General features: G+C 36.6%; 59 protein-coding genes, 1 tRNA gene and 1 other RNA gene (2 of these 61 cut by a window edge). 29 read left to right on the top strand and 32 right to left on the bottom strand.

What is annotated here, in order from left to right; all coding sequences use genetic code 11:
• A protein-coding gene (locus NSIN_RS08490; RefSeq protein ID WP_101010783.1) for a MarR family winged helix-turn-helix transcriptional regulator crosses the window boundary here: on the top strand, positions 1-184 show its 3' end. It extends 299 nt beyond the left edge of the window; 184 of the gene's 483 nt are visible here — the last part of the coding sequence; the start codon falls outside the window, past its left edge; its stop codon occupies positions 182-184.
• Complete coding sequence (locus NSIN_RS08485; protein ID WP_101010782.1) at positions 144-1,649, top strand: MFS transporter; 1,506 nt, start codon at positions 144-146, stop codon at positions 1,647-1,649. The genes NSIN_RS08490 and NSIN_RS08485 overlap by 41 nt, the downstream gene beginning before the upstream one ends.
• Here the strand turns inward: NSIN_RS08485 and NSIN_RS08480 are convergent.
• Genes NSIN_RS08480 through NSIN_RS08445 form a run of 8 tightly spaced genes read right to left on the bottom strand, consistent with a single transcriptional unit; the run spans position 1,646 to position 8,574 of the window.
• The gene (locus NSIN_RS08480; RefSeq protein ID WP_101010781.1) at positions 1,646-2,620 is read right to left on the bottom strand and encodes an NAD(P)/FAD-dependent oxidoreductase; all 975 of its coding nucleotides are present in this window, start codon (positions 2,618-2,620) and stop codon (positions 1,646-1,648) included. The two genes, NSIN_RS08485 and NSIN_RS08480, sit on opposite strands and share 4 nt — an antisense overlap.
• Before the next feature lies 1 nt (position 2,621).
• Positions 2,622-2,852, bottom strand: coding sequence for an Lrp/AsnC ligand binding domain-containing protein (locus tag NSIN_RS08475; protein ID WP_101010780.1), 231 nt, complete (start codon positions 2,850-2,852; stop codon positions 2,622-2,624).
• A gap of 48 nt (positions 2,853-2,900) precedes the next feature.
• Positions 2,901-3,698 (bottom strand): hypothetical protein, encoded by a 798-nt coding sequence (locus tag NSIN_RS08470; RefSeq protein WP_101010779.1) that lies wholly within the window; start codon positions 3,696-3,698, stop codon positions 2,901-2,903.
• Positions 3,699-3,747: 49 nt separating this feature from the next.
• On the bottom strand, positions 3,748-3,936 hold the full coding sequence (locus NSIN_RS08465; protein WP_101010778.1) for a hypothetical protein: 189 nt from the start codon (positions 3,934-3,936) through the stop codon (positions 3,748-3,750).
• Positions 3,937-3,939: 3 nt separating this feature from the next.
• The gene (lysS, locus tag NSIN_RS08460; RefSeq protein ID WP_101010777.1) at positions 3,940-5,529 is read right to left on the bottom strand and encodes a lysine--tRNA ligase; all 1,590 of its coding nucleotides are present in this window, start codon (positions 5,527-5,529) and stop codon (positions 3,940-3,942) included.
• Positions 5,529-7,112: an elongator complex protein 3 gene (locus NSIN_RS08455; protein WP_101010776.1), complete on the bottom strand. Its 1,584-nt coding sequence runs from the start codon at positions 7,110-7,112 to the stop codon at positions 5,529-5,531. The genes lysS and NSIN_RS08455 overlap by 1 nt, the downstream gene beginning before the upstream one ends.
• Before the next feature lie 54 nt (positions 7,113-7,166).
• Positions 7,167-8,189, bottom strand: coding sequence for a phosphoribosylformylglycinamidine cyclo-ligase (purM, locus tag NSIN_RS08450; protein ID WP_101010775.1), 1,023 nt, complete (start codon positions 8,187-8,189; stop codon positions 7,167-7,169).
• A gap of 40 nt (positions 8,190-8,229) precedes the next feature.
• Positions 8,230-8,574: a hypothetical protein gene (locus tag NSIN_RS08445; RefSeq protein WP_101010774.1), complete on the bottom strand. Its 345-nt coding sequence runs from the start codon at positions 8,572-8,574 to the stop codon at positions 8,230-8,232.
• Between the two features lie 121 nt (positions 8,575-8,695).
• On the opposite strand from NSIN_RS08445, the gene NSIN_RS08440 reads away from it, so the two are divergent.
• Together NSIN_RS08440 and NSIN_RS08435 are read left to right on the top strand one after the other, a co-directional pair.
• Entirely contained in the window at positions 8,696-8,929 is a 234-nt protein-coding gene (locus NSIN_RS08440) for an Lrp/AsnC family transcriptional regulator (RefSeq protein ID WP_101010773.1), read from the top strand.
• Positions 8,930-8,991: 62 nt separating this feature from the next.
• On the top strand, positions 8,992-9,996 hold the full coding sequence (locus NSIN_RS08435) for a sodium:calcium antiporter (protein ID WP_101010772.1): 1,005 nt from the start codon (positions 8,992-8,994) through the stop codon (positions 9,994-9,996).
• Here NSIN_RS08435 and NSIN_RS08430 read toward each other — a convergent pair.
• From NSIN_RS08430 to NSIN_RS08415, 4 genes are all read right to left on the bottom strand, one after another.
• Positions 9,993-11,345, bottom strand: coding sequence for a TldD/PmbA family protein (locus NSIN_RS08430; RefSeq protein ID WP_177346304.1), 1,353 nt, complete (start codon positions 11,343-11,345; stop codon positions 9,993-9,995). The two genes, NSIN_RS08435 and NSIN_RS08430, sit on opposite strands and share 4 nt — an antisense overlap.
• Positions 11,346-12,611, bottom strand: a complete 1,266-nt coding sequence (gene cofH, locus NSIN_RS08425; protein WP_101010771.1) for a 5-amino-6-(D-ribitylamino)uracil--L-tyrosine 4-hydroxyphenyl transferase CofH — start codon at positions 12,609-12,611, stop codon at positions 11,346-11,348. It lies immediately after the preceding gene.
• On the bottom strand, positions 12,608-13,777 hold the full coding sequence (cofG, locus tag NSIN_RS08420) for a 7,8-didemethyl-8-hydroxy-5-deazariboflavin synthase subunit CofG (RefSeq protein WP_101010770.1): 1,170 nt from the start codon (positions 13,775-13,777) through the stop codon (positions 12,608-12,610). The genes cofH and cofG overlap by 4 nt, the downstream gene beginning before the upstream one ends.
• A gap of 195 nt (positions 13,778-13,972) precedes the next feature.
• The gene (locus NSIN_RS08415) at positions 13,973-14,698 is read right to left on the bottom strand and encodes a CbtA family protein (protein ID WP_101010769.1); all 726 of its coding nucleotides are present in this window, start codon (positions 14,696-14,698) and stop codon (positions 13,973-13,975) included.
• 181 nt (positions 14,699-14,879) lie between these two features.
• On the opposite strand from NSIN_RS08415, the gene NSIN_RS08410 reads away from it, so the two are divergent.
• Positions 14,880-16,061 carry a multicopper oxidase domain-containing protein gene (locus NSIN_RS08410; protein ID WP_101010768.1) on the top strand — a complete coding sequence of 394 codons (1,182 nt, stop codon included), beginning with the start codon at positions 14,880-14,882 and terminating at the stop codon, positions 16,059-16,061.
• Between the two features lie 4 nt (positions 16,062-16,065).
• Here the strand turns inward: NSIN_RS08410 and NSIN_RS08405 are convergent, their stop codons facing one another.
• The 5 genes from NSIN_RS08405 to NSIN_RS08385 all read right to left on the bottom strand — a co-directional run bounded on the left by NSIN_RS08405 (position 16,066) and on the right by NSIN_RS08385 (position 20,231).
• Positions 16,066-16,353: a winged helix-turn-helix domain-containing protein gene (locus NSIN_RS08405; protein ID WP_101010767.1), complete on the bottom strand. Its 288-nt coding sequence runs from the start codon at positions 16,351-16,353 to the stop codon at positions 16,066-16,068.
• A gap of 201 nt (positions 16,354-16,554) precedes the next feature.
• On the bottom strand, positions 16,555-17,280 hold the full coding sequence (locus tag NSIN_RS08400; protein WP_101010766.1) for a carboxypeptidase-like regulatory domain-containing protein: 726 nt from the start codon (positions 17,278-17,280) through the stop codon (positions 16,555-16,557).
• Positions 17,281-17,439: 159 nt separating this feature from the next.
• Entirely contained in the window at positions 17,440-18,567 is a 1,128-nt protein-coding gene (locus tag NSIN_RS08395; RefSeq protein WP_101010850.1) for a S1C family serine protease, read from the bottom strand.
• A 36-nt stretch (positions 18,568-18,603) separates the two neighbouring features.
• Positions 18,604-19,812, bottom strand: a complete 1,209-nt coding sequence (locus tag NSIN_RS08390; protein ID WP_101010765.1) for a glycosyltransferase — start codon at positions 19,810-19,812, stop codon at positions 18,604-18,606.
• 2 nt (positions 19,813-19,814) lie between these two features.
• Positions 19,815-20,231, bottom strand: coding sequence for a type II toxin-antitoxin system RatA family toxin (locus NSIN_RS08385; protein ID WP_101010849.1), 417 nt, complete (start codon positions 20,229-20,231; stop codon positions 19,815-19,817).
• Positions 20,232-20,358: 127 nt separating this feature from the next.
• Here NSIN_RS08385 and NSIN_RS08380 point away from each other — a divergent pair, with 127 nt between their 5' ends.
• Positions 20,359-20,646, top strand: coding sequence for a tRNA-binding protein (locus NSIN_RS08380; protein WP_394340819.1), 288 nt, complete (start codon positions 20,359-20,361; stop codon positions 20,644-20,646).
• Between the two features lie 4 nt (positions 20,647-20,650).
• On the opposite strand, the gene NSIN_RS08375 is transcribed toward NSIN_RS08380, so the two are convergent.
• On the bottom strand, positions 20,651-22,090 hold the full coding sequence (locus NSIN_RS08375) for an FAD-binding oxidoreductase (RefSeq protein WP_101010764.1): 1,440 nt from the start codon (positions 22,088-22,090) through the stop codon (positions 20,651-20,653).
• Positions 22,091-22,517: 427 nt separating this feature from the next.
• On the opposite strand from NSIN_RS08375, the gene NSIN_RS08370 reads away from it, so the two are divergent.
• Both NSIN_RS08370 and NSIN_RS08365 read left to right on the top strand, forming a co-directional pair.
• A complete protein-coding gene (locus tag NSIN_RS08370) occupies positions 22,518-23,654 on the top strand; it encodes a DUF1512 domain-containing protein (RefSeq protein WP_245871955.1) in 1,137 nt (378 codons plus the stop codon).
• Positions 23,651-23,839 carry a hypothetical protein gene (locus NSIN_RS08365; protein WP_101010762.1) on the top strand — a complete coding sequence of 63 codons (189 nt, stop codon included), beginning with the start codon at positions 23,651-23,653 and terminating at the stop codon, positions 23,837-23,839. The genes NSIN_RS08370 and NSIN_RS08365 overlap by 4 nt, the downstream gene beginning before the upstream one ends.
• A gap of 36 nt (positions 23,840-23,875) precedes the next feature.
• Here NSIN_RS08365 and map read toward each other — a convergent pair whose 3' ends face one another.
• Positions 23,876-24,766: a type II methionyl aminopeptidase gene (gene map, locus NSIN_RS08360; protein WP_101010761.1), complete on the bottom strand. Its 891-nt coding sequence runs from the start codon at positions 24,764-24,766 to the stop codon at positions 23,876-23,878.
• An 83-nt stretch (positions 24,767-24,849) separates the two neighbouring features.
• On the opposite strand from map, the gene NSIN_RS08355 reads away from it, so the two are divergent.
• The 4 genes from NSIN_RS08355 (at position 24,850) to NSIN_RS08340 (ending at position 26,994) form a co-directional block, all read left to right on the top strand.
• Positions 24,850-24,923, top strand: a tRNA-Pro gene (locus NSIN_RS08355).
• Positions 24,924-25,034: 111 nt separating this feature from the next.
• A complete protein-coding gene (locus tag NSIN_RS08350; RefSeq protein ID WP_101010760.1) occupies positions 25,035-25,340 on the top strand; it encodes a hypothetical protein in 306 nt (101 codons plus the stop codon).
• A 44-nt stretch (positions 25,341-25,384) separates the two neighbouring features.
• Positions 25,385-25,960: a hypothetical protein gene (locus NSIN_RS08345; protein WP_133124128.1), complete on the top strand. Its 576-nt coding sequence runs from the start codon at positions 25,385-25,387 to the stop codon at positions 25,958-25,960.
• A 212-nt stretch (positions 25,961-26,172) separates the two neighbouring features.
• On the top strand, positions 26,173-26,994 hold the full coding sequence (locus tag NSIN_RS08340) for a hypothetical protein (RefSeq protein WP_133124127.1): 822 nt from the start codon (positions 26,173-26,175) through the stop codon (positions 26,992-26,994).
• 14 nt (positions 26,995-27,008) lie between these two features.
• On the opposite strand, the gene NSIN_RS08335 is transcribed toward NSIN_RS08340, so the two are convergent.
• The 5 genes from NSIN_RS08335 to NSIN_RS08315 are packed head-to-tail and all read right to left on the bottom strand — an operon-like array spanning position 27,009 to position 32,784.
• Positions 27,009-27,824 (bottom strand): trypsin-like peptidase domain-containing protein, encoded by an 816-nt coding sequence (locus NSIN_RS08335; protein WP_101010757.1) that lies wholly within the window; start codon positions 27,822-27,824, stop codon positions 27,009-27,011.
• A gap of 29 nt (positions 27,825-27,853) precedes the next feature.
• Entirely contained in the window at positions 27,854-29,215 is a 1,362-nt protein-coding gene (locus NSIN_RS08330; protein ID WP_133124126.1) for an ApeA N-terminal domain 1-containing protein, read from the bottom strand.
• A 23-nt stretch (positions 29,216-29,238) separates the two neighbouring features.
• On the bottom strand, positions 29,239-31,929 hold the full coding sequence (locus NSIN_RS08325; protein ID WP_133124125.1) for a hypothetical protein: 2,691 nt from the start codon (positions 31,927-31,929) through the stop codon (positions 29,239-29,241).
• A complete protein-coding gene (locus NSIN_RS08320) occupies positions 31,922-32,245 on the bottom strand; it encodes a hypothetical protein (RefSeq protein ID WP_101010754.1) in 324 nt (107 codons plus the stop codon). Before NSIN_RS08320 ends, NSIN_RS08325 begins: the two co-directional genes overlap by 8 nt.
• Before the next feature lie 2 nt (positions 32,246-32,247).
• Positions 32,248-32,784 (bottom strand): hypothetical protein, encoded by a 537-nt coding sequence (locus NSIN_RS08315; RefSeq protein WP_101010753.1) that lies wholly within the window; start codon positions 32,782-32,784, stop codon positions 32,248-32,250.
• A gap of 205 nt (positions 32,785-32,989) precedes the next feature.
• On the opposite strand from NSIN_RS08315, the gene NSIN_RS09555 reads away from it, so the two are divergent.
• From NSIN_RS09555 to NSIN_RS08295, 5 genes are all read left to right on the top strand, one after another.
• Positions 32,990-33,316 carry a hypothetical protein gene (locus NSIN_RS09555; protein WP_165775293.1) on the top strand — a complete coding sequence of 109 codons (327 nt, stop codon included), beginning with the start codon at positions 32,990-32,992 and terminating at the stop codon, positions 33,314-33,316.
• Positions 33,271-34,497: a CRISPR-associated endonuclease Cas1 gene (cas1, locus tag NSIN_RS08310; protein ID WP_101010752.1), complete on the top strand. Its 1,227-nt coding sequence runs from the start codon at positions 33,271-33,273 to the stop codon at positions 34,495-34,497. The genes NSIN_RS09555 and cas1 overlap by 46 nt, the downstream gene beginning before the upstream one ends.
• Before the next feature lie 39 nt (positions 34,498-34,536).
• Positions 34,537-35,196 (top strand): hypothetical protein, encoded by a 660-nt coding sequence (locus tag NSIN_RS08305; RefSeq protein WP_101010751.1) that lies wholly within the window; start codon positions 34,537-34,539, stop codon positions 35,194-35,196.
• A 65-nt stretch (positions 35,197-35,261) separates the two neighbouring features.
• Entirely contained in the window at positions 35,262-36,083 is an 822-nt protein-coding gene (locus NSIN_RS08300; protein WP_101010750.1) for a hypothetical protein, read from the top strand.
• Between the two features lie 52 nt (positions 36,084-36,135).
• Positions 36,136-37,098: an HNH endonuclease gene (locus NSIN_RS08295; protein WP_101010749.1), complete on the top strand. Its 963-nt coding sequence runs from the start codon at positions 36,136-36,138 to the stop codon at positions 37,096-37,098.
• 24 nt (positions 37,099-37,122) lie between these two features.
• On the opposite strand, the gene NSIN_RS08290 is transcribed toward NSIN_RS08295, so the two are convergent.
• On the bottom strand, positions 37,123-37,569 hold the full coding sequence (locus NSIN_RS08290; protein WP_101010748.1) for a hypothetical protein: 447 nt from the start codon (positions 37,567-37,569) through the stop codon (positions 37,123-37,125).
• Positions 37,570-37,728: 159 nt separating this feature from the next.
• On the opposite strand from NSIN_RS08290, the gene NSIN_RS08285 reads away from it, so the two are divergent.
• On the top strand, positions 37,729-38,022 hold the full coding sequence (locus tag NSIN_RS08285) for a hypothetical protein (RefSeq protein ID WP_101010747.1): 294 nt from the start codon (positions 37,729-37,731) through the stop codon (positions 38,020-38,022).
• A 10-nt stretch (positions 38,023-38,032) separates the two neighbouring features.
• Here NSIN_RS08285 and NSIN_RS08280 read toward each other — a convergent pair whose 3' ends face one another.
• Positions 38,033-38,329 (bottom strand): hypothetical protein, encoded by a 297-nt coding sequence (locus NSIN_RS08280; RefSeq protein WP_133124124.1) that lies wholly within the window; start codon positions 38,327-38,329, stop codon positions 38,033-38,035.
• 220 nt (positions 38,330-38,549) lie between these two features.
• Between NSIN_RS08280 and NSIN_RS08275 the strand changes: the two genes are divergently transcribed.
• The gene (locus NSIN_RS08275) at positions 38,550-39,824 is read left to right on the top strand and encodes an ArsB/NhaD family transporter (RefSeq protein WP_133124123.1); all 1,275 of its coding nucleotides are present in this window, start codon (positions 38,550-38,552) and stop codon (positions 39,822-39,824) included.
• Between the two features lie 5 nt (positions 39,825-39,829).
• Here NSIN_RS08275 and NSIN_RS08270 read toward each other — a convergent pair whose 3' ends face one another.
• On the bottom strand, positions 39,830-40,720 hold the full coding sequence (locus NSIN_RS08270; RefSeq protein WP_165775292.1) for a DMT family transporter: 891 nt from the start codon (positions 40,718-40,720) through the stop codon (positions 39,830-39,832).
• Between the two features lie 183 nt (positions 40,721-40,903).
• Here NSIN_RS08270 and NSIN_RS08265 point away from each other — a divergent pair, with 183 nt between their 5' ends.
• From NSIN_RS08265 to NSIN_RS08255, 3 genes are all read left to right on the top strand, one after another.
• Entirely contained in the window at positions 40,904-41,143 is a 240-nt protein-coding gene (locus NSIN_RS08265; protein WP_245871954.1) for a hypothetical protein, read from the top strand.
• Positions 41,144-41,301: 158 nt separating this feature from the next.
• On the top strand, positions 41,302-44,796 hold the full coding sequence (locus NSIN_RS08260) for a lamin tail domain-containing protein (protein ID WP_165775291.1): 3,495 nt from the start codon (positions 41,302-41,304) through the stop codon (positions 44,794-44,796).
• 42 nt (positions 44,797-44,838) lie between these two features.
• Entirely contained in the window at positions 44,839-45,330 is a 492-nt protein-coding gene (locus NSIN_RS08255; protein WP_101010742.1) for a DUF367 family protein, read from the top strand.
• A gap of 20 nt (positions 45,331-45,350) precedes the next feature.
• On the opposite strand, the gene NSIN_RS08250 is transcribed toward NSIN_RS08255, so the two are convergent.
• Positions 45,351-47,681, bottom strand: a complete 2,331-nt coding sequence (locus NSIN_RS08250) for an amino acid permease (RefSeq protein WP_101010741.1) — start codon at positions 47,679-47,681, stop codon at positions 45,351-45,353.
• Positions 47,682-47,789: 108 nt separating this feature from the next.
• On the opposite strand from NSIN_RS08250, the gene rnpB reads away from it, so the two are divergent.
• An RNA gene (gene rnpB, locus NSIN_RS08245) (RNase P RNA component) lies at positions 47,790-48,066 on the top strand.
• 1 nt (position 48,067) lies between these two features.
• Here rnpB and NSIN_RS08240 read toward each other — a convergent pair.
• Complete coding sequence (locus NSIN_RS08240) at positions 48,068-49,219, bottom strand: hypothetical protein (RefSeq protein WP_101010740.1); 1,152 nt, start codon at positions 49,217-49,219, stop codon at positions 48,068-48,070.
• Between the two features lie 132 nt (positions 49,220-49,351).
• On the opposite strand from NSIN_RS08240, the gene cofD reads away from it, so the two are divergent.
• Positions 49,352-50,272, top strand: coding sequence for a 2-phospho-L-lactate transferase (gene cofD / locus NSIN_RS08235; RefSeq protein ID WP_101010739.1), 921 nt, complete (start codon positions 49,352-49,354; stop codon positions 50,270-50,272).
• Positions 50,265-50,906: a 2-phospho-L-lactate guanylyltransferase gene (gene cofC, locus NSIN_RS08230; RefSeq protein ID WP_101010738.1), complete on the top strand. Its 642-nt coding sequence runs from the start codon at positions 50,265-50,267 to the stop codon at positions 50,904-50,906. Before cofD ends, cofC begins: the two co-directional genes overlap by 8 nt.
• A gap of 10 nt (positions 50,907-50,916) precedes the next feature.
• On the opposite strand, the gene NSIN_RS08225 is transcribed toward cofC, so the two are convergent.
• Together NSIN_RS08225 and yciH are read right to left on the bottom strand one after the other, a co-directional pair.
• Positions 50,917-51,840 carry a CPBP family intramembrane glutamic endopeptidase gene (locus NSIN_RS08225; RefSeq protein WP_133124122.1) on the bottom strand — a complete coding sequence of 308 codons (924 nt, stop codon included), beginning with the start codon at positions 51,838-51,840 and terminating at the stop codon, positions 50,917-50,919.
• Positions 51,841-51,920: 80 nt separating this feature from the next.
• Complete coding sequence (gene yciH / locus NSIN_RS08220) at positions 51,921-52,229, bottom strand: stress response translation initiation inhibitor YciH (RefSeq protein ID WP_101010736.1); 309 nt, start codon at positions 52,227-52,229, stop codon at positions 51,921-51,923.
• 81 nt (positions 52,230-52,310) lie between these two features.
• Between yciH and NSIN_RS08215 the strand changes: the two genes are divergently transcribed.
• From NSIN_RS08215 to NSIN_RS08205, 3 genes are read left to right on the top strand one after another with little or no spacing between them, the layout of a single operon-like run.
• Complete coding sequence (locus NSIN_RS08215; RefSeq protein ID WP_101010735.1) at positions 52,311-52,643, top strand: Sjogren's syndrome/scleroderma autoantigen 1 family protein; 333 nt, start codon at positions 52,311-52,313, stop codon at positions 52,641-52,643.
• A 44-nt stretch (positions 52,644-52,687) separates the two neighbouring features.
• Positions 52,688-52,852, top strand: coding sequence for a preprotein translocase subunit Sec61beta (locus NSIN_RS08210; protein ID WP_101010734.1), 165 nt, complete (start codon positions 52,688-52,690; stop codon positions 52,850-52,852).
• Positions 52,822-54,588, top strand: a complete 1,767-nt coding sequence (locus tag NSIN_RS08205; RefSeq protein WP_245871953.1) for a DUF2070 family protein — start codon at positions 52,822-52,824, stop codon at positions 54,586-54,588. Before NSIN_RS08210 ends, NSIN_RS08205 begins: the two co-directional genes overlap by 31 nt.
• On the opposite strand, the gene NSIN_RS08200 is transcribed toward NSIN_RS08205, so the two are convergent.
• Positions 54,573-55,199 carry a restriction endonuclease gene (locus NSIN_RS08200; RefSeq protein ID WP_245871952.1) on the bottom strand — a complete coding sequence of 209 codons (627 nt, stop codon included), beginning with the start codon at positions 55,197-55,199 and terminating at the stop codon, positions 54,573-54,575. The two genes, NSIN_RS08205 and NSIN_RS08200, sit on opposite strands and share 16 nt — an antisense overlap.
• Positions 55,200-55,314: 115 nt before the next feature.
• Here NSIN_RS08200 and NSIN_RS08195 point away from each other — a divergent pair, with 115 nt between their 5' ends.
• Positions 55,315-57,671 carry the 5' portion of an ABC transporter substrate-binding protein gene (locus NSIN_RS08195; protein WP_101010731.1) on the top strand. The gene runs 97 nt beyond the window's last position, so 2,357 of the gene's 2,454 nt are visible here — the first part of the coding sequence; it begins with the start codon at positions 55,315-55,317; its stop codon lies off the right edge, out of view.

Genomic DNA, 57,671 nt, shown 5'->3' with positions numbered 1-57,671 from the left:
GTCTGATTCACTGTGGGAGTCTATGATGGATTGTGCCATCAAGATACGCAAATCTTCTACAAAAAATATCTCTGATGATGAGGTACGGATAACACTTGAAACGTTACGCAAAATTTCAAAAAACTTGATGACTTTTTCAGAACTTGACGCAATCCAGACAAAAAAATCCAATAGGACTGGATAAGATGAAAATTTCGCAATCAAACACTGATGGTCTTCAGGAAAAAATCCCTTCTTCTGCATGGAAGACACTTGCAATTCTGAGTCTAATTGCAACAATGGTCATGTATGCAGAGACGATGCTAGTTCCAGCAATTCCTGATCTTATCAAAGATTTCCACATATCTTATGGTATGTCCTCTTGGATTTTGACTACTTATCTGATTGCAGGTGCAATAATGACTCCAATTACAGGTAAGCTCTCTGACATCTATGGAAGAAAAAAGATCTTGCTCATTGTAATGGGAATATATGCACTTGGCGTGTCACTTGGAGGATTTGTAACTGATATCTATCAAATGCTTGCAATACGCATCATTCAGGGGATAGGAATGTCGATGTTTCCAATAGCCTTTGGGATAATCCGGGAATTGTTTCCCAGAAGCAAGCTTGCAATAGGCCAGGGCATAATAACCTCAATGTTTGCCGCAGGTGCTGTAATAGGACTTGTTGCCGGAGGCCATCTGATACAAAACTTTGGCTGGCACGCTACTTTCTTCTCTATAATACCAATTGTATTGTCATTATTGGTGATAATTATGCGATTTATACACGTGGATGATTCACATCTTCAACTAAATGGTATCAATGTATCTAAAAACAAAATTGATGTACAAGGGGCAATAACGCTTGCAATTTCAATTAGCGCATTTTTAATGGCATTGACAATGGTTGAAAACAATGATTCATCCAATCTAGTTACTATACCTGGAGTAGTAACAATTGGCATTGTCTACATGGTGTTATTCATAATGATAGAAAGAAGATCAAGTGCACCACTTGTAAATCTGAAAATACTTGCAAACAAAATAATTCTGCCTGCAAACATTATGGTGATGATTGTAGGATTGTCCATGTTTATGGTATTTCAAACAATACCTGTACTCATACGAAGCCCTACACCGCTAGGCTTTGGAGAAAATCCATTGATGACAACTAATGTACAATTACCATTTGCAATTGTGCTTTTGATCTTTGGACCAACCTCTGGTTTTATCATATCAAAGCTTGGCTCAATAAAACCCATAATCGCAGGAAGTATCATCAGCGCAATAGGCTTTACAAATTTGTATCTCAATCACTCTACTGAGTTGCTAGTCTCTGTCAACCTTGCAGTATTGTCAACAGGTCTATCTCTTACAAATGTGGGAGCTATGAATGTGATAATGCTCTCTACTCCAAAAACTGATGTTGGCGCATCCCTTGGAATGAGTACGCTGATAAGAATAGTTGGTGCTTCAGTGGGTCCTGCAATAGCAGCAATGTATATGCAAACCAACAAGACATCACTTCCTGGAATTTCCGGTACGTTTCCTACCTCTGATTCGTACAACCTGATCTTTCTTACTGCCACCATAATATCATGTGCATCTGTAATGTTATCTCTTGTATTGTACAAACAGTTGAAAAAATCAAAAATCCTGGATTAATAGTGAAATACTGTATCGCCGATTGTCTTTTTCCAATCTGCTCGTATGCCTGGCTTGCCCTTGAGCTTTTCTACATAGTTAAATGCTGAAAGACCAGCAGTTGCTCCTCCTGAACATGCAGCCACAATCTGCTTGTATGGTATACTTGTTGCATCCCCTGCAGCAAAGATTGCAGGATGAGATGTTTTTCCGTCACTTGTTATCTCTATCTCACTTTTGGTGTTTATCTTTACCAAATGTTTGATAAAATCCAAGTTTATCTTTGAACCCATTTCTATGAACAATCCGTCCACATTTACTGTTTTTTCTTGACCTGAATTACTCAATATGGTAATTGTTTGTAAATTGTTTCCTCCTGCAAGGGATTTGATTGAGGATTGAGGAACAAGCTCGATATTTTCTTTTTTTTCTATTGCTGATATCATCTCCTTGTCTCCTGCCAGTGTCCCTCCCTTGTAAATTAGATAAATCTTTGATGCCATTCTTGAAAGTAATATTCCAGATTCTAAAAGATATGCTCCGACACCGATAACTGCGGTTGTTCTTCCCTGATAAAATGGAGCATCACATTTTGTACAATAGTGCACTCCCTTGTTTACAAAATTGGATTCATTTTCAACACCGAGGTTATTTGGAACTTTTCCTGGTGAGACAACGACTGCTTTTGCCTTGTATTCTGATCTTGTAGTTTTTACAATCAAACCAGATTCTGACTCGTCGATTTTTTCAACAGTATCGTATGCCATCTCTCCACCAAACATGAGAAACTGATTCTCAAGGGTTTTTGCAAGAAGGGGACCACTTGACATTATGGTACCAGGATAATTTTCAAGTTTCGGAATTAAATTTAGCTGCCCACCCAAGTCCTTTGAAATCAAGAGACATGACACCTTTTGTCTTGCTATGAATATGCCAGCAGATAATCCTGCTGGGCCTCCTCCTACTATGATGATCTCATATTCTTGAGCCAATTTAGTTTACTGCAATAAGAGATGTGATGTTGTTTATGCCATTGATCTTGTGCAAATCCACGTCTATTGCAGTTTTGATATCTTGCATGTTATTTGATTCCAAAATTACCAAAACATCATACACACCATAAGTTGTTTTTACCGCTTTTGCTATTGGGATTTTTTTAGCTGCATCGATTATGTTTTGCTGATGTTTATAATCGACATTTAAAAGAACAAAGGCTTCGTTCACAAACCTGTATGTGTGTCATATCTTAAAAGGATGTCTTTAATGGTGCCATCACACTGTCATGTTTTTAGCACTGGATTTATTTTTCAAACTCTCTATCTCTTTTCTGCTCTCCTCGTATTCTTCTTTTGTCCTTGCTAATGCAATCTTGACTATTTCCAATTCTTTTCTTGTTGCCTCGTATTTTGCATTGATGGATGCTGCAACTGCCCCTGCTGCCTCTACAATTTTCTTTGTATCTTCGTTTCTTCCAACACTTGCAAGTTGTGTTTCGATAAACTCAAGTTCTTTTTTTGATAGGAATATCTCTTTTTTCTTCATCTCTTTCTGGGCCTCCAATGCTTCTATCTCTCGCTCTTGGTTTTCACGTGACTTGGTTATTTTTTCAAGCTCCTCTTTGGCAGAATTTATTGTTGATCTTATGGACTCTAACTCTGTTACCTCTATCTCTTTTGCATAACATATCTTTGAGAGTTCTTCTTTTACCTCATTTATCTGTCGTTTTACCTGATCTATCTCTGTTTGGGAATATTGGGATTTTAAAAGTTCAAGCTCTTCTTTTGCAGATTTTATCTGTTTTTGCACCAATTCTCTTTCTGTTTTCATTGCCTGTATGTCTGACCTTGCAGACTCTGCCTCTTCTCGTAATGCTTTTGCTTCTGCAGTGACTGCCTCAAGTTCAGTCTTTGTTTTTTCTAATTCATGAGAATATGATTCTAACATTACTGCAGCATCCTGAATTTCTTTTCTCAGGTCTGAAATCTCATGAGATTCTTTTTCTGTCTGTACTGGTGTGCTCTCTTCTATTTTTTCCTCGATGTCCTTTTTTGAGCGTCCAAAGAGTCCCATGAGAAAACTCTGTCATATGGTAAGAAAAGTATTCCTTTTTGTCTGAAATTTACGTTCGTCTCTTCAAAAAGGCAAGGTAAAAACCAATTCCGCCTAGCACAAATCCAAGTACCATGATGACCATGCCACCCACAAGATCTTTTGTATAATATCTTGGTGCAAAAAAGAATATTAAAATTCCAATTGCGATGAGTATTACTCCGCTACCCTTTGGCCTGTTGTGCTCACTGTGTGCCATATTTTAGAGGTATCCTGTAATAGAGTCGGCCACTTTTTTTCGCCCAATGTCAAGTATCAACGGTCCAATCTTGGGACCTCTGTCTGATGCAAGTATTATCTGGTATAACATTTTAAACAAGTCTTTTGGTTGCATTCCACTATCTTTTGCAATCTGATATATCGTATTTTGCAGATCTGAAGGTTCATCTTCTGAACCAAGTATTTTTACAAGTTGGCCTAGTGCTTGTCTTGAGATGTTGTCTAATTGGACTTCTACTTTTGTCGGGTTGTCATAGTCATCGGCATAATTTCCTGCAAGTGTTATCAAATTTTCAATCTCTGGGCCTGATTCTTTTATTGTACCGTATTCTACAAGTTTCTTGGTGACAAGTGCAATTCTATTTTCTCTAAATATCTTACAGAGTTGAATTAAAAGCCTATAGTTAACATATGGGGCTGGTGACTTTGGAGGATTTAACAGATTGACGTATTCATACAATCCTTTAGATCTTGTTAGCTTGGCAACATTGTCCACCTTGGTCTTTCCAAAGTAGATGTTCTCAAGTTCATTGTATTCTTCCATGAGGCTTGGAATATCATCAATTCCAACCTCTCTAGCTCCTGTAATTCTCTTGTAAAGCAACAATAGAATTGTTTTTGGGGTTCCGTATCTGAGCCATGCCTGTGATGTCAGGACGTTTCCAAGTGATTTTGATATCTTTTTTCCGCCCTTGTCAAGAAACATTTCATATTTTACATGAGTTGGTGCAGGGAAATTCAAAATATCTTCTGCCACCCAATCGTTTACTTTTACTGAATCCATAATATCCTTACCGTATGCCTCAAATCTAATATCAAATGCGTGCCACCTTGCAGCAAATTCTACCTTCCATGGAAGCTTGCCCAAATCCTTTGTAATGTCTGCTATTCCATCATGTCCACACCCCTTGAGTTGCTTTGAGCCTATGGTTGCATCGATGCATCTGTACTTGATCTTTTTTTCTTCTGCAATGTACTGATATGATGTTGCTGTATACAGTCTGCCGCAATTTGCACACACCGGAAAATATGGTAGGGTCTCTTGGTATTTTTCTTGTCCTACCATCTCTGCTATTTTTTTACCAATTTTCTGGCTGTTTGTCAGTATTGTGTGAATCTGGTCTTTTAGCAATCCATTTCGATAAGTATCTACACCTCGCTGGAACTTGTATTTGATTCCAAGTTTGTCCAGCCCATCTAAGAGTATGCTACTCATGTGTAGTCCGTATGAGTCATGGCACCCAAATGGATCTGGGATAAATGATACTGGTTTGCCAAGATGTTCTTTTAGAGACTCTGGCAATCCTTCTGGAATTTTACGGAGACCGTCAAGGTCATCAGAGTATGCAATCAATTCAGATTTGTATCCAAAATTTTCAAGAGCAAGTTTTACGCCATATGCTCGTACTGCATCTCCAAGGCTCCCGATATGTGGTATGCCTGATGCCCCAAGACCGCTTTCCACTCTTAGCAAGTCCATTTTTCTCCCAAGGGTTTTTTCTCTCTGCACAAGTTCATCTGCAAGTTTGTCTATCCACGTTCCTCTGCCAATTGTTATTTGCTCTTCTTCCATTATCTCAAATCCTTTGACATGTATGGACCAAGAGGGGTATAACCAAGTTTTCTATAGTATTCTCGTGTGCCCACTGCACTAATTACAAGTAATTTCTTGGCATCAAACTCTTCTGATGAAATCTTTTCAGCTTCATTCATTAGGTTTTTTCCTAATCCCAAGTGTTGAATACTGTCCTGTTCTCTCTCTCCAAGCTTTAATGATTTTCCATATACGTGAAGTTCTCGAACAATACATGTGTTGTCGGAAATCTCAGCTCTGTGAATGTTGCCGCCGGGTATTCTGAGTCTTAAAAATCCAAATATCTTGTCATTTGAATCATCATATGACAAAAAGACCTCGTCTCCTCTTGACGATTCATAATCTTCTCGGTGCATCTTGATGTCATCTATGTTCATTATGTTGTCTGAGAGTCCTGCCTCCCTACATCTTATGCACTTGCATGACACATTCTGTTTTCGTAGATTTTGCTGAACTATTTGCCTTAGGTTGCCAAGCTTTGGCCCTGCAATTATTTGATCTGATGATATTTCTCTTTGGACTCTCATTATTCTTGCCCATCTTGGAATTATTTTTTTTATCTCTGTCAAAACTTGCACCATGTCATCATCTGAATATGGTGTGTATCTCCCGTCCTTGTACATGGAATAAAGTGGCGTATCCTCAAGTACTAGGGTTGGGTATATCTTTAACATGTCTGGCCGTAGCTGAGGATTTGAAAATAACTTTCTAAAATCAGCAATGTCTTCTTCTGGAGTCATTGAGGGAAGGCCAGGCATCATATGGGCCACAATTTTATATCCTGCATTTTTCGAGATTTCAAACGATTCTACCACATCATTGTATGAATGCCCTCTGTTTACTATCTTGTATACTCTGTCATGAAGGCTTTGCACTCCTATCTCGACCCTGGTCACACCGTATTCTAACATCCAATCTACGTGCTCTTTTTTACAATAATCAGGCTTGGTTTCTATGGTGAATCCAACATTTCTAAAATTTGCCTTTTCATTATTTTTCTTGGCTGATTCTAAATCTGGAGAATCAAATCCATTTAACGCATCAAAGCATGATTTTATAAAATTAATTTGATAGTCTCGTGGCATGAAAAGAAATGTCCCGCCTACTATGACAAGTTCTAATTTGGTACTGTCATGACCATATGCAATCAAGTGCTCAAGTTTGTTCAAGATTTGTTTTTTTGGATCATAATTGTTTAAGATTGCATTTTGTGTGGATGGTTCCCTTCCTGTGTAACTATTTGGGGAATTGTACTCAATTCCTCCAGGACAATAGGTACATCTGCCATGTGGACACGCATATGGTTTTGGCATCAATGCAATGACTGCAACACCTGAAGCCGTCTTGACTGGTTTTCTTACCAATGCCTTTTGTAATTTTATATATTCTGATCCTGTCACAGACGCGAGTATCTCATAATTTCTAGGAATTCGCTCGAGTGAATATTTTGTACATATTTTCTTGACTTGCTTTTTTACATCATTACTTGTAGGACTTGATATAGCAAGGAGGTTCTTGCATATCTCTTTACACGCGTCCTCAAATGTAGTCTCTATCTGCACATTGTGTTTGGATTGATTTGGGTATTAAATCCTAATCTGAAGATCATTTGCATGTCATGCTATCCTTGTCTTGTTGATGTAGACCCCTTTCTTTTCTATGATCTTACCTATTTCCCTTGTCACAAACCCGTGTTTTTTGAAGATTCTGTTAATCTTGTAATATTCTTCTTTTGGTGATATGACACATAGCCCAATTCCCATGTTGAATGTCTTGTACATTTCATCTTTTTCTACTCCTTGATCCTCGATTGCCTGGAATATGGCGGGTGTGGGTGGTAAGTTGTCTAAAACAAATCCTGTATTTTTGAGTCGCAATAATTTAGTAAAAGAGCCTCCTGTAATGTGTGCAAGGCCATGAATTTTGCACTCTTTAATTGATTCTAAAACAGGCTTGACATAGATCTTGGTAGGCTCTAACAGTGCATTTCCTAAAACTCCTATGCCTTTGATTCTGTCATGTATGGAATGTTTTTTCAATAGTGCTTTGCGTGCAAGTGAGTATCCGTTTGAGTGCAATCCACTACTGTTAATTCCTATGATTTTGTCTCCTGGTTTTATCTTGTTGCCAAGGATCATCTCTTTTTTGTCAAGAATGCCTACTACCATACCTGCAAGGTCGAATGAAAAATTTTTCCCTGATATGAGATCTGGGAGGATTGCAGTCTCTCCACCTACTATTGGTACCTGTGCATCTAATGCACCTTTGACTAGACCTCTAACTATTTTGTTGAATATGTTTTGATCATTTCTGTTTGCTGCAATGTAATCAACAAAAGATATTGGTGTTGCACCTGTGCATATTATGTCGTTTACATTCATTGCTACACAGTCAATTCCTACCGTGTCGTACTTTTTCATCATCTGCGCGATTATTACTTTTGTTCCAACACCGTCTGTATGTGTGGCAAGTAGTGTTCCTCCAGGTATCTGGACAATTCCGGCATAATGGCCAAATCCAGACATTGTCTTTGCCTTTTTCTGTAATCTATGGGTTGATGCTATGATGCTGCCAATGCTTGCCTGGCTCTTCTTTATTTTTTTAATATCTACTCCTGCATCCTTGTAAGTTATTGCCAATGGTTTTGCTCTATCTGATTATAATAAAAGAATTATGTCATCAATTGTTTTTCTGCATGAATAGATCTAGCATGGTTCTTCCCTTGTCTGTAATTGAATAAACCATGTTTGATCCCCTTGGCTCTTTTTTGATAAAATTGTACGACATACAAAGATGGAGGTAATTAAGAAATGATCGTTTCATTCGTATGTTTGACTTGACATACAGGTCTGAGAATGTCATAGGATTGCCCCTTAGTTGGTATAGCAGCTTGAGAATGGATATCGTACTAAAATCTCGTGCGCGGGTCCTCACGGCATCAAGTATCTGCTCATCTCTTTTTATGATAAAATCCGCAAAGTGGTCTGCTACTTCTACTGATATGTATGTCATTCTGGGCTTCATATTACGGTAATAGTACGGTAATATACCTTATTAATTCTAGCTAGATGAATTTTTTGAGCTTACTGCTAGCTTTTTTGAACAATTTCAATTTGTTTTTATTCTAGACGTATGCAGTCACTTCATGCATAGTGCATTTGTCCTAATTAATGCAGAACTTGGGAAAGAGACCACTATTGTAAATGAGATAAAAAAAATTCCTCATGTAAAAGAGGTGTATCCAGTGTATGGAGTGTATGATGTTTTGATGGTGTTGGAATCTGATTCTATGGAAACATTGAGGGAAGCAATAACCACACAGGTACGCAAACTAGATGGAATAAAATCCACCCTTACAATGATAATTGTAAAAGACTAACCTGTCTCTCTCTGCTCTTATGTAGTCACAAATAATAGAACAAGGTTTAGTGTAGTAGTGTATTGGCAGAAAATATCCTGATACTTCTTGGCTGGCTTGGGGAATTAATTTTTGCAAGTTGGCTTTTGTCTGATGGTGCAGAGCACCTTGCTGAAAGATGGGGCGGCAGGTTTGTAGGAAGGACTCTTTTGAGCATTGCAACAACACTGCCTGAGATTGGAATTGTTGTGGCTGCAGCAAAAGATGGTTCGTATGGTGCAGCTCTGGGTTCTGCACTTGGAAGCAATTTGTTTATGATGACCTTTGGACTTGCAATAATGCTAATAATTGCAACAACAAGACTTTCCAAGGCTCCTGAAAAATTCATAAATGTAAAAGAGTTTGGATTGGACAAAATCTTCCTTGTATTAACAGCTGTTGCTGGTGCAATATTGTTCATTGACGGTTATGATGTATTGGATGGAATATTCTTCTCTGGAATGTTTGCAGTCTATCTTGCGTTTGCTTTCAGAGAAATGAAAAAAGAAAAAAAAGTCATACCTCTTGAAAAAAATCTACATGAAGACTCTCAAATCAAACCGAAAAAACACTTTGCTAGGGCTATGATTCTTTTTGTAGCCGGTACTGTTGGAATTTTTATTGGTGCAGAACCATTTGTACATGCCCTTGAGGGGGTATCAGTTGATCTCGGAGTCTCTATTGTAGTACTGGCAGTAATAGTCAGTCCTATTGCAGGTGAGATGCCTGAAAAAATATCAATGATATTGCTTGCTAGAAAAGGTGCAGGAGGAGCATCAATAGCAGTTGCTAACGTGCTTGGTTCTAAAATACTAAACAATACCTTGCTTTTATCAGTCGCAGTATTTGCGGCAATGAGCTACAAGGGAATTACAGCAAAGATTCCTAATACCTCAATACTGGAATATCAAATGATACTTGTCACAGTAATTACTATAGTTGCGTTAATTCCGATGTTCAAAAACAAACTAGGCCTAAAATCAGGCATCTTACTGCTTGTGTTGTATGCAATTGGGATTGGAATGCAATTTGTCTTACAGTCCGTCTAAAGTGATGTCACAGGTATGCCTGAAACACTGATGGTAGGTGTTATCGATGGAAGTGAATGCCATTGCAAAATATTTCTTGAATCATTTCCAATTGATACAATGTTTGCAAGTATAGTCTTTAGATTATGAACTATTCTCACAGATTTTCCAGGACTGGATATTTTTCCGTCTTTTATTATCTTGACGCCGCTTCTTGCAGTACATGAAAAATCTCCCTGTTCTGGATTTATTGGATATGTGTACCACAATCTTCCTACCCGAAGGCCTTTTTTGGTATTTTTTATGATTTCTTCTCTTGAGTATTTTCCATCGACAACTCTTAGATTGTGGGGCTGCGGGACAGTTAGTGGCTGGGTAGACCTTCCCATCGGTGAACCTGGCCGTGCTGCATTAGCGCTAGATCTTTTTTGATTTTTGAATGCTTCAAATGAATCTGAAAATAAGCCTGAAAAGATTCCTGAGTTTATCAAATACTGTGGCTTGGTGGGAACTCCTTCGTCATCAAATGGTTTACTGCCTATGCCCTCCGGAGCATGTGGATCGTCCATAATAGTTAGATTGTCGTCTGAAATTTTTTCTCCAAATTTTCCAGAAAAACAACTTCGTTTTTCAGAATATGTTTTTAGATTAAAGTTTGCAGAAAATACAAACGATAACAGATCTCCAAATGCATAAGGATCAAATATTATTTGATATGTGTCTTGCTCAACTTTTTGTGGATTGATAGAACTCACACACATCTCAGAAGCATCACTTCCTACCCTATGTGCAGAAAATCGGTCTCTGGTTCTGGAGCAATCTGCGCCTATCCCACTTACTGCATTGTTTCCTGTCTCTGATTCTGTGTTTATCGTTCCTGCAATAAAGGTAGATTTGTCTGAATAATCAATACCATTTGTGTTTACTATGTGAAATGTTTCCGAAACTATGTTCAAAGATCCTGAAATGCGTGTCACATGCTTATGACGTGATGCATTTATCATCTCTTCTGCAATATCTATTGCAGACGTGTCTGATATCTTGGCAAGATGAGGATCATACGTTCTTTCTGTTGTTGTATATGCTGAAGGATATGGAAGCGTATCCCACAAATTCATTGGCCTTACAAATGCTCTTGCTTGCAATGCTCTTTCTACCAAATCATTTTCATTTTCTGTAGTTCTTGCAGACATTATCTTTTTCTTGTCTATGATTCGTACTGCAAATGATTTCTCTCTATTGTGTTTTGTTTCTGCTATCTCCGAATCTGTTATTCTTACGGTGATGATATCTTTTTGAATTGATATTGCCTCGCATTCATCAAGATGTAATTCCTTTGATCTCTTCAGTATGTCATAACAATATGACAATTATCTTCGCCTATTGCTCTTGTATCTGTACCCGTCAAGTTTTATCAATTCATGATATGATCCAAACTGTGATACATTTTGTACTTCATCAAGGGGATCCGTGCTGTCTTCTGAAGAAAATACCTTTAGTATTTTGTATGATGTGGCCCTCTGAGCAGGAATTCTTCCTACTTGTCTTATCAAACGTCGAATATCTTTTGGTTTGAGCAATTGACCATGTCCTGCTCCTGCTGATGTTGATATACTTTCATTTATCAAAGTACCTCCAAAATCATTTGCTCCCCAAGAGAGTGATAATTGTGCCATTCCTGCTCCTTCTTTAACCCATGATGTCTGTATGTTGTTTATGTGATTGTTGAACATGATTCTTGCTACTGCATGCATGAGAAGTACATCTCTGCCGTCTGCGCCATTTCGTATGTTGACATTCCAGTGTTCTTTGTACATGGGTGCCTCTGTATGGATAAAGTTCAACGGAACAAATTCTGTAAATCCTCCTGTCTCCTTTTGTATCTCTCTTATCAACCCCATGTGTTTTGCCCTGTCTTCTGGTGATTCCATATGTCCGAACATTATGGTGGATGTTGATGGTATTCCAATCTTGTGTGCTGTTTTGATTACCTCTGTCCATTTATCTACACTGATTCTTCCAGGTGATATTTTGTCTCTCATTTGTTGATCTAAAATCTCTGCAGCTGTACCGGGTAACGAGTTTACCCCTGCCTCTTTTAGTCTAAGCAAATATTCTCTTATTGACACATTTGATCTAATTGAACCGTACAAAACTTCTTCAGGTGAAAATCCATGTATGTGGATGTCTCCAACCTCTGTCTTTATCGCTCTGCAGATGTTCTCATATGTATCTGCATTCATGTCTGGTGGAAGGCCTGCTTGAACGCAAACCTCTGTGGCTCCTAACATATGTGCTTCCTTTGCACGCCTGACTATCTCGTCAGTTGGAAGAAAATATCCTTCCTCCTGGCGAAAATCTCTGCTAAATGCACAGAAACCACACTGTTTTATGCACACATTTGTAAAATTGATGTTTCGATTCACAACATATGTGACAATGTCCCCTACCCTTCTTCTGCGCAATTCATCTGCCACAATTCCAATCATGTGAAAATCTATTCCTTGTGCATTAAACAAGGTGGTTGCCTCTTTTACGGAAATCTCTTTTTCATCTAGTGCACGATTTAGAGTACCTGATATCAACGGGTCTGAGTTTCTTAATAGTGAATCAAACAATGCAGTCTGTGTATTCATTTTGAATACTCCTTGTTTACTAGGTTGTCTGAATCTGCCACTGCATACATTTTCTCTCTAAGGGTATGATTTACCATTCCAAAGAACTCTGGGTAAACTGGGAATCTTGCTCTGAGATTAAATCCTGCCTCAGTGCATCTCTTGTCAACCTCCTCAATCTTTGGCCATGGAAATTCCGGATTTACATAATCTTGTGTTATGGGCGATATTCCTCCCCAGTCATTAATTCCAGTTGATAAAAATGATGAATATGACGCGGGGGAGAGATTTGGTGGTATCTGGATATTCATATCTGGCATTATTATTCTGGTCAATGCAACTATTGTCTTGAAATATCTTTCATGTGGTGTTGGGTTTGATCTCATGAGCGTATCTTGTTTTGGATGAAAGTTTTGTAATATTATCTCTTGTATGTTGTGATATCTTTCATGTATCTCTTTTATGACATAAATTGAATCAATCAACTCTTCTGGACTTTCTCCTATTCCGACAAGTAACCCGGTGGTCATTGGAATGTCTAGTTCTCCTGCATTTTGTAGAGTCTTTATTCTTGCACTTGGATTCTTGCTTGGTGCAAATTGATGTGGCATACCTTCCTCTGCAAGTCTCTTACTTGCATTTTCAAGCATTAGTCCTAAGCTTACGTTTGTCTCTCTTAGCTGTCTCATCTCATCTTTTGTCAAATTTCCAGCGTTTGTGTGGGGAAATAATCCGCCTTTTAGTGCAATATCTGATGCTTCTGCCAAATATTCCGCAGTACTGGAAAATCCATTTTTCTTGAGCCACTCTTTGGCTTCTTGGTATTTCTGTTCTGGTCTCTCTCCTGTAACAAATAATGCTTCAGTACAATGGTATTTTTTTGCAATATTGACAAGTTCTGTAACTTCATTTTTTGACATCATGGAAAGTTTGGCTTGGTTGGGTTCTGATTTGTATGTGCAATAAGAACATGTGTCACGGCAGAGATTTATCAAATTAAAGAATGCTTTTCTGGAATAAGTAACAGTGATTCCTTTATTCTTGGTTCTAAGAAACTGCGATACTTTGTAGATCTCTAGGGGATCATCTTTAGCGTCTTGATATATGGCATGTGCTTCCTCTCTTGATGGGGTCCTACCGTCTACTAGTCTGTTTAATATTTCCGATCTAAGTATGAGGTTGCTCAACTAGTCATGTTAGCTTTATCTGTTGTATTTATCCTTAGGTGTAATGTCTAATATTCAAGGCTCTTTCGAAGGTATTGCGCAAAATTGGTATTTTTCTATTTTATGAATTTATTTTTCTGTTTTTTTTGATAAAATCTGATTGCGTTTTACAATTCTGGACTCTAAAACAAAATATGCTTGATATCACTTTGCATTCTATTCTCTGGTCTGTTGTAACGTATCTGGCTTGAATCTATTCCACAACCATCCAAGTATCACTGCATTTGCAATCCAGTATATTGTCATTGTTGATGCAGAAACAATCCTAAATCCATTTACTAACTCCATGGATATTGAAATCTTGTCAGGATTTTGAGGCATTATGAAAAACATTGCTGTGATAAATACTGCATATCCTATAATTGCTAAAATTCTTTTTCCTTTGAGCCTCCTGGCTACAAGAGAAAATCCGAGTGCGCCTAGGCCTGATGCCAGCATGAATATGACATATGTGCTGGCTCTAAGTGTGATTGTGGCTGGATCTCCAACAGTGGGCGGGTTTGCAGGATATTTTAAAAATGGAATGAAAAATACTACTGCCCACATGATTGCTCCTAAAATAAGGGCCTTTGTTACATTGTTTCTTGTAGGAAGACTCTGTCTTGTATATGCAAACACTAACCCAAATAATGCTCCTGTGGCAATCCCAAGTATTGATCCTGATATGATTGATCCTTGTTTCTGCCATGTTCTATAATCGCTAAATTTTTGCCAAAATTGTGGGGTGTCCTTTTCTTGTCCTTCTGCAAACAATCTTTGATTCTCAATTCCTATCGCACTATCAAGATATGGTTCCACTAGTACGATATTGAGCATTCCGTGAACTAGTCCTGCTAAAAGACCTGAAATTATCACTATGGCAAGAAAAGAAAAAGTTCTCATTTTTTCTCAAACCCAGTCTGGACGAATTCTATTTAAGTTGTTGGATAGTCTATCCAACATATTGGATGATAATATTTTCTATTTTCCATATCTTTGGAATAATCTTGTGTTTTCATTGTGTGTGATGCATGCTCACATTAAATATCAGGCGTAATTAGGTAAGCCTAATGTGTAATATTTCATGAATTTGATCAAAATCATGTTTGTTGTTTTGGCAATTTCTTTTTCTGCATTTGCATCTGTTGTTGGATATCAATATTTTACACACGAGAATCACAATCATGATTCTTTGTATGACACAAATGTTCCGGGACAGACTTATAATTACTCTGGTCAAACAAGAACGTATTACATTGCTTCAGATGAGGTACAGTGGAACTATGCACCTACGGGAATAAACCAGATAACAGGCGTACCGTTAAAAGATGACAAAATTGCATCTGTATATACAATAAGTGGAAAAGATAGAATTGGGAGCACATACATCAAGTGTCTTTATCGGGAATATTCTGACTCTACATTTACAACACAAAAAACATTGGGTGCAAAATGGGAACATTTGGGGATGCTAGGACCAGTTATTCACGCTGAAGTAGGAGATGTAATCAAAGTCGTATTCAAGAATAATTGTAGCATACCTACCAGTATGCATCCGCATGGGGTATTATATGACAAGGCATCTGAGGGAGCTCCATACAATGATGGAGTTCCTGATTCTGACAAGCCTGGAGAATCTATTTTGCCTGGGAATAACTTTACTTACATTTGGAAAGTTCCAGAAAGAGCAGGTCCAGGTCCCCATGATCCAAGCTCCATCGTGTGGATGTATCACTCACATGTAGATGAGGTATCTGACAGCTATGCTGGACTTGAAGGTCCTATTATAATTACAAGACACGGGGAGGCAAATCCTGATGGAACGCCAAAAGGTGTTGACAGAGAATTTGTTACAATGTTTTCTGTAATGAATGAAAATAACAGTCCTTACATTGATAAAAACATCCAAATGTTTACGCAATCTCCATCATCTGTAAATAAGGACGACGACGAATTTCAAGAAAGTAACCTCATGCATTCAATCAATGGATATGTGTATGGGAACCTGCCAGGGCTGAAAATGAAAGCCAATACTCATGTAAGATGGTATGTTGTTGATGTTGGAACAGAGGTGGATCTGCACACTCCTCACTGGCATGGGGAAACATTATTGATGAATGGCATGAGAACTGATATGGTCGAGTTGTTGCCTATGAGCATGAAGGTGCTTGACATGTATCCGGATAATGTAGGAACTTGGTTATTCCACTGTCATGTAAATGATCACCTGACTGCGGGAATGCTATCAATGTTTACTGTAGAATGAAAGTCTAATATCTTATTCTGATGGCTTGGACTGTTTCTGTAAATCTCTCTAGTTCTTCATAAAATTTCATGCCTTTTTCAGTAATGGTGAAAAAGTTACTTTTTTTATCAGATCTTGATTCCATCAACCCGAAATCTATCAGTTTTTGACACTTGTCGGTGGCAGTATAATGTGAAAGATTTGCTCTTCTTGCTATTGTAGTGATGATTGTACCTTCTCTTCCGTAATCCATTGTAACACGCAAGATATCTGATATCATTCCTAATTCAGAACGATATGGTTGTTTTGACATACTCTCAAGTGGTTGGCTGATTAATAAAAAATTGTGATACTTTGTTCCTTAACATAGTTAACTGAGAATAATGCTAAATTTACACCAAATTTAAAATACTTGCAAGACTGATCATATGCATGGCAGATCTTGTGTCTATTCTACATCATGTAATTGTACTATGTACTGGTACGCTCCATCCGTAACTGTGGATGGTTTCATCTAGTTTTGCGGATTGGTATAGTTTGCAAATGTATTTTCTATGAATGTCTCAAGTGTGTCATTTGCCATATTTGATGCCTTGAGATAGACAGTTTCTGGGAATAGTCTGTATGTTTGATTGTCTAATATCACAGAAACCATTGGTATGATCTGCTGGTCTGTCTGAAAGTCTTCTGGTTCCATGTTGTATAAATCACATGTATGTAAGAATCGCATATACTTGTCAGCAAAACTGACAAAACATGTAGTTTCTAGGTTCCACTGTGTTACCTTGCCAAGAAACACAGTGTAATTACCTGTTTCAATTGGCAGTCCAGTTATGGTTTTTGATATGGTTGCAGTTTGTCTTGGGCTCACAGTAAATGTGTTATTTCCAAGTGCCTTTGTGTACCCGTCTTTTGTCGCAGTTACATCTACCTCGTAGATTCCATGGGTTGATGGCATTGTTGCTTGATATCTGAATTTACCCTGATCATCTGTAGGAGTTGAAACTATTGTAGTTCCAAACATTATCAAAATATTTGCATTTGCAACTGGCTTGTATGCTTCATCTGTGACATTGCCTACTATTGTGGGAAAATCACCTTCCATTATGGGGTCTTTTTCTGCCTTTACTGATACTAGCATCTTGTTTGAAAGTACAGATTCTGAAACCTGGATGCTGGACATGGCAATTACAAATCCTGCTAGTAATAGACCTGTTGTAAATATGATATGTTTGTTCAACTCTTGGTGCTCTATTTTTCTACTGTTATCTGATAAACCCTAATTTTTTTCTCCAAGAGCTCAAGTAATTATTATCTTTTTTTGCATTGATTCTAGTTCAGTGATTTTGGATCTTGTTGTAATGTTTCCGAAACTAATCCTGGTTTTTCATAAAATATTTTATTGACTGTTTGGTCTTTCCTGCAAAGTCATTGTTACTTCCATTGTCTTGTTTTCTCTGATTATCTGCACTGTCATCTTGTCACCCACTGATTTGTAGTCCTGTAGATAATTTAGAAGGTCTTCAAGTTTTGAGACTGGATTGTTGTCTACTCCTATTATGATGTCTCCGCCATACTTGTATTTGATACCGTCTATTGTTGTTGTCATGTTTGATGCATGGAGTCCTGCCTTGGAGGCTGGACTGTCTGATACTATATTTTCTATTAAAAATCCAGAATGTGTCGTAAGATTTAGGCTGTCTGCCAAGTCTGGGTCTACTGATATTCCAGATATCCCAAGCCATGGATGCTGGTAGTGTCCTGATTGTATTAGTGCTGGAACAATTCTCTTCATTGTGTTTGATGGTATGGCAAAGCCTACTCCTGAAAACTCGCCTGTCTGGGTCTGAATTGCTGTGTTTATTCCAATAACCTCGCCATGAGTGTCCAATAATGGACCTCCTGAATTTCCTGGATTTATGGCAGTGTCTGTTTGAATTACATTTGGAATTGAAAATGCACCTATGTCTGGTGGATTTAATACTCTGCCTAACTGACTTACTATGCCCGATGTCATTGATTCGCTTAATCCAAAGGGACTACCAATTGCAATTACTTGGTCTCCAATCCGAAGCTTAGACGAGTCCCCTAAAGGTAATGGATGAAATGTATTTGAATTTGCATCAACTTTGATAACTGCAAGATCTGCAAACTTGTCTGTACCACTTACTGTAGCAGAATAAGATTGGCCATCATGAAACACAACTCTGATTTTTTGATAGTCGTCTACAACATGATTGTTTGTAATGATGTGTCCGTCAAGATCATATACAATACCTGAACCTATTGCTCTGTCTGTCGCATTGTCCCCTGTCTTGTGTACTATTATCTGGACTACTCCTTGTTGGGATCTTGCAAAAAGGTCTGCTAAACTAAATTGTGATCCTGGACTTGATTGCACAATGTTTCCTAAAACTGAAGTCTGAGCTGATATATCTGGTCGTTGTTGATCAAACACAAATGCAAATACTAGAACTAGTACAACTATTCCATAAACTCCGCCCAAAACTGCTGTAGTCTTGTCCAAGAATTCAAGTATCAAATGTTAATGTATAATTCTTACTCACAAGCTTATTGGATGTTGTGCAGTGCCTGATATGGAATATGTTCTTCCACGCCAAGTCACAGAATCATTTTTCTTTGCATGCAGTATTCCGCTTGCAAATCCTGCTACGATGACTATGCTGCCAATTGGTGCAAAAATTGCATGTCTGAATCCTAGTCCTAGTCCCTTTTTTGCATCAATAATGCTTCCTAAATAAAATAGCCCTGCAGCAACAAGTGTGATTCCGAATAATATCTTAAAGGAAATTGCATGACTTAGGAAAAGTGCTGAATATGCAAGGATGGGAAATGGCATGAATAACAAAAATAATACTGCAACAAATATACCAATTGCAGTTTTGCTTGATTGGATGTATAGTGGTATCATCAGCCTCTTTAGTGCATGCCACAAAGTAGACCAGTCCCTTGCCCATACTGCATCTACCAAATGCTCTCCTCGTACCATCTTCATCTTGAATCCTTGTTCTTTTACCTTCTTGCCAAGAGCCCCATCTTCTACTATCTCGCTTTTTACGCTCTCATGCGTACCAACCGAATTGTATGTTTCTCTCTTTATTATGAAAAAACTTCCAAAAAAATAACCTGTCTTTGCAGATGGGTCATTTACACGAAGTGCAGAAAATCTAGTATGTAAAAATGTAGATAATACTGGTAGTGTTATTCTTGTCCACCAATCAAGGCACAACATCTTTGGAATCACTGTAAGTGCATCAAGATTATCACTCAAGAGGTGGTCCACTGCTAATGTGATTGTCTTGTTTGTATGCGTAGTATCAGCATCCGTAAATAACAAAAGTTCGCCTGATGATCTCTTGAATCCTTCTATGCATGCCCAGTTCTTACCAATCCATTTTTCTGGTTTTGGTCCTGCTAATACATGTACTACGCGAGAATCTTTTTTTGCGATATTCTTGATTATCTCCCCCGTGTTGTCATCTGACCTATCATCTATTGCTATTATCTCATAATTTTCGTAATCTTGCTCTAATAGTGAGTTTATGCATTTTTCTATAAACCTCTCTTCATTTCTTGCCGGCAGAATTACTGATATCTTTGGTTTGTGGTGGCTCTTGTACTCGAACCTGTCCAAAAATGGCGAGTTCTTAAAAGTACTCCACATTGATCTTATCAAAAACGTCCACGCAAGAGAAACACCAAGCATGATTGCTACAAGAAAATAGTTTACAATGTCTATCAGATATGCCATGATTATCTCTGTGCTTCTTGTTTTATGCTCTCAAGAGCTTGTTCTGAACCGCTCTGGATGTGCTTTTTTATCATGCCCGTAAACATCCCCATCATGCCAGTGAGTTTGATGTCCCATAATACATCTAGTCTGATTCTGTTTTCTAATTGCTGTAGTGTAAGTGTTTTTGTACCATCCAGTATTCCTTTTGTAAATTGAGCGTGAATCTTTTCCTTTGGCTGCATCGTTACAGTTTGCATACATTTTGAGTCTTTGAATGCAATGGTGACTTCTCTTGTCACTACGTTTTCATTTTTTGAAATGTTTCTAACCTCTTTTGTTCCTTTCCAGAATCTTGGCTCTGAGTCAAGATCAGATATTATGTTCCAAACCTTGTCAAGCGGTGCATCAATATCTACCGAGGCCTGTATCTGGACCATGTTGAAATTTTTCATCTCTTCATATTTATGTTGTAATGAAAATCGCTAGTTTCGAAATCAATTTTAATCTCATTATTGGATGTTTTATGTGGATCAAATAACCTATGATGACTTTGCCAAATTGGATATGCGGGTGGCAAAGATTCTATCAGTGGAGCCAATTCCTGGCAAATCGAAAATAGTTAAAGGAACAATTGATCTTGGAAATGAAAAGCGAGATGTCATAATAGGCGGCGCTCAATATTACAAACCTGAAGAACTAGTGGGAAGAATAGTAATTGCACTTGTAAACCTTGAACCGAGAAGTATTGCCGGAGTTGAATCAAGCGCAATGCTTTTTGCAGCGGATTCTGGTGAAAAACCGTTCTGGCTCACAGTCACAGAAGATGTACCACTTGGAACCAAAATCAAGTAATTCATTAAATTTTTAGATTCTTTATCATTGTCTTTTTATCTGATATTATCTTTCCAGGATTTAGGATGTTTTGAGGATCAAATTGTTTTTTGATGTTTCTAAAAACCGAATATGTCTTGTCTCCATACTGTGTCTTTACAAATTCTGATCTTGCCAAACCATCACCATGTTCACCTGTTATGCTTCCTCCTATACTTATTACCCCTGTAAAAAATTCAGTTGCAATTTTTTGTATTTTTGAGATATCTTTATGTTCTAAAACTGGCCTGATGTGCAGATTCCCATTTCCGATGTGTCCGTAAACTATTGTTCTGAGATGGTATTTTTTTCTAATCATATCTAACATGTCTAGTAGCAAGGGAAGTCTTTTTACTGGCACCACGGAATCTTCTATGAGGGTTGGCATTGTCTCTTTTTTTGTTATGCTCTTGAGACTAAATGCAAGAGCTGAATTTCTAAAACTCCATAATTTTCTGATGTTATCTTTGTCTGATTCTATTTTGATTATCTTGCCTGTTGCGATTTTTTGAATCTGTTTTATGTTGTGCTTTATGTCATTATCAAACTCTGCAAAAATAAGACATCCTGAATTTGGCACTTTTATTTTGATGTGTCTTGTTATGTTATTGTCTATTGCTTCAAGAGCTGCTGGTTTTAAAGAGAGTATCTTCACACTGTCTATTGCTGCCTGCCTGAGTGTCTTGTAATGTATTATGCACAATGCTTTACTTTTTGGTATCCTGTATGTTCGAAGCTTTGCAGATGTGATGATTCCCAATGTTCCTTCAGAGCCTGCAATTAACTTGTGGACATCTTTTTCTGATAAAATTTTGTCAATTCTATATCCGCAAGAATTTTTTGATACCATGGGAAATGACTTGATAACGTCATGAGAAATATTGCTTTTTATCATGTGATGCATGTTTGGAAGCCTTGTTACATTGCCTACCGAATTTACGATTGTAACTTCAATTAGATTGTCTATTACACTTCCATACTTTAGCGAGTGAATTCCACTAGAATTGTTGCCAATCATCCCGCCTATGGTGCAAAAGGGTCCTATTGATGGGTCTGGTCCTACAAATCTGCCATGTTTCTGCAATATCTTGTCAAGATGTCCCTTGTAGACCCCACTTCCTACTGTCGCATGGTTTTTTCCAATCTTGATTTTATTGAAATTTCTCATGTCAAGAATTATTCCTTTTCCCAAAGCGCTTCCCACTAGTCCAGTACCGCCACCTCTGGGTGTTACTGGAATGTGGTGCTTTTTCGCAAACCGTATGATTTTGATAACATCGTCTTCATTACGAGGAAACGTTATCACTTGGGGCCTTAGTTTGTAGGAACTGGCATCAACCGAATAAAAATCTCGTATATGGTTATCCCATGTAACAATACATCCCACTATTTTTGTTAGATTGATTCCAATTTCATATATTTTCATGTAATTATAATTGCGGTGCGCTGTTTAAAATAATTTGATTATATTTTTAGAATAATTCAAATTTTTAGATAGATGCTATGCGAATTGTTGTTTTGATATACGGGAACTATATTGATAGGCCTTTTATGTTATGATGCTGAATATATGACAGCCATCCGACTGGAACAGGATACATCTGCCGGTCATGATATCAGGTAAGGACTTGATATCAAAACCAGTGTATCTCTTGTTTCCTAAAATGTCTGGTGTAAGACAGGACTAGGAAACAACGAAACAATGGCAAAGGGGGAAAGTGAGTACGACAATGGACATGTTCCGCACTCAAAAGGAAATGCCATTGCTTTCTTTCAGTCGGATGATGCTTTTATGATATAATAAAATTCCTGAAAGATTGATGAAGTCTATGAAAGATTTAATTTAGTAAAAAATGGTCTTTTTGTTATTGGATTTTTTGGGTACAAATCTGGACAAACTTTTTAGCTCAAGTGATAATTCGAACCCACTTATGTGGTTGATCTGGATTCTACCTATCTTCATATTCATGTTGTATGGACAGCGAATCCAGCTTCATGTCACTTCATCTGAAATCAACAAAGATTTGGAAAAACTCAAGCAATACCGTGATGACACCAGGAAAGAATTGATATCTTATGTAAAAAACACCGTAAAGCCTTTGTCAGACCCTGCTGTCATACTTGATAGATATTTTGAATATTTTACCATAATGCCAGTTGATATGGATCCTAATGGAATTGTACCCAAGATAAAACACATCATGCGGACAAGAGAAGACACTACTAGGGAACAAGTCAAAAACCTCGCTCCAAATATTACTCATCTACAAGCAAGTCAAATAATCAACATACTTGAGGCGGTAACCACACTGCATCTACTGTACAAAATGGTTCGACACTTCTTTTTGACTGCAAAAAAACAAAATAATTTCCCATTAATCTTGCCTCTGCAAATGATGATGCCGTTTATCATGGAGGAAGCAGATGCACTAAAAACTGCAATATCTGCATTCAAGCAGGGACAACCAATAGGCGATGGAATAGGTCCAATGATTGTTGGAAAGATGATGCTTGATACGGAAAAAAAATCTATCTCATTTGAAACTGTTCTAAGTGAAAAAGACTTTGAGGGGAGAAAACTCTGCCTGCTAAAAGCTGAAGGGCCGACTGCAACTGTTGGCAGACCTGCAGATGCATTTGAAAAGATAATTTCTGAAAAAAAGGTAGATATGCTGATAATGGTTGACGCTGCATTGAAACTGGAAGGTGAGGATACTGGATCCGTGGCTCATGGATTTGGGGCTGCAATTGGCGGTATAGGAACTGAAAGGTTTGAGATAGAGGGCATAGCTACAAAGCACAACATCCCGATATATGCAATTGTCATAAAACAGTCTATCAAAGAGGCAATCACTCTTATGAAAAAAGAGATTGCGGATTCTTCTGATAAGGTATTCATACAAATTCAAGATATTATACGAGAAAATTCCAAACCTGGTCAATGCGTACTGATAATTGGAGTTGGGAACACGTTGGGGGTGTCACAATGAGATTCTTTAAGAAAAAAAATGAGGTACTTGATCCCTATGCTGTAGAAAAATGTTCTAGCTGCAATAAAATTGTAAAACGAAAGTTTGTGGAAGGTGACTATGTCTTTAAAGCCAGTGGTAAATGCACTGCATGCGGCACAGGTCAGTTGATGATCGATAAGATATTTGGCGAGCTTGTCAAGTAGGTTTTTAGTTTATTTTTTAATTCTCCACTTGTGTAATTAAAGAGTAGTTACGAGAACTCCATTGGCTTGGGGAATGAATGTATGCTCTGCTTGTGCAACTCGTTGATTGTTTGCTTCTACTAGTATCGGATATGATCTTACAATTTTGTTTTTAATCAGTTTATCAAGTAATTCTCTTGCATTTTTTTCCTCAAATTCTGGGATGAGCCATCGTAATGCAAAAGGAAGCATGTTGAATTTCTGCCATATGAAGTCAATCATTTTGTTGGTATCTTCTTCCTTTGTTCTTTTTCGTGTAACCAGGGAGAAAATGTTTCTAATTTTGCCCTCTCGAACAAAACCTGATCCTTCCGGTGTTGTAACAAATGGCTCACATGCATATGCTTCTGTGGATTGAAATGAAAATGATCCAATGGACCATATGTTTGGAACTGATTTTCCAGCATGGATTGTATACTGTTCAAGAGAATGACCACTAAGATTTGCAATGGGTATTCCACCCATCTGTTTTGTTGTATTCTCTATTGTTTTTCCAACATCGCTTGATTTTGTCCCCACTCTTATTATTGACATGGCCTCCTTTAGGGCAGATTCTGCGGCTTGTACTAAAAAATCATACTTTGGGTCGTAGCAAACTGTTACTGCCGTATCTGCAATGTGACCGTTTATCTGAACACCCAAATCAATTTTTAGCAGGTCTGTGTCCTTGACTGTGGTGGAATCGTTAGGCTCTGCTGTGTAATGTGCTGCAATGTCGTTTAGACTCACATTTACAGGAAATGCACATTTTCCTCCCTTGTCGTTTATCTCTTTTTCAATAGAATTGCATATCTCTTCCAAAGTGGAGCCCACGTGATCTTTTCGTCTTGCATTCTCTCTTACCTCTGACGCTATCTTTCCCGCATTGATGTAATCTTGTAATTGCATTGACTAGCCTTAACTTGGTTTATTATTTAAAATAATAACTACATGAGAAGATTAAATTGGGGACATTTTTGTGCAATCACATCGGGATCGTGGTCTAGCTTGGCATGATTCGGGTTTTGGGTACCTGAGGTCGTCGGTTCAAATCCGGCCGATCCCATTTCTATGTCGGGGTAAAGATGGGGACATGCCGTTTGACCTTTTGATAACTATATTTTAAGAAATTACAAAATTACCCACTAGATTTATCCCAGAAAACGTTTGACAATACATGGCTGTAAAAAAGGCAATTTCGTCAATTGATCTTTTGATTCAAGAAAAGAAGGAGTTTAGAACAAAAGTAGTAGGTTCTGAGGAATTACCGCCTCTCATTCAAGGTGATATTATCAATCGATTTGATAGAGCAATGTGGTCTATGTTACAAGGAGACATTGAATGGTTACAGGCAATTAAAAGACAACTTTTGCCAGATCAACACAGAACAAAGATTGTTTGCAGGCATCCAAAGAAAGACCATGATACTGATGGCAGTGGTCAGAAATACTGCATGAATTGTAATGCGAATTTGCCGATGTAGCATATGATACTAACTTATTTATCAGAATGACCTTATCCATGTTAATGAGTTTCCCATATGCAACAAGACCTGCAAGCATAATGGGAGATTTTCTAAGTGCCTCAACCATCCTCTGGGCCGCAATTTGGGCTTCAATATTTCATTATGCATTACCATTTCTTTTCAAACATCAAGGAATTATTGTAAATGGAATCAAGAAGATATCGATGACAGTAAGAAACACAATCGAACTGACAGCGCTGATGATTTTTAGCATTGGCTACTTTATCATCGGGGTTTTAAATTTAATTTACAAGGATCCATCAGTTACGTACGACTTTTTTAATTTACTTAACAATTACCATGTTTTTGAAATCAGTTTGGTTGTGGGATTTGCAGTTTCAGTAATAAGGAATTATCGACGAGCAAAGACTGATCCTTCAAAGACCGCCATCCTAGTCGGGATGGACTTTGTCTTCATGCTATTGGGAGTTTTTGCAAGCCAGTTAGTTTTACTATCATTTACCTATTCCCAAGACTCTAACCTGCACTTGATAGCTGGTTCGTTTGGAATGGTGGTAATAGGTGCGAATATTTGTAGAAAACAGTTTTTGGATTTCTTGGCTTGTAGAATTCCCTAGTGTTATTTTTCATGCCGTTTGACCTTTTTTGTACATATCACAATATGTTATAGGTTGGACTGCATTGAATCAGTATGGATCATATTTTTACCATCTTAGATTTTACCAATTATATGGAATTAGAACTCGGAGAATTTCTAGGCATATCTGATCAAATTGCATCCATACATGGTCAAATCTGGAATATTCTACCAATGGTCATCATACTTTCGGTGGCCATTGGACTTGCAATACTGATGAAATATAATAAATCCGTTAAGAATTATATTTCAAAATATAAGAGATATGTACCATTTCCTCCTACACCGTATGACAATTTTGATTTAGGACAACTACAAAAAATAGTAGATAAACTAAGTAGAAATTTTACAATTTTAATAACAATCTATGGTTTTCTATTTGTTTTTATAATTTCACAGAATTTACAACATGTTTCGTACAGTTGGACTGTCATAATTTGGTCTGGATGGGTATTGGCAATAATTGTAAAAACTGCCAATATTGCACTTTCATTAACCGATATACTTGAAACTGCAGAAATTAACAACACGGTCAAAATTGCATCTAATATGATCTATGCTTACAATAGGTATTACAAACATACAACTTATCTTCTCGTATTCGCAGTTGCTTTTTCTCCAGCCGTATTTCTTTCATTGGATGAACAGCATCATAATGATTTTAAATTATGGAGTCCTCAAATTTCAATTCTAACAATTGCTCTAGGAATTATTAGTATTTTTCTTGTTATGTATTATTATGCACAAGTAACAGATTTGATACGACCCGGTATTCCAAATATTTACTTTATGTCAATTTTCCTTTTAGCTACTGAATCATTGTCGTCTATCTACTCTGCGCCATTATCTTCTGTTAGTGTTATTTTGTTTGGATATCAATTTGAAATTCCTCAGATAATTTTAGTAATTCTTTTTGCTAGTTTGACTTACCCAGCAACTGTTGCAGGACAGTTTATAGCATATGAAGAAAATCGACGAAGATTGAAACGTGAGAAAAAATCAGATAGTAAATAGAAATCTAAATCCGCTTATGAAAATAAATTTATGACATCAATGATGGTTTCAGCACTAAAAACTACAGTCAAGCCGGAATATGATGGTTGTACTCCAGAACCGGGAGTATCAATATAGGTGAATTTTTCTTCGGCCAATATTCCTAAAAGAAACGGTGGAAATGGTCTACCAATCGTATTTTGTTCTCCTCCGAAGATATTGATTACAGTATCTAGGACTACGGGGCTTCCACTGGATCCTATTGCTACATTGCTTTCAATGAGAAATCCTCGAATAATTCGATCTTCAGTTTCTCCGGTATCAGGATTTTTCCATTTATCTCTAATGTTCTGTCCTATCTGACTAACTATCGATCCCGGAATTCGCATTGGAACATTAGTGGTATGTTGTACTGTTAGTGGATATCCCAGTACAACAATTTGTCTTCCACTTACAATATTATATTGTTGTAAATATGATCTATCACAAATTAAAGTTGAATCTACTGGTTTTACAACCATATTTGGATAACATTCATAGATTGTAGATACATCAATTCCTAAAACATCTACCTGTACATCCGGATGTTCAGTCCAAAGTTTGTGTTCATCTGCATGTAAGTTAAATTGAATTCTTTTCCCAATGATTTGTTCATCCTCAGAAATATTAATGTGCAAGTATACAAAATTTGTAGATTCTCTTTTCGATCTACATTCATGTAATACATGTTTATTAGTCACAAGAATTTTTTTTGTATTTTTCTGAATTAGAAAACCTGTTCCAAACTTACCCTGTTCATTTTCAATTCTTATAGTTGAATTGACCCATAAATCATTGATAGGATCCGACATTGTCGTAAGATTAGTTGCAGTTAAACATTTTAGCTTGGCCGTTTCAATCCTTTGTTAATTTTACTTCTTTCTATCAATAATGATATTTTTTTATCATCAAACCCTAATTGAAATAATAGACAAGATTCCACCAATAATTTGAGACGTTCACATATTTCGTGTACTTTTTTTAGATCATCAAATTGTGTTTTTGCCTTATTAGAATAATGAGTAATGTAATTGCGCATGTCTACTATTGATCTGATGAATTTTTTATTGTCCAAGTCAAAATTTTCCAAGATGAATGGGAATTGATTTAAGAGTGACTCCAATCTTTGCCGTAGTGATAATTCGTTACTAAATTGGAGTTTAATCTGTAACCAATCAGAATGTTTAGGTATGGCAGTCAGTATTTCACTAATACGTATAGCATGATTTTCTTCATCAACCTCAGTTTCATCTGAAGTTCTTCTGTGATATGCTTCAAGCGCATGAATAAGAAAAAGAAACCTGTGTTCTATTGCCATTTCATTATGATGTAGTATGTCTGAATACAAATTGTAAATTGGTTCTAGAATAGACTTATTTTCAATCCATTTCTTGAAATAATTTCCAATGTCTTTTCCAATATCTCTATATGTGAAGAGCATGTGCATGGCAGGTATTTCTTTGATCTTAGTAGGCATGTTAAATGGTAGAAAATAGATTGAAACGGTTGGTTGAATTGTTTGTTCGTTTACTTTTTGTTCATTAATTTGTGTTAATCCTTTTACTTCCAGAGGATAAATTGGATTTAGACATGCTAATCCGAGAAATTGACGGATATCTGATAAAATATTCTGGAATTCTTGAAATTGTAGTTCTGATTTCGCTTCTATGTTAAGAGCTATTCTTTGTATCATTCCTTGCTGTTTTTCATCCATGGATTGGACATTCATTGAATATCCAAACCATATTGAGATTGAAAATTTTTCATTTAATTCAAATCGAATTTCAGGGGGCTGAGAATACGAAATACTAATTTTATTTTTATCCATTGAATCCAGATCAACAGAAAATCCTGATACTCCCATCCATTCATCGAAATGAGTTAAATGAGCATAGACCCTGTTAAATTTTATATCTGCTTCAGTAGGGAAATGCATTCCAATAAATGAATGGAGAGCTCTGTATGATGAAGTTGGAAGTGAGGGATGACTCATGGAGAATCGTACGGTAAAACATTTGTAGAGTGTTACCGGTGTACCTGTAGTAGTAAAACCAAGAATTATTGGATATTCTAACTGTTTTTGAAATTGGCTCAGATCTGTGAATGATCCTATCAAATCCAAATGTATATCGTTAGGAGAATAATGTAAAATTCCTGGAATTGTTTTAGTAGGATTATCTGGTAGCCACCAGTAACCCGACATTTCGAAAGTCTCATTAAATTTACTCAATTATGCTGTATTTCATAGCATCTAACTAATTGAACTTTTATTTTCATTGAAATATGATTTACTTGGTTTGTGTAAATTTTCTTTTTTACATTCCACAAAGTCTGTTTTGATATTCTAATTTTTTTGACATCCTTTGGTTTTAACTTCAAAATGCTTGGCGCAATCTTCTTGAACTTTTTATCCAAGTTTCTAACATCCTCATAAGTTTCATAACTGCCTGAACCTACTCCCAACAGTTCAGATTCTTCAAGTTCATTGCTTTCCTTTCCAATGTGTATTATTCCGGTTACATTGACATGTTTTCTTTCCAGTATGCCAACATCTCCATCTATCTTGGACTCTGGATGATTCAGGTATTCCATGAATATTTGCCAAAATGGTTTCCAGTATTGTTTTCCACGTAGTTTTTCCATGGAATTGTCGTTATAATCAACAAAATCCCCAAAAACTGCGTGTCTTGCGGGCTTGACAAACGGGGCCAAGGGCTTGACAAGTTCACCAGTGTTCGGATTTATGAGGTTTGAAAATCCAACAATACAGAAACTAAACGGCTTGAATTGATCCTGATATCTATCATTTTTGTTAAAGTTGGACAGCCTTGCAAGCATTCTCGGACTTGATGCCATGAACTGTGACATGGCATACTTGTTGTCATACTTGGAATACAATTCTTCAAGGCTTGATTTTTCATAATGCAAATCCATAATGTCATTCCAGATGTACTTGTTCCAGTCATTTTTCTCATCAGGGTTGTTTGAAAAAGGATCAAGCAAATGACCTAATCCGTGAGATGAATAATCATCGTTCTTGATTGTTATCTTGCCATTTTTTATCGTATGAAGACAGTACCGTTTTGATGATATTCCATAGAACATGACATTTTCCCGTTCCACTTTTAGAATATCCGCATCAAAATTATACGGATTTAATGGTTGGAAGAATTCTTGAATCTCTCTTGTCATCTCTGGTGGAACCATCATGGAATCAGTGTCACAGTATGCATGAACCATGTTTTTTCTTGACAACAAAATTTCACAGGTTGCAAGCAACAGCCTTGATGCAGACGTAATTGAAACTGCAATTATAGGATTGAACATGAATCCAGGTTTTTCAATCTTGGTCTTGTCTTGTGTAAAATGTTTCATGCCGTAAACATCAATTGGAACTTTAGATGATTCTTCGAGTGTGTTTATTTCAACAAAAATTCCATAACTGATTGCATTTGTTATTATCTTGATTATCTTCTGCCTTGGATCATATTTATTTTTCAGGACTTGGCGGTATTCGATTAGTTTCTTGAACAAATCATCCTTGTATGGATCAATCTCAATGCCTTGGACATTGATCTTCTTGAGATTTTTCTGTACGCCTACTGGTACAAACCTGTACGCCTTGAGGATTTTTGGTGTCCTTCCAGTGTACAGTTTTGATGCAATGACATCAGCCAAACTGTACCAGAGAGGTATCTTTGATGTGACATGGCTGATTCCTATATTCCAGACGTGTTTTTGGCCATATTTTGCCCTCAGAGGCAAGACATCCTCATGAGGCTCAATCAGGACTATTCCTTGCAATCTAGTCCAATTCTGTGGATTCTGTACGTCCTCCAGAGTAAATTTGTCTATAAAATCTGCAATCTCACGAGTTGCTTCTAGGTATTCTACGTGGTCTGCAATTACAAATCTCCACAGGTTTTGCAAGGTGCATACCGTAGGATACATTGACAGAAAATCAAGTACGTCTACCAAAACCGGAGTCTTGCGAATTTTATCTTCTACTCTTCCACCGATATATCCGCACATCATATAACCAATTATTTTCTTTGGAAATTCTGGATTCTTGTCAAGAAAGGAATCAACACCTATCATCTTGAGAAATTCTTTTCCTATTGATGCCGGAGTGTATGCCCTAGTTACAGGAATTTTTAATCCATACGAATCAAATTCTTTTTTTGCCTTTTGATATATGGCATATGTTGTGTTTACATCGTTGATGCAATACTGGATGTATTGTGACGTGATTTTTCCATGTTCAATTCCAGTCTGCTTTTTGTATCTAGTCTTGAAATATTTTCCCGCTGATTTGAGTGAATGTTTTTTGTCAGTCAGTGCATAACATAATGTTCTAAGATCAAGAAAGTTTCCACGGAATTTGTTTTGTTTTCCCATGGTACTACCAAATTCGATAAATGACAGTGTACTCGTGGCATGTGTAACATGCAGTCTTGGATAATCAAGGTTTTTTGAAAACAACAATGAAAAGCCACCTTTTCTTTTGAATTTTGAATTTGATGATTTTATTGCAATCCTGGAAAGGTCAAACGGAAGATTAAATCCAATGCATAGAGTCTGCAAGTCAAATGTTTCCTTGAGGAAAATCTTTCTAAATTGTTCAAGCGTGTATATCTTGATTTTATTTTCATCAGAGAATTGTTTTAAAACATTAAACTCTTTGCCCTTGACAAACAAGGGATCATAAAATATCCCGTGGTAATCCAACTTGCCGTGAAAAATTACCTTAAAGTATCCAAACTTGAGATTGTGATAAAAGTCAGTTGTGGCCTCACAGTCCAGAATCATCATCCGGATGAAATTCTGGATGGTTTTATGGAAAAATTTGGGCTGTTTTGTGTCTGGTTCCTGCTTGGGAATGGTATAGGCACGAATAGCGGCTATCTCATCATTCATGGTACATCCTTTCCCCCATTCCTCGAATGATGTCGCCCAGTCCGATCAAAAGGCATGCTGTTTTTTGCCGCTCGCTCTTGTTTTTCCTTGACCATCCTTTTGGCCAGCCATACTGTTTTCTTGAAAACTTGCCGTGACAATTTCGGCACATGGATAATGTAAAATCACTATTGACTTTTCCACCCACATGATTGTCTTCCAAATCAAAAGGATCAGAATGAAAACACCATATGCAGCAACCTTGACCTTCAAAGAATTGTTCTAGCCACTTGTTTTCCTTGACAAGTTGTTCAATGGAATCAAGAGCATTATCCAATTTTATTTTCTCCCATAGATTGAATAAAATTCTGCATCTTCCTGTTGTTCTAAAATAGCAAGAATCTTTGTAATGTCTGTTTCAAGATGATGAATCTTTCCACTTGCATCCTTGATCTTGATTTTTGTAAATGGTTTCAGTACAGATTGGCCTTGTGATAATCTTCCAATTGCTGAATGATACTGTCCAATTATTTTTGCTTGCTTTATTCCACGTACTGTTATCCAGACCTGTTTTCCTTTTTCATAAATTCTAACTTCTCTTAACAGCCTGTCCAATGATTTTGCAATCCATTTATGATTTTGTAATTTTAATGCAGAGCCAACATATCGTTTAACAGTTTGAGGCGAAATTCCAACTTGCTTGGATGCTACAGTTAATGATAAACCGTATTTTATTTTATTGAGAACAACAAGTGAGTCTTCATAATTTGCATTCTGTTTTGGTGTTAATTTATCAAAATCAATTTTTAAAACTCTGTGTGTCTTCTTGCTTATTTTTCTTGCAAAGAGTTTTTTCTGTTTCGGTTTTTTAGCCATTAGGATCAACCATAAAACGATCAAGAAGATAAAGTCCGCGTTTCGGTCCAAATAATCGGAATAATCTAATTTATACTCTGTTTGGGTCTTAAAATCGTACATTTAGATCTCAAAATCGGATTTATCCAGAATCTCATGCTAAGATCTCATCCAATGTATAATCAAACAACATTGTGCGGATTATTGTTACATCTTGGCGATACGTATGTACAATATCATCATACCGCCTGATATTCTGACGGTCAACAAACAAAACAAGACGGTAATCTCAAACTATCAGGCGGGAATTGATAAAACCGCCCATTATCCGTGCTGGATTATTGGATTATCCGTGCTGGATTATTGGATTATCCGTGCTGGATTATTGGATTATCCGTGCTGGATTATTGGATTATCCGTGCTGGATTATTGGATTATCCGTGCTGGATTATTGGATGTATCTATTTATCCAAAGATCTTTATGCATGATCTACAAGATAAATTGGAATGGATCCATTATTGGTGTCAGGATTTGGAACTTCAATCAACGTAGAGAAACGAAATCTGATAATTCAAAATAAATTAAAGAATGAAAAATTAGAATTTTACCCGCATCAAATAGATCATGATAGTATCATCGTAGACGGGCATACTGGAACCATTACTTTCGAATCAATGCGGTGGCTAATGAAACACGACATTAATCTAACTCTCTTAAACTGGAATGGAAACCTGCTCGGAATAACACTTCCACAGGAACCCAAGTTGGGAAAATTACGCATAAAACAGTATCAAAAGCACCTGGATGATGCCGCTAGATTCCAAATTGCTCTAGAACTTGTCAATAGCAAAATTTCAAGTTCTGTGAATCTGATTAGGGAACTGTCACGGTTCTATGATGTAATACAATACAACCTAGTAAAATCACAGTTTGATCATGAAATCCAAAACTATGCCATAAATTCAAGGGATGAAAATAGACCAATTTCAGACAAGCTGAAAAAACTGATGAATTTTGAGGGAAGGATTGCACAGATTCACCTTGATCAATTCAAAAAACTAGTCACAAAATTGGCCCCAGAATTCAAATTTGTAGGAAGGATGAACAAGTCAAGTTCATGGAATGTCAATGCGTCAGACGAGGTCAATGCATTGCTAAACTACGGGTATGCCATACTGGAATCCAGAGTCAGAAAATCTCTAAACTCTGTAGGACTTGATCCTGTCATTGGATTTTTACATGAAACAACATATGCCAAGACTGCACTAGTGTATGATTTTCAGGAGTTGTTCAGATGGATTATCGATTATTCTGTTATCCGGTTGTTGGATGATAGTAAGTTGAAAAAATCAGATTTTATAGTGACTGAAAATTATCATATCAGATTACGAGAAACAACTGCAAAGTTATTGATTGAAAAGATAAAGAACAATTTCAATACCAAGGTTCCATTTCGAGGAAAAAATTATACCTATGATAATGTCTTATTTTACAAAATACAGGAATTTGCAAATTTTATTTCAGAGAAAAGCAATAAACTAGATTTGAAAATTACAGAATTTAAAATTAAAGACGATGATACCATATCATTGAAGGAAAAAATATTGAAGATGACACCTGATCAACGAAAGAAACTTGGAATCAACAAGAGTACACTTTGGTATGTGAAGAAGAATATTGTAGAAGGAAAGAATATCAAAATTTATGATAAGATTTTATCGAAAATTCAATAATTAATTTAATTTTAAATAGGTGATCACATAAAATTATACGTGCATAATAATGATGATCTGAAGAAGCTATTAGAAAAATATGACAAGTTACGTTCTGTAGCAAATAGAGGATCAGGAGACAAACGGTTCCTTCAGAAATATAAATTTCTTAAACGAGTTGCAGGATGGAAGTGGTTTAAAATATTTTCAACAAATACGTATGATTTACCTTTTGCTTCGAATCGAATTAGGAAAGATATTCGCTCTACGTTAATCAATATCTTAAGATTACATGAAATAAACTACTGGCGAACTGAACGAAGTAATGAATTTTCTAAAGAGGCAATGAAGACAATAAATGAATATTTGGCAGAAATACCCAAACTTCCTTCTTTGGAAAAGAGATTTACAGATAATTTTTTGGGCATATTGGGTGTTGTGGTAGGCGTAATAGCCATAATAGCATCCAATTGGTCAAATGTAATATCGCCTGATTTTGCCATCGTATTTGAAATCATTTCGATAGTATTTGGATTAATTGTCATGTTACCTTTTTTGACGTTTTATTCAACCAATAAAATTCTCAATTATTTATCTGAAAAAGATTTACAAGAATATTGGATGGAAAAATTAGTCATAAAAGATCTACGACATAAAATCATAACAGAGTTAGTAGAACTCAATGATAGAACATATGCCGAACTTGATAAAAAATACTAATAATCACATAAATCTCTGAAAGGATCAAATCAAGATATAATTTGGACTGACTTATTTATGGAGTTATGGGAACAGATTTTTCATGGAATGCAAGCCTTGTATTTAGTATCGCATCTCTTGCAATTTCAGTCATAGCAATTGTAATGTCTAGTCTAATCGCGTGGACAAGTCCACATAGATCTGAAAAAATAAAGAAAACTAGTCAAGCGCGTCAAATCCATTTTGACAAAATCAAAAAGAATTGTTTAGAATTACTTGTAAATGGTGTTGATAATGTCACAAGTCATTTTCGCATAGATGAATCCACGCTATATGGAAAACAATCTCTTCTAGATTTAATGAATGATCGGGAGTTAAAAGAAACAATGGATGTCAAACTGTGGGTTTCAATAATTAATTCAAGTTCTTCATATGGAAATGAAATGATATTCCTAGATAACGTGTTATACAATGATTTGGATAATCATTATCCAGAAATTAAAAAACAGATAGGAATAGTTCAGAAGTATATAGATGAAAGTTATCCCATTTACCATGAGAAATTCAATGTTCTTGTACTGAAACTCTTTGATGAATTAGAAAGATCAATTAACGTGCAACAAAATGAACAAAATAAAATAAGCATGACCGTGGCCGTTGCTTTAAATTGCATTTTTCATGACGATATAAAACGTTGGCCAAATCTATACAATGTATCCTCTAAAAACGGTACATTGCCAGTAATAAAAGAAATAGTCAATAAACCGGAAATAACCGAACTGACAAATCCATTAAAAGAAATATCTAAAAAATCACTATCCTTGCTTTCCGATTTAAGAAATTCATTAAATCAGATTATTAGATACGAGGGAGAATTAAAAGGGAAATGCAATTATTTACAGGTATGAGTCAATGTTGTGATTCTCTTTATTATGTAGATGAATAAATGATCAATAGTTCTTGGTTCGTCCTAAATTCACAATTCCAATAGAAGAAGCACATAAAAGAATAGATCTGCAATTAAGACAAGGTCGTACCATTCAGAAATACAATATATTTTCTGAAAGTGATCTGAAAGCAGCCAACATTCAACGAAGTAAATGGTATGACAAAACTAAGAATTTACTTGAATTAATTGATGATAATCAAATTCTAGTAAAACAATTTCATTATCTGACACCTACTTTATCAAGTGGTGAAAGGGATCTTGATGAAATGGTACATGATTTTAGGTATAGGATGGACAAGGATCTGAAAAATCTTCAGTCCATCTATGACAGTATTGATTTGTTAAAAGATCTTAAGATCCATAAAACCAAAATCAAGAATACCAAAAAACCTAGAAACTTAACACATGCACAAGAAAAAAAATGCTGGGACTTGAATCCTCACATGTGCAATCTTTGCGGACGAAAACTTCACGGAATATCAGACACAGAATTTGAACATACTCAAGCCTTTGCTAAAGGAGGAGCTACAGATCTAACTAATGTAAAACTCTCACATCGTTCTTGCAATACTCAAAAAGGAACCAAGAGTCTCAAAGTAGCAAGAAAAATGCTGGGATATCATAAAAATATTAAAAAATCGCTCATCGAACTAAAATTATTGAAGAAGAAAAGTACGAGAAAGAATATGATGCATAATTTTACCTTGGAGAAATTTTTTGAAAATGGAAAAGAATACGTGAGAATACTACATCCAAGCAAGACCGTAGAAGCATGCCTCATTTTATGTAACAAAGACCCATGCAAATGGTGGGATGATAACAGTATACTTCCAAGACATATTAGATCTGGTGGAGGTGGAAACGTACTATTGCCACAAGATGTTGGAAATACAAATCCGACTATTACGGTTATGAGCGGAAAACGCGCGATACGAAAAATGAAACTTAAAGATATGGTTCTAACTCATCCGTAAGTAAAAAAAATCATATAAATTGATTCATGCACTCATTAGTTTTTTCAGTCGTTTTCCTTCTTCCTTATTTCTTTTCTCTCTATTCTTTTCCATCGCTTTCATAGACTTCTCCAGTCGTTTTCCTTCTTCCTTATTTCTTTTCTCTCTATTCTTTTCCATCGCTTTCATAGACTTCTCCAGTCGTTTTCCTTCTTCCTTATTTCTTTTCTCAAATTCTCTTTGTGATTTTGGCCATTTAGAATAAAATGACTTGCGTCTTTCCCTGTATTGTTCAATTGAATTACCAACCTTTTCACCAATTCCTATCCCGATTGCATTAGAACCAATTTCACCCGTTAAACCAGATTTTGCAAATATTGTACTCTTGGCAATTGTACTAGCAGCTGTACCAGCTGATGCACCACTTATCGAACCTATCACTCCTTTTCCACTTAGTAATTTTATTATGAGTATAATGCCTTCAATTATCATGTTTTTGATTAGCGCTTGATTAATTTAAACAATTTTTGGTTCTTACTTTCATTCATGCTTTGATATATGATCAAATGGAATTACTATGAAATAAGAGGATATCTTCCAAATACAAAATAACATAAAATCTTAAAACCACAAAAATCTAGAACAAATCATATGACAGTTATTATTCTAAAATATGCAATAAAGCAACTCCTAGAAATGAAAAATCCCTCTTTTTACATAATGGAGGATGCCAACAGGGCAATTGTAGATTTTGCAGAATCAGAAGAGGAAGTAATTCACAAATGCATGAAAGCTCTTTCTCATGATATAAAATGCACATATCATGAAAGTTCAGTCAAAACATTTGACAGTATAAGAGAAGCCACCAAGAACGTAGATTTAGACCCTACAAAAGGAGATTCAATCATAATTCCAAATATGGATCTTAGAGAAGTTTCTGATTGATTTTTTACATCTAATACTTCAGCTTGTCGATTTTGCGAGGAATCAAAAACTGAGCCAAAACTAGAACTGAAATGCCTATAAAAAATATGAAAATCCCAAACTGAGAGTAAACGTTGCTAATGATGGTAAGAAGGGTCATTACTTCACCAGTTTTTGAGATGGCATCAAAACCAGTCGTAACACCCAAAATGAATAAAGAAACTCCAAAGATTGCAAAGACCGAACCTCCAGTTGCTACGATAGTTAATTGGGCATTAATCTTTGCAAGTTCTTTTTCAAATTTATGAGGATCCTTGTACACATCCATTGTATCTGGTAAACACATCTTCTAGATTAATCTCTCTTCGATAAATCATGTTTCAGTATAATCAAAGTTCTTGCTTTCGTTTTTAGTCTGAAAAAAGGTCAAACGGCATGTCCCCATCTATACCCCCCCATTTCTATGTCTTGTCTATGATGTTTCTGCAAAATTTGATTAATAAGAAATAAACCACATCTGACTTCTTAATTTCATATTGAAAGAATATGTGGCTCTGGCGATCTTTGCAATAGTATATGTTCTAATTGTTGGGCGAATAAAATTCCGAGTTCCTATTTGGGTGGCAATGTCAATTGGTGCATTACTTGTTGTACTCTTTCAAGTAATAGATATCGAATCTGCAATAAAATCAATCCAGATAGATGTCATACTATTCTTGTTTGGTATGTTCAGTATAGTGTCCTCTCTTGATAGATCTGGTCTTCTCAAAGTGGTTGCCACAAAGATGCTTGCAAAGGCAAAGACTCCTGAACTGTTACTGATGGCATTTGTTGTGGGCATGGGTCTACTTTCTGCATTTCTAGTAAATGATACTATTGCCCTTGTGGGAATCCCGCTTGTTATCTATGTGTCAAAGCATCTTGGCACAAGACCGGTAGTTCTACTACTATCTCTTGCATTTGGAATAACGATAGGAAGTGCAATGACACCGATAGGTAATCCACAAAATCTGTTGATTGCAGTTCAAAGCGGGATTTCATTGCCCTTTACAAATTTCATAAAATTCCTTGCAATCCCAACAATTCTTAACTTATTTGTAACCTGGTATATTCTCAAAATTTACTTTAAAAAAGACTTGTTGCAAATGTCTGTCAATTACAAAAACAACAACATACTTGAAAGTATACCAATTGAGGATCCTAAACTTGCTAAAATATCGCTAGTTGTATTGCTGTTGACAATCAGCGGATTTTTCGCATCTGAGATACTGTCTTTTCTGCATATTTTTGATCTACGCATCAGTCTGGTGTCATTAATTGGTGCTATGACATTATATGCTGCAAGCAGCAGACGACTTGAAATACTGAAAAGTGTGAACTATCATATACTGGTATTTTTTGCGGCCATGTTTGTACTCACAAGTGCATTATGGTCGTCAGGTGCAATCTCTTTATTCTTGAAACATCTTCCCATGCCAAATCCTGAAAATGTTTTTCAAAGCAGTACTGTGATATCTGTATACAGTACAACTGTTAGTCAAGTATTGAGCAATGTTCCATTTGTTGCACTGTACAGTCAGGTCATGTCTGCAGGAGGATTTACTGGTTCACATATAGTACAATGGATGATGCTTGCATGTTCATCGACTATTGCAGGAAACCTCACAATACTTGGAGCCGCAAGCACAATAATCATAATCCAGGCAGCAGAATCAAGAGGAGTAAAGGCATTTACATTTCTTGAATTCTTCAAGATTGGCATAGTTATTACGCTTGTAAATGTGGTAATTTACTATCTGTTTGTAGTATATTTGGGAATCTAACATTTTTAAAACTTGGAAATCTGTTTTTTCTCCTCTTCTTTTTTGCTTATCATGTAAATTCCAACAAGCATGATTGTAATTGCAACTGTCTGATACAGGCTTATTTGTTCATGTAAAAATACGCTTGAAAAAACAAGACCAAATACTGATGCCATTGAAAACAACATTGTTGTTTTGATTGTGCCAACCCTCTTCAAACTTTGAAGGAAAAAGTAAAGTGAACCTCCAAAGCCTACAACACTTAGCGTAATTATGTATGGTATCTGCTCAAATTTTATTGCAAGTGGTATTTGGAAGAAAAATACGGTTGACAATAAAATTAAACCACCTACAAGTGATTTTATCTGAACCAATCTGCCTGTGTCCATTCTTGTGGATATTATTCTACTAAGATTGTTGTCCACTGCCCATAATCCCATGGAACCAAGAATAAGAAAATGCCCTGCATTAAGATGTAACAATGAACTTGAAAATTGCAGATTTGTTGTTATTATGACAACTCCTGTTAAAACAAGTGTAACTGATATAGCGCCTATCTTACCTAATCTGTCTTTGAAAAAAATCAACGCTAGTAGTATTGTAAACATTGTCTCTACGTTAGACAATAACGATGTATCTGCAGCGCTTGATTGACTCAGTCCTTGAAAATACATGTATGGCGCAACTGCAGCACCACAAATAGATATTGTAGCTAATATTGCATAGTCATTCCTTGTAATTGTACCTCTGGTTTTTGCAATGGGGGTGAACATTAATGCTGACGCAAGATATGCTATGGATGAAAGAAGCAGTATATTGACATTTGATATTATTGGCTTTGCAATTATCGGAACCGATCCAAAAAATACTGCTGAAAGCAACGCCGATGTATAACCTGCAATCTCTACTCTGTCCACTGTTTTTTGACAAATTGATGTATATTTGAATAAAATGCAATTAGTTATTATTTGACATATGAAAATAGTGATAGCCAGACGATGAAGAAGAGTTAGAGACATGACACAAAATGATTGTTAATTCAGTGACTCTGAGTTCTGGCAATAGTATTTATTGAAAAAACCCGGTCATAGATTATTAAAATGAAATTTGAAAAACGCGAAATTTTGCTAATAGTTGGAGTGTTATTTCTGATGATAGGTATGATGTCCGTCTTGGCACCTATCTATGCTCTTGTCATTGCAATTTTGGTGTACTTTGGAATCAAAGTGTTTGTGGGGAGGAAAAAAAGACAGATTCAAAAAGAAATTGGGCAAGGCATCTGTGCCGTATGTGGAGAAAAAATATCTGACGGCAAATGCCCCAAATGTGACTTGCAATAATCATACTCTGGTAAGGAATGAATTCTGCGTACTGCTTATAATACATGTAAGGGTACACTGCATGTGAAAACCAGGACATCTTGTGCATTAACAACTAGCTCAACTTTTCCACAATCAACACCTAAAATTACAAACTCTGCCTTGAAATGGTATTCCAGATGAAATACCTTGGACTATGCCTTATTGCGGGAATTGTTGCCTTACTTGCATTTGGACATGGTTATTCCGCAAATGGCCAAACAATTCCTATAGCAAATCGTGTTGTTATAAATGAAGTAGAACTAAATCCTGCTATTGACGACACCAAATTTCCAGCACAATGGGTTGAACTGTATAATCCTACAAGCTCTGATGTAAACATTGGTGGATGGACAATAGGGGCCACCACCGGATTAAAACAAGTATATTCAATTCCATCTGGGACCAGCATCTCAAGTCACCAGTTTATCCTGTATCACTATGTGCCAATTTGGTTCCCGCATGCTGGTGCCATCATACAATTGAAAAATTCATCTGGAACTGTAATTGATCAAACTCCTTCATTGTCTGATTCTCTAAGTGATGGCAATACTTGGCAAAGAGTATATGATGGATACGACACAGGCTCCCAGAATGACTGGGTATTCAAAACTGGTACACCTGGTTCCTCAAACGGACAACCTACGACATCAACCACTACAAGCCAACTGACAATGTCCATCTCTTCCGACAAGCAAAGCTATGTCTTTGGAGATGTAGTAAATATCAGTGGGCAAGTATCACAAATTGTAAAAAATCCTGCAGTATCCACAATTCCTCAAACTGTTGACATTGTTTTATCAGGACCAGGAGGTTTCAAGAATACATTTTCGCTGTATCCTGGAAATGATCTAAAGTTTTCTACATATGTGAAAACTGATCAAGTCCTAGGATTTACAGAAGGTACTTATACAATTTCTGCATCATATGGTACTGCTCAGACATCATCTACATTCTCCTTGAGCTCTGTAGCATTTGTTCCACCTACACAATCTGCACCACTCACTATGATGATATACACTGATAACTCGAACTATACAATCTCACAACCGATTGTATTGCTTGGCAATGTTTCTCAGGTATTGCCACTTACTCCTGTGCAGTACAAAGTGTATGATCCAACAAATACGATTGTATATCAGGGAAATCTATTTCCAGACTCTCAAGGAAAAATAACTTCTGCAAATCAATATCAGAGAAGTGCAGGTGCAACTGGATTGCTTATCAACAGTGTTAATCCTATATATGGTGTATATCGTATAACTGCTACCTATGGTGATGCCTCTGCATTTACGACATTCACCCTAGTATCAAGTCAAGTACAAAGTAATGTCATAACTCTGTCTACTGATAAACAGGTATATGCTCCTGGGGAAACTGTAGTCCTAAGTGGAAGTACACTATTCAAGGGATTACAGAATCTGGGACTAAGTCCAAGTCTGCAAATAATACAAACTACTGTAGGTGGAAGTTCAGGTACTCAAACTAGTGGAAATCGTGGAATTGTTCCAAATACTGCAAATATTGTAACATTGGTAAATCTCCAGTCTGATAATACTTTTACATACAAATTTGCTCTAGTTGGAACATCAGATGGGCTAGGAAACTATAGAGCAATAATATCGATACCACAAGGTACTGCAGAGGCTGACTTTATAGTAGTACCAAACCCTGCTGATTACAAGGCCGCAAGCTCATCCTCATCTCCATTTAGCATAGTTACTGATAAGAACTCATATGCCTTGGGAGAACACATGATAATATCTGGTAAAATTCTCAACCCTATTCAGCTATCTACACAGAACGCCGGTGCTACTGTGAAGATTCAAGTGTTCAATTCTACAGGAGGACCAATATCTTCAGGTGGCAGCTTTATCAATAATGTAGGTGTTTCAACCTCTAACGCTCTCTCATATTTTGCGTTCCCTGATGCTAACGGTAATTATCAAATACAACAAATTATTCAGACCGGGATTTACGCACCTGGAACTTATACTCTAAAAGCATCATATAGTAACTTGAGTACTTCTACAACTTTTACTGTTTATGATCCATTAGCCACTGGTTCACAAGGTCCTATTGTGGCAAGCACAGACAAAAAGGTCTATGGAATAGGAGATACAATAACACTAACAGGACAAATTTCCTCTCTTGCAGGTACTTCATTTACTGTAACTTTGACTCAGCCTGACGGTGAACAATCTGTATCTCCTCTTGCGATAAACAATGGAATGTTTTCGTGGTCCTGGACGATACCTAATAGCGCAAAGACTGGATACATGCCTCCGACAACCAATAGAGCCGCCTCTCCAGTGTTTGATCCTACTGTAAATCTATACGGAATATACCGAATAAAAATAACTTCTACTAATGCAAATGCTGATCTCTTTTTCCAAGTATCTAAAAGTCCACAACCAAACCAAGAGATTGCCCCTATTGTAGTACTTACTGACAAAACTGATTATCTGTCAACTGATGTAGCAAAGATAAGGGGAGAAGTTATTCCCGTACAGAATGCTGCATCTCAAGATACTAACACTCAAGTTCAGATTTTGATATATACAAACGATGGTCAGCAAATATATCGAGGCGATGCTACTGTGAACCCTGGTGGGCAGTTCTATGTCACCGTTCCATTCCATACTGGAATCTGGAAGACTGGTGCCTACAAACTGTATGCACAATATCTTACAAACAAGGCAATAACCTCATTTAATGTCACTGACAATATTTCATCAGGCTCAACTAAATTGCAATTGTTTATGACTACTGATACTGACAAATACCTGCCAGGACAGACTGTTCTGATCACAGGCAGGACAAGTTACATTGTATCTGTAGATAACGTTGATCTTGCTTTTGGTCTTGCAAACGACACAGTAATCAGTGAGGGGCAGGTAATGTCAAAACAAGGATTGTTTGTGCCAAAGGCTACTGTGGCATTTGACCAATACGGTTCATTTGTCTATAACTACAAGATTCCAAACAATACTCATCTTGGAAATTACACAATAATAGCGCAGGTTCCATTTGGAGCATATTATGCCTACTTTAACGTGGTTGATAAATTGCCAGTACAAAATATGACGATTCCTGAAAATCAAACACAATCCACAGTAAATCAAACCTCTAATACTACTGTTAACACTACTCCTACCACTGTACCGTCTACCATAGGTCCAATCCAACGACATTCTCAGTCGCCTGGAATTCTTATTGATAAAATCAATAAACTTCCACAATCTGTAATTGCTGTGGAACTAAACTCAAAATCTGTAGAAAGTGCAACATATTATCCACGAGAACTTGATGGATTACTCAGAGTAAATCCTGGAGATGAAAATTCCATTAGCGTAAAAGTTAGCTCGCAAGATGGCACCTGCATAATTGGACAGGATAGTGGTTGTAAGATAACAAAATCTACTGCCAATTCAGGTCTCTTGTACCAAACAGTGACTGTAAATGGCATGGACTATCTGGTCGGATATACTGGAACTGGAGTGAGGCTGGAACAATTTAGCATCATGCCTGCACACGCTGGCGATGTAATTCCAAATGGTGAATGGGGAGTAGAAATAATCAAAAAAGACCAAACAACTAGATTCTATTATCAAGTAACATATGTGGCAAAATAGACATCTTAAACAATTTATTCTTGAATCTTCTTTGATACAATCATGCAAATCCAAGTACTGATGTTTGAACAGGACGATCCTACAAAATGTACGGCAGCAAAACTAGTAAAATTTGGAATTGCCAGAAGGATAAAGCATCTTAAAGGAACTGATGTAATCCTAAATCCCTTTGCATCCGAATTTGTTTTACAATCTGATAAGGAGAAAACTCACTCTATTACAGGAATAGACTGTTCATGGGAGTTGGCACAAGATACTTTTCTTAAGAAATTTACAGGTATCTCAAAGAAACTGCCACCGCTTCTTGCAGGAAATCCAGTAAATTATTCAAAAATTGGTAAACTTACCACTGCTGAAGCAATATCTGGCGCCTTGTATATACTAGGACACAAGGATCTTGCAAACTCGATTCTCAACAAATTCAAATGGGGTCACACTTTTCTTGATTTGAACCAGTATCTTCTTGAAGATTATTTCAATGCAAAAACTAGTGATGATGTTATGATGATATCACAAGAATATGGACTAAACTAAGCATCTGAACTATTGTCTTTTCAAATTTTTGTTGAAAAATATTCTTCATCTGATGGAACTTTCTTTGTAGGTTTTAATCTGTATATGCTACGGTAAATTCTGTAAATTATTCTATTTTCTTTTAGTCTGGGTGCTATCATCTGCCAAAAGTACCTTGCCTTTATGCTTGCAAACCTTGAATCCCTTACAACAAATACGCTATAGCGTGATTTTTCTACTATTTCCATAGTTCTTGGACTGAATGCTTGTTCTGATTGGTTTCCTGCTCCTACAATTACAATTTCAGGATCTTTGTTCAGGTTCTCAAGCAAGTCCTTTGTTATCTCTGAACTTGTAGGGTATACTCTTTCTACCGGGATTTTTTTCAAGTCTAAATCAAACATTTTTTCATTAATCCTGCTTAGTATATCTCGCTCTTCTTCTGGAGATTCTACGACTCCTCGTATGATTCTCATTTTACTTCCCATCACGTTTGAAAATGCATGTGCTATCTCAATTCCAAGATCAGAATGCCTACCTTTATCGTATGATACAACCACGTTTGATAATTCATTTTCAAAGTCTTTTCTTATGCTCACACCTAGTATGTCGCATGTTGCAAGTGAAAGTAGTTTTCTGTTATTTCGAAGATCAAAAAAGTCCATGATGAGTAAATTGATTCCTTGCTCTTCTGCAGTTGCAAGAATTGCCTCTGTGTTATCATGTGAGAGTCTTACCAGGTATCGGTGCTCAGCAAATCCTGGAGTGTTTTTTAAATTGTCAAATGTCTTGATCACAGGCTCTGCAAACCTATGTCCCATTGAAAGTGGTATCTGGAGAGGGATTGTAGCAACATTTAACAGTGAAATCTCACCGTCTTTGTCTTTTGCAATGGCTGATGCAATCTTGACTAGTTTTTCAATCGTCTTTTTATTAAAGACCACCATGATTCTGTAACTTTTTCTTTCTGCCGGACCCATGTTTGCAACAAGAGGTGCATAGTGATCTATCTCTTTTTTTGCAATATACAACTTGTATATTGAAAAACCTAAGAGTATCCAAATTATTGCAATTACCCAACTAAGTGGATTGTATACTAGAAGGAAAATTGCTAGACCTGCTTTACATATTATGCCAATGATTGGCATGAGGGGAAATAATGGAATCTTGAATCCGTAATCAAGTTTGCTACCGTGAACTCGTCTGATGTTGATACCTGCCCAGTTTACTTGCGTAAAGAGAAACAAAAACATGACTCCTGCTACAAGTGCAATTTGTTCAAGTGGCAACCAGGATGCCATTATGAGCATGATAAAACCTGATGCAATTATGGCAAAATGAGGAGTATGATGCTTGGAATGTATGGAACTAAATATGTATGGTAAATTGTACTGTCTTCCCATCGCAAAAGAAACTCTGCTTGAAGAAAAAGTAGTTGCACTAAGAGCGGCAACACTTGAAACCAATCCTCCTACGAATACTAATGTCGTTCCATACGGGATAAGATATTCTGCAGCTTTTGCAATTCCTACATCTTGGTTATCGCCTATGTATTGCCATACTTCTTTGCCAACTTTTGTAGCATCAATTCCCCCTAAGAAGACAAAAGTAAATGCAATGTAAAGGACTGTGACTATGCCTAATGTAATGAAAATTGCTTTTGGTATGTTTCTTTTTGGATTTTTTACTTCCTCGCCTGCTTGTACTATTATCTCATAGCCTTCAAATGCAATAAACGTGATTCCCATTGCTAAGATGAATCCTGTTATGCCTTTTGGAACAAAATGCTGAAAGTTTACTGCCCAGTTATGATTGACAAAACTCATTGCATAAATTCCTGATGCGATAAGAACTATGATTATGATTATCTGCATAAAAGTAAGACCATTGCCAATTTTTCCTGTTAGAGAGACTCCTCTGTAATTTACATAAGTGAAGAGAACTATTGATAATATTGCAATTATCTTGTCAAGGGGAATCCCGCCAAATTGTGACGCTACACCTATGCTTGTGAGCATACTTCCAAAAAAATCACCAATTGATACTGCATACAGACTTCCTGCTATCATGTGTGCAAACCATGCAATCCAACCGCTGATGAATGCATTTGGTCTTGGAAGTCCCTCTTTGACCCATCTATATCCTCCACCTGCTTCTGGAAATGCAGAACCTAATTCTGCATATGTTAATGCTGTAAAGAAACTGATGATTCCACTTGCAAGAAATACTATGAGAAGCGATGGTCCTCCTTCATACATTGCAGGTCCTACCAAATTGAAAATTGCTCCTCCTATCATGGCAGCAATTCCTATCATAGTTATGTCAAGTAATGAAAGGCTACGAACAAGCCCTGCATGTGAGTCATGCTCCATATCTATCCGTGAGGGCTGAATGGTCGAATAAATCTCTACTTGTAACTATTTACTCGTATGGGCATGTGTGTTCAAAGGCTAAAATATTGATATTGAGACTAGACCAGTGCGAGCTGGTGAACGATTACTGCTACGGCAGAGGAAACTCCTCCCTCCTTGCAGCAAGCGTGATCTGGAGACGGATAGTCAGAGATGACTGGCAATGGCACAGAAAAAAATCATAACTGGAGCACTATGATGGTAAAACCTGAGATTTCCAGGATGTGAATGAAAAATCCATCCCATGCGGAGAAAGGCCAAATCAAACAATAAGAGCTGCACTTTGTTTAGGTAGGCCGCATAGCGAAATGTCGTGAAAACAGAAGGAGGGTTACGGCCAGAACGCACTATTTTTTATCTTCGTCGAATTTGTCAGCCCAGTGTTTTCTTTCTTCGTACTGGAATGTCGGTGGTGGACTTGTATCTTTTCCTCTCTTTAGGGACTCTTTCATCTTTCTGTTGCTCCACCAGAAAATGCCTGCTGCGATAACTGCTGCAAATCCTGCCATTGCATATATTGTCATAGTTGAAAGTCCTTGTGCTGTAGCAACCCCGGTTGTTGTTGATGTTTGAGCAGTCGTTGAAATTGCTGGGTCTCCTTGTACCATGTACCCGTTAGCATGACCTGCTGCATCTATTGTGCCTGAACTTGCTCTGTCAATTACTGATAAATGATATTTTGCATCTGTTGTAAAGTCCAATTCTTTATTCTGTGTCTTTAAAGATCCTTGGTATAAATCGCTTTGACCATATGCAAATCCTGTTACTGCTACTTTCTGTCCTGAATATCCATAACCTGCTGTTTCACTGAGAGTATAGGCTGGATCGAAAAGAGTATTCCACTTGTCTATTGGATATGCCACGAGTGGACTTGCATCTATTATTTTATCACTTAGAGCTTGTTCTGCTGGTGTTCCTTTTAATGCGTTGTAAACATCAGGTAGTTGACTTTGAACTACTCCTAATGGTGAATTTATCTCAAGGTCTCCGTATTTTGCAGTTGTTATGGTTATTGGGGTGTTCATGACAAACCCAATCCATGATATATCTAAAACTGTAGGTGTGTCTCCACTGCCTTTAGTTAGTGTGTATCCTGTCATGGTTGGAATCAGTGTTATACGATAATCAAATGTAGCTTGTTTGTCATCACCGTTTATCTGGACTTGATAATCTAACTTCAAATCGGTCGCTGTTGCCAATGTCTTTCTGTCTGTTGCAAACTCTGTATTCATTGATTCCATGAGTGATTTTATGCTGGTGTTATTTGCAGATGTATCAGTGAAAGCAATTGTCATGTTCTTACCTTGTAAAAGATCTTTCAATTTACCTCCGTTGGAGTAATCTATGGATATGTTCTTTGTAAATTTGAATTCTGGATTGATCGGTGTTCCCTCGATTGGTAGATATGCGTTGAAATCCACAGTTGCAAAAATCGGAGAAACAGTTCCTATAACTATTAAACTAAAAATGGCTGATGCTAAAAGAAATCTCTTAGTCACGACAGCTTTTCTTCTTCAGGATAGTAATAAATCTTAGCATTAATTTTCTTGATTATGAATTTCTTGTAGATCTATTGGCAAGAGTAATATTTAGTTGGTACAGGTTACTAACTTCACGGTGCAAATAAGAAAATGATTACAATTCTCGCAGGTGGAACAGGTTCTGTAAAACTTGTAAGAGGTATTGCAACTCAAACCAGAGATATCTCTGTGATATCAAATGTTGGAGACAATTATTGGTTGTATGGATTGTATGTCTGTCCTGATATTGACACTATTTTGTATGGTCTTGCAGATGTTTTAGATACTGAAAAAGGTTGGGGAATAAAGAAGGATACCTATGGATTTTTGCGTCAAATGGAAATGCTTGGGGAAGAGACTTGGTTTAACATTGGTGACAGAGATGCCGCAATTCACTTGCTGAGAACTAACATGCTCAAAAATGGGAAAAATCTCTCTGACATAACTGAATGGATGTGTCAAAAATTTGCAATTGACACCAAGATAATACCAGTTACTGATAATAGTGTAGAAACAAGAATTGTTACAAACAAAGGTGATCTACATCTACAAGAATATTGGGTCAAATACAAAGGTCAGGATAAAGTTGAAGGGATAAAATATATTGGTGCTGACAAGGCTCGTGCAAATCCTGCCGCAGTTAATGCAATTCATGATGCAAAATTGGTAATAATTGCTCCTGGCAATCCATTGACTAGCATAGGTCCAATTTTATCCATTAAAGGAATTAGAAAAGAATTATCAAAGTCAAAGAAAAAAGTTGTTGTTGTTAGTCCTCTTATAGGTAATACTGCAATTAGTGGTCCTGCTACAAAATACATGGAAGCAGCAGGCATGGAAGTATCAGTCTATGGACTTGCAAAAATGTATTCTGAAGTTGCATCTCATATGGTAATCGATACTGCAGATAGATTGCTAACTAGAAAAATAGAAAACCTCGATATGAAAGTCTATGAAACTAAGATAAGGATGAAAGACAAGAAAGACGAGGAAGCACTTGCATCCTTTATTTTAAAACAAGTACATGTCTAATTCGCGCATAGGCGCAATAATTCCTGTCAAGACTTTTTCAAGAGCTAAAACGCGTCTTGGCATGTCTCCTGAAAAAACAGAACAAATATGCCAGTTAATGTTGGAATCTGTTCTAAAAACAATATCTAATTCTGATGTTATTTCTAAAACAATACTTGTGAGCAAAGATGAAACTGCTCTAAATATTGGCAAAAAATTTGGAGCTGTTGAAATATACGATGAATCTGAACAAGGGGTAAATAGCGCTGTTTTGCTAGCTGATAATTATTTTACAGATGAGGGATTTGAAGGAACAATCGTCTTTCCACAGGATATTCCTCTAATTACGCCTGATGATATTCGTTCCTTGTACGAAATGAAAACCTCTGATAGGTGTGTTTTAGTTGTTCCATCACGAAAATTTGATGGAACAAATGCTCTTTTCCGAATGCCTCCAAAAGCCATGGAGACACATTATGATGAAGATAGCTATAAAATTCATCTTGATACCGCAGAAAAAAGAAATACGAGTTCAGCACTTGTATTGATACGAAGAATTATGTTGGATATAGATGACCAATCTGATCTACGTTTTATATTGTCACTCTCTGAAAATGATGTTACTACAAATCTCAAAAAAATTCTTGATTGTTAATTTTTTCTATCTACAAAATCTGTTTTACAGAAGTATTTCTTGATTCTATGTATGCTAGTACTTTAATTGCAATTGCAATTGAGCCTGTCATGATCAGGATCATTTCAAGTGTATCTGAGAATGGATTTGATGAATCATTTATTGCAGGATTTTGACTCAGATCTGAAATAAAAAACAAATATGATGACAAAAAGTAATTTGTAGCCCAATGTACTAGTATGGCCGGGGCAAATCCGTATCTGACATATACCCACCCAATTATTATGCCTGCGATTGTGGCCTGAGTGACTTTTCCGGGACTCCATGGCGTACCTGAAATTATATGTGACACACCAAAAAGTAAACCGATGGTTATGATTAGCATCATTGGTTTTCTATAGTTGTTTATAGTCAAATACCTGGAAGGCCTCCATAATGATTTGAAAAATATCTTCAATGATGCACTGTGAGAATACATCAAAAATAGTGGCACCCCGATTAAAAGTACTCTGAACCCTGTTTCCTCAGTTAGAGGTGCTATGCCAATCTGAAAGAAACGAATGAGGTCATTGTCTGGCAAGGGAGCTTCTATCTTAATTCCAAACATCTGTTGTATGGTTTCAATTACCACTGATGATACAATCAAAATTGAAAACCACGTAATCATATTGGTCAGTCCGTTGTTTCTTATGGTGTTTGATCCTCTTGACATCATGTTTGAGAGTGTTTTTAGAAAAGAATCTTCAGGCCCTAGATATGATATTGAAAATAATATTATAAAAATAGACCATGCAATGATAAACGCATCTCCTATTTCAAATGAAATGGGAATTTTGTAACTTATGCCCCCTATGAATAAATCAAGTCCGTTTATTGGATATTGGTAATTGATGTCCTTTCCAATCTCTGAATTGAATGTCACATAAAGGCCGACTGGAAATGATAGAATCATCATCCCAAATATCACGGATAAAAATCCTGAGTACGGAATGGATAGAATTTTTGTAATTTTATTTATTGTTTGCAAACTTGATTTCAATGGACTTCAATACTGGCTTCTGGAAATCCAAGTTTGACAAGAGTTGTCTTTATTGTATCTCTGTGATCTCCTTGCAAAAAGATGTAACCTTCTTTTACAGTGCCACCACAAGCATAACGAGCCTTTAATTCTTTTACAACTTTACCAAGATCATTCATTTTCGGATTTATTCCTTCAATCATAGTTCCTTTCTTTTTGAAACGTCTTTCTTCAAGTCTTACAACAATCTGTGTTTGATCTTTTTCAAGTTCACCACAGGCGCATAAATCATTAGGAAGTCCGCAAGTGTTGCAGATTACCGCCATTCGAAATAAAAGGTCGAGATCCTACTATTAAGCCTTGTTTATCCCTCTATGTTTTTTTATTTGAATAAAGTACATTATGTCATGTCAAAAGATCTTACAAAGAAAGCAGTTGAATTGTTATTGGGCGGTGCTACTCTTGTCAGTGATCCATGTCCATATTGTAAAGGTGTACGAGTTATGAAAAATGGAAGTGCATTATGTGTAAGCTGCGGAAGAGAAGCAAAGGATGAAAAAACTGAACAAGTCATCGCACAAAAAAATACTACCGAAGATACTCTATCTGATAACTTGGATCAAAAACTATTAGATCTTACCACTCTCCTACAAAAAGAGAAAGACTTTGAAAAACAAAAACAGATCTTGCATAATATCAATGAAATAATGGCCATCAAGGGTAAACTTGGAAGCCATTAGGCACAAAAAGGTATTTATTTAAAGATCCTTGATGCAAAAATAACATGAGCAGCAAAAAATCTGCACCACTTCCTGCCTCTAGCGCAGGTTTGCTGAGATTCTTTGAGGATGAAACCAAGGGTTACAAGTTAAAACCAGAGATAGTAGTAGCAATACCTGCTTCTTTGATTGGAATTTCGTGGATTCTGAAAATCTTCTTCTCGTCATGACGGAAAGCTCAGATGATGTATCTCGCATTCATAAGCGTTATACTCTAACCACTTTTACTCCTACTTCTCATTATGTATCTCTTGCAATCTCTATTGCAGTAGCCTGTGTTATAGTAGCTGTATCGTACATTGATTATTTCAAATCTACTGATAATCTTACACTGGCAATCCCAATAACTATTGGTGCGCTAGTGGGAACACAGTTTTTAGATCCAAAAATACTGCGTACTGAATATTCTAAATCTATCCACATGTCTGCATTTGGAAATCTTTTGTGGCTTGTAACTATACTATGCGGGATTCTTTCTTCATACGTGTTCTCCAAACCACAGTTGTTGCCTATTTACATCACAGAAGGCATGTTACTATATGCTAGTTTTCGTATTGCTATATTTACATCAGTACTTGGTGCTAAATTACGTACTGCCTGGATAATTTGTCTACTTCAACCGCTTTCTATGTTTCTTGCATTTGTTCCTTCTACAATGTGGATTTCAATGCTAACTGATCCACGTGCAATCGAATATGGTGTTATATTCTGTATACTGGGAAGCCTCTGGACCTTACTTAGTGATAGAATTGCAGGTAGAGGAAAGCTCTCAAGCACACATGCATTTCTACAAGCATATCTTGCCGCATGGACAAATAATAATCCAGAACCTATGGAATATTTGATGGAAAAACGTTCTGAATCATCCAAAGTCTCAACTTTTCAAGTTTTATTCAAAACAAAAAATCATAACTGTAGACTTGTCATACCGGATCTCCATCCTGGTCCTTTTCATCCTATAGGTGGAAGCAATATCCCGTACCTGATTTACAAAAATCTTGATTCATCTGCAATGGTGATGCATAGTATATCTGATCACTCACTCAATCTACCATCTAAATCTCAAGTTGAACTTTATATCACAAGCCTCAAAACAAATTCTACAATTCAACAAGGTTCAAAGAGCACCAAACCTGTCACAATTCAAGTCAACAAAGCGCGAACTACTGGTCTGTTATTTGATAAAACTGCTATACTGATTCTTTCATTATCTCCCTACGGGATGGAGGATATTCCATATTATATAAAATCTGAACTTGAACAATATGGTAAGAATCGTGGATATGAACGGGTCTTGATTGTAGATAGTCATAATGCAATGGGTAAAGAAATCGAAAAGCTTGATGCTGATGATCTACTAAATGCTGCCAAATCTACACTCGATACATTAATTACAAAAGAGACACTTCCAATGGAAATCGGATATGCAAATTCTGAAAGTCTTAGTTTCAGTGCAGATGATTTAGGTCCTGGAAAAGTTGCAATAATGTGTTTTAAGATTGGGGATGAAAAATTCTTTCTTGCATGGGCTGATGCAAATAATATGCTAAATGGTCTACGAGAAGAAATCGCAAATCATTTTTCAAAAAATGGATATAACTTTCTTGAAATATGTACCTCTGATACGCATTACAAAGCACGTACAGCCAAAAATAAACATGGATATTTCGAGTTTGGAAGCCTTTCAAAGGCTAATGATGTTATTTCATGGTTTATGGAATTGGCAAAAAAAGCAGAACAAACTTCTCCTGTATCATCATATGAACTTCTTAAAAGTGAAACAAATGTCAAGGTGATGGGAGGGAATCAATTAGAAATTTATTCAAAATCGCTTGACACTGCAATGAGGATTACACAAGCATTTCTTTTGATAACTACGGGATTCTTCATCTATACACTACTTTGAATCTCTTCTATATTTCCATAAAATTCATCACAAAATGAGTCTAACTGATGAATTGGAATGATTGGTACTTTGTCAATGAATTGCAAATCATGTTGATAAAGAGTAACAATTGCTGGTATTGCTCCTCTGACTTTTGTCTTTGAAACAAAGTGTTTGGTTCTGATAATTTGTTTTTTTACTGCTTCCTGAAGTGCAGAATGCGTCATGTTGTTCCAATGTTTGCAGTCAACAAGTATTGCAACACCTGATTTGATACCTACTACATCTATCTGCATCCTGGGCTTGGTTAGGATGACATTTTTCGTAGTATCAAATTCTCGTTTCTCTAGCACCTCGGCTGCAAGTGATTCAAAGTCTTGCCACTCTAGCATGCGGGATATTTCTTCTATTGGTGAGCCCATGCTTATTGCAATAATGCATGTTTTTAATTTGTCTGAATCTTTAAAATGAATTTGTTCCTCTCTGTATTCTCCTATTCCGTTTTGCATCAGATTATCTAGTATGATTTTTGTCATATCTTCACTAGTTTGGGTTGCCATGCTGAAATCCTTGATAGACAATCCTCCTGGGATGATTCCTGGAATTCCTTTTACCAATGTCGAAAGATTCATCATGTATACATTATTTTTCTTTTATAAAATACTATTCAGATAATCTAATGCATATTATATCTGAAATATGACCTGATGTGACCATGATTAAATATGATTCTTGGAAAGGCATGTCATGAAACTTTTGTTTTTGGTTGTGGTACTTTTTGCAGTGCCTTTCGTAATTGTGTTTGGAGAAAAAAACACTAGTTTTAACAAAATAGAATTTGTTCAATACTCTGATGATAATACGGCAATTGATGAAGTAAAGAATGGGCATCTTGATATCTATTATTCGCCTGTGCCTGTTGACAGATTGGATGATTCTTCAAAAAATTATCTGAAAATATATCCTTCAACTGGTACAAGCTATAGTATTTTGTTAAACCCTGCTACTTCTGAACAATTTAACCCATTTTCTATTCAACAAGTGCGTTTTGCATTAAACTATTTGGTGGACAGAGATCTTATTGTGGATGAAATTCTAAGTGGTTATGGAACTTCTATGGTATCTGCATACAAGCCGTATGATCCTGATTATTTGTCAGTGCTTGGAACAGTACAATCTTTTGATTTCAAATACAATCCTGCACTTGCAAATCAGATGATATCAAGTGCGCTTGAGCAAGAAGGAGCACAAAAAGTAGGCACAACATGGTATTACAAATCAAAACCAATTCAGATTACAATTTTTATTAGAAATGATGATCCTGTAAGAAAATCCATTGGGGAAATACTTGCAACCCAACTACAAAACGTGGGTTTTACAGTAGTCAAAGATTATGGTGATTTAACAAAGGCCTTTTCTGTAGTGTATGGGTCAAATCCCTCTGATCTAAAGTGGAATGTGTATACAGAAGGGTGGGTAACCGGTGGTTTTGTAAGGTATGATTCTGTGATTACTGCACAAATGTATTCTTCTTGGTATTCTAATATGCCAGGATTTAACAATCCATCGTATTGGAATTTTCAAGATCCTGAGATGGATGATTTATCAAAAAAGATATTTTTTGGAAATTTTACATCCCCCGAACAACGCTCTAATTTGATAAATCAAGCAGTAGATCGAGGAATCACAGATTCAGTTAGAATATTTCTCGCATGTAAGACTGATGAATTTATAACAAACAAAAAAATCAATGGCACAATAAATGATTTTGGTGCTGGAATAACAACGAGATTTACACCAATAAATGCAAGATCAGATTCTGACACGCTAACAATAGGAGTAAAAAAGATCTACCAAGGTGCGTGGAATCCCATAGCAGGTTTTGTAGATTCCTCCAGTCAACAGATATGGGGAGTAATAAGTGATCCTGGTTCCTTTAAGGATCCATATACTGGGTACACTATTCCGGTACGCTCTGATTGGAAAGTCCATACCATGGGACCTTTGGACAAAGTGGGTGTGCCATCCGATGCAATCCGGTGGGATGTTGCTACACAAAAATGGGTACATGTCGGATCTGGAATCAAAGCTACAAGTGAAGTGACATTCCATCTGAAATTTGGAAATTGGCATAACAAAATGCCTATGGATATGAATGATGTATTGTATGGGATATATTTCATGTATCAATGGGGCACTGATGATGTAAACGGCACAAAAACATTTGATTCTGAATACTCTCCAAAGGCAAATCAGGCTGCAAAGACATTGGTCGGTATACGAATACTTGATAATGAAACTATTGAAGTGTATCAAAATTATTGGCACTTTGATTCTGGTGAGATTGCAGATTCTGCACAGGTTTGGCCTGCAATGCCATGGGAGATGCTTTATTCCATGGAAAAAGCAGTAACGGATGGAAAACTTGCATTTTCACGATCTGATTCTGTAAGTAAAAATGTTGACTGGATGTCCTTAGTGGTACCAGATGACGCACATATTTTGATGGCTAATCTGCAAGATTTTGAAACTGAAAAGGCAGTACCTCCAGCACTCGCATTTGTGAACGATTCTAACTATTTTGCTGAAAGGTACAATTCTTCTGCATCTTGGATTTCCAAACATGGTCATGCCGTAATTAGTAATGGCCCGTATTATCTAGATGCATATTATCCGGATGCACGTAAAATGGTTCTTAAATCATTTGCAGATTCTACATATCCTTTTTCTGCTGATCATTGGAGAAAATTTGAGAATGTATCTGTACCAAAAATAGAAAGTATTGAAGTGCCTTCTATTGTATCTCTTGGTTCAAAACTTGCGATTCCTATATCTGTAACACCAAATTCTACTGTGTATTATTATTTTACAAACTCTCAAGGAAAAATAATTTCACATGGTAACCAAACCTCGGAAACTGGTTCTATGGAAATAGTTCTACCACCAAAGGATTCACTACATCTTGATCCTAATGCTAATGGGTTTCAGCTGTTTGTAGTGTCAGACAAAGCATACAAGCCTGACATGTATCATACAAGTTTTCTTGCCATAAATGGTACTGCTCCACCTTTGAATGAAACAATAGTACAAAGTACTGTTAATGT

It is taken from the genome of Candidatus Nitrosotalea sinensis (genome assembly GCF_900143675.1).
Lineage (GTDB): Archaea > Thermoproteota > Nitrososphaeria > Nitrososphaerales > Nitrosopumilaceae > Nitrosotalea > Nitrosotalea sinensis.
This window is presented reverse-complemented; position numbering and strand designations above follow the sequence as displayed.

Bases quoted from the DNA above. Each gene is read 5' to 3' on its own strand.
- NSIN_RS08470 (WP_101010779.1), bottom strand. From the start codon at position 3,698: ATGGGACTCTTTGGACGCTCAAAAAAGGACATCGAGGAAAAAATAGAA.
- NSIN_RS08465 (WP_101010778.1), bottom strand. From the start codon at position 3,936: ATGGCACACAGTGAGCACAACAGGCCAAAGGGTAGCGGAGTAATACTC.
- lysS (WP_101010777.1), bottom strand. From the start codon at position 5,529: ATGGAAGAAGAGCAAATAACAATTGGCAGAGGAACGTGGATAGACAAA.
- NSIN_RS08445 (WP_101010774.1), bottom strand. From the start codon at position 8,574: ATGAAGCCCAGAATGACATACATATCAGTAGAAGTAGCAGACCACTTT.
- NSIN_RS08440 (WP_101010773.1), top strand. From the start codon at position 8,696: ATGCATAGTGCATTTGTCCTAATTAATGCAGAACTTGGGAAAGAGACC.
- cofH (WP_101010771.1), bottom strand. From the start codon at position 12,611: ATGAATACACAGACTGCATTGTTTGATTCACTATTAAGAAACTCAGAC.
- NSIN_RS08415 (WP_101010769.1), bottom strand. From the start codon at position 14,698: ATGAGAACTTTTTCTTTTCTTGCCATAGTGATAATTTCAGGTCTTTTA.
- NSIN_RS08410 (WP_101010768.1), top strand. From the start codon at position 14,880: ATGAATTTGATCAAAATCATGTTTGTTGTTTTGGCAATTTCTTTTTCT.
- NSIN_RS08405 (WP_101010767.1), bottom strand. From the start codon at position 16,353: ATGTCAAAACAACCATATCGTTCTGAATTAGGAATGATATCAGATATC.
- NSIN_RS08390 (WP_101010765.1), bottom strand. From the start codon at position 19,812: ATGGCATATCTGATAGACATTGTAAACTATTTTCTTGTAGCAATCATG.
- NSIN_RS08385 (WP_101010849.1), bottom strand. From the start codon at position 20,231: ATGGTCCAGATACAGGCCTCGGTAGATATTGATGCACCGCTTGACAAG.
- NSIN_RS08380 (WP_394340819.1), top strand. From the start codon at position 20,359: ATGCGGGTGGCAAAGATTCTATCAGTGGAGCCAATTCCTGGCAAATCG.
- NSIN_RS08375 (WP_101010764.1), bottom strand. From the start codon at position 22,090: ATGAAAATATATGAAATTGGAATCAATCTAACAAAAATAGTGGGATGT.
- NSIN_RS08370 (WP_245871955.1), top strand. From the start codon at position 22,518: ATGGTCTTTTTGTTATTGGATTTTTTGGGTACAAATCTGGACAAACTT.
- NSIN_RS08365 (WP_101010762.1), top strand. From the start codon at position 23,651: ATGAGATTCTTTAAGAAAAAAAATGAGGTACTTGATCCCTATGCTGTA.
- map (WP_101010761.1), bottom strand. From the start codon at position 24,766: ATGCAATTACAAGATTACATCAATGCGGGAAAGATAGCGTCAGAGGTA.
- NSIN_RS08350 (WP_101010760.1), top strand. From the start codon at position 25,035: ATGGCTGTAAAAAAGGCAATTTCGTCAATTGATCTTTTGATTCAAGAA.
- NSIN_RS08345 (WP_133124128.1), top strand. From the start codon at position 25,385: ATGAGTTTCCCATATGCAACAAGACCTGCAAGCATAATGGGAGATTTT.
- NSIN_RS08335 (WP_101010757.1), bottom strand. From the start codon at position 27,824: ATGTCGGATCCTATCAATGATTTATGGGTCAATTCAACTATAAGAATT.
- NSIN_RS08330 (WP_133124126.1), bottom strand. From the start codon at position 29,215: ATGTCGGGTTACTGGTGGCTACCAGATAATCCTACTAAAACAATTCCA.
- NSIN_RS08325 (WP_133124125.1), bottom strand. From the start codon at position 31,929: ATGAATGATGAGATAGCCGCTATTCGTGCCTATACCATTCCCAAGCAG.
- NSIN_RS08315 (WP_101010753.1), bottom strand. From the start codon at position 32,784: ATGGCTAAAAAACCGAAACAGAAAAAACTCTTTGCAAGAAAAATAAGC.
- NSIN_RS09555 (WP_165775293.1), top strand. From the start codon at position 32,990: ATGTACAATATCATCATACCGCCTGATATTCTGACGGTCAACAAACAA.
- cas1 (WP_101010752.1), top strand. From the start codon at position 33,271: ATGGATCCATTATTGGTGTCAGGATTTGGAACTTCAATCAACGTAGAG.
- NSIN_RS08300 (WP_101010750.1), top strand. From the start codon at position 35,262: ATGGGAACAGATTTTTCATGGAATGCAAGCCTTGTATTTAGTATCGCA.
- NSIN_RS08290 (WP_101010748.1), bottom strand. From the start codon at position 37,569: ATGATAATTGAAGGCATTATACTCATAATAAAATTACTAAGTGGAAAA.
- NSIN_RS08285 (WP_101010747.1), top strand. From the start codon at position 37,729: ATGACAGTTATTATTCTAAAATATGCAATAAAGCAACTCCTAGAAATG.
- NSIN_RS08280 (WP_133124124.1), bottom strand. From the start codon at position 38,329: ATGGATGTGTACAAGGATCCTCATAAATTTGAAAAAGAACTTGCAAAG.
- NSIN_RS08265 (WP_245871954.1), top strand. From the start codon at position 40,904: ATGAAATTTGAAAAACGCGAAATTTTGCTAATAGTTGGAGTGTTATTT.
- NSIN_RS08260 (WP_165775291.1), top strand. From the start codon at position 41,302: ATGAAATACCTTGGACTATGCCTTATTGCGGGAATTGTTGCCTTACTT.
- NSIN_RS08255 (WP_101010742.1), top strand. From the start codon at position 44,839: ATGCAAATCCAAGTACTGATGTTTGAACAGGACGATCCTACAAAATGT.
- NSIN_RS08250 (WP_101010741.1), bottom strand. From the start codon at position 47,681: ATGGAGCATGACTCACATGCAGGGCTTGTTCGTAGCCTTTCATTACTT.
- cofD (WP_101010739.1), top strand. From the start codon at position 49,352: ATGATTACAATTCTCGCAGGTGGAACAGGTTCTGTAAAACTTGTAAGA.
- cofC (WP_101010738.1), top strand. From the start codon at position 50,265: ATGTCTAATTCGCGCATAGGCGCAATAATTCCTGTCAAGACTTTTTCA.
- NSIN_RS08225 (WP_133124122.1), bottom strand. From the start codon at position 51,840: ATGATGATTCTATCATTTCCAGTCGGCCTTTATGTGACATTCAATTCA.
- yciH (WP_101010736.1), bottom strand. From the start codon at position 52,229: ATGGCGGTAATCTGCAACACTTGCGGACTTCCTAATGATTTATGCGCC.
- NSIN_RS08215 (WP_101010735.1), top strand. From the start codon at position 52,311: ATGTCAAAAGATCTTACAAAGAAAGCAGTTGAATTGTTATTGGGCGGT.
- NSIN_RS08210 (WP_101010734.1), top strand. From the start codon at position 52,688: ATGAGCAGCAAAAAATCTGCACCACTTCCTGCCTCTAGCGCAGGTTTG.
- NSIN_RS08200 (WP_245871952.1), bottom strand. From the start codon at position 55,199: ATGAATCTTTCGACATTGGTAAAAGGAATTCCAGGAATCATCCCAGGA.